This is a genomic window from Streptomyces sp. NPDC002671, assembly GCF_053592475.1.
Genome location: NZ_JBSFVU010000011.1, coordinates 1 through 55,628, shown reverse-complemented (window position 1 = coordinate 55,628; position 55,628 = coordinate 1). Strand labels below are relative to the sequence as shown.

The 55,628-nt window shown below is 69.7% G+C and carries 58 protein-coding genes and 1 pseudogene (1 of these 59 running past the window's edge); 36 read left to right on the top strand and 23 right to left on the bottom strand.

Annotated features, from left to right (window positions below; all coding sequences use genetic code 11):
- Window positions 1-122: the 3' portion of a hypothetical protein gene (locus ACWD35_RS18770; RefSeq protein WP_451352363.1), read on the top strand. It extends 451 nt beyond the left edge of the window; only the last 122 of its 573 coding nucleotides appear in the window; its start codon lies off the left edge, out of view; it ends in the stop codon at window positions 120-122.
- A 20-nt stretch (window positions 123-142) separates the two neighbouring features.
- On the opposite strand, the gene ACWD35_RS18765 is transcribed toward ACWD35_RS18770, so the two are convergent.
- Window positions 143-1,489 (bottom strand): M14 family metallopeptidase, encoded by a 1,347-nt coding sequence (locus ACWD35_RS18765; protein ID WP_451352362.1) that lies wholly within the window; start codon window positions 1,487-1,489, stop codon window positions 143-145.
- 311 nt (window positions 1,490-1,800) lie between these two features.
- On the opposite strand from ACWD35_RS18765, the gene ACWD35_RS18760 reads away from it, so the two are divergent.
- Window positions 1,801-2,478: a hypothetical protein gene (locus tag ACWD35_RS18760; RefSeq protein WP_451352361.1), complete on the top strand. Its 678-nt coding sequence runs from the start codon at window positions 1,801-1,803 to the stop codon at window positions 2,476-2,478.
- Between the two features lie 110 nt (window positions 2,479-2,588).
- On the opposite strand, the gene ACWD35_RS18755 is transcribed toward ACWD35_RS18760, so the two are convergent.
- Window positions 2,589-4,304 (bottom strand): chitinase, encoded by a 1,716-nt coding sequence (locus ACWD35_RS18755; protein ID WP_451352360.1) that lies wholly within the window; start codon window positions 4,302-4,304, stop codon window positions 2,589-2,591.
- Between the two features lie 360 nt (window positions 4,305-4,664).
- Between ACWD35_RS18755 and ACWD35_RS18750 the strand changes: the two genes are divergently transcribed.
- The 16 genes from ACWD35_RS18750 (at window position 4,665) to ACWD35_RS18675 (ending at window position 16,602) form a co-directional block, all read left to right on the top strand.
- Window positions 4,665-5,558: a hypothetical protein gene (locus ACWD35_RS18750; RefSeq protein WP_451352571.1), complete on the top strand. Its 894-nt coding sequence runs from the start codon at window positions 4,665-4,667 to the stop codon at window positions 5,556-5,558.
- Between the two features lie 82 nt (window positions 5,559-5,640).
- Window positions 5,641-6,348: a Flp pilus assembly protein CpaB gene (gene cpaB, locus ACWD35_RS18745; RefSeq protein ID WP_451352359.1), complete on the top strand. Its 708-nt coding sequence runs from the start codon at window positions 5,641-5,643 to the stop codon at window positions 6,346-6,348.
- A gap of 13 nt (window positions 6,349-6,361) precedes the next feature.
- Complete coding sequence (locus ACWD35_RS18740; protein WP_451352358.1) at window positions 6,362-7,600, top strand: AAA family ATPase; 1,239 nt, start codon at window positions 6,362-6,364, stop codon at window positions 7,598-7,600.
- 7 nt (window positions 7,601-7,607) lie between these two features.
- Window positions 7,608-7,991: a TadE/TadG family type IV pilus assembly protein gene (locus ACWD35_RS18735; protein ID WP_451352357.1), complete on the top strand. Its 384-nt coding sequence runs from the start codon at window positions 7,608-7,610 to the stop codon at window positions 7,989-7,991.
- 1 nt (window position 7,992) lies between these two features.
- Entirely contained in the window at window positions 7,993-8,352 is a 360-nt protein-coding gene (locus tag ACWD35_RS18730; RefSeq protein ID WP_451352356.1) for a TadE/TadG family type IV pilus assembly protein, read from the top strand.
- Window positions 8,353-8,370: 18 nt separating this feature from the next.
- Window positions 8,371-9,708 carry a CpaF family protein gene (locus ACWD35_RS18725; protein ID WP_451352355.1) on the top strand — a complete coding sequence of 446 codons (1,338 nt, stop codon included), beginning with the start codon at window positions 8,371-8,373 and terminating at the stop codon, window positions 9,706-9,708.
- 11 nt (window positions 9,709-9,719) lie between these two features.
- A complete protein-coding gene (locus ACWD35_RS18720) occupies window positions 9,720-10,664 on the top strand; it encodes a type II secretion system F family protein (RefSeq protein WP_451352354.1) in 945 nt (314 codons plus the stop codon).
- 31 nt (window positions 10,665-10,695) lie between these two features.
- The gene (locus ACWD35_RS18715; RefSeq protein ID WP_451352570.1) at window positions 10,696-11,583 is read left to right on the top strand and encodes a DUF5936 domain-containing protein; all 888 of its coding nucleotides are present in this window, start codon (window positions 10,696-10,698) and stop codon (window positions 11,581-11,583) included.
- Window positions 11,580-12,959, top strand: coding sequence for a sensor histidine kinase (locus ACWD35_RS18710; protein ID WP_451352353.1), 1,380 nt, complete (start codon window positions 11,580-11,582; stop codon window positions 12,957-12,959). Before ACWD35_RS18715 ends, ACWD35_RS18710 begins: the two co-directional genes overlap by 4 nt.
- Window positions 12,960-12,982: 23 nt before the next feature.
- Window positions 12,983-13,738: a response regulator gene (locus ACWD35_RS18705; RefSeq protein WP_451352352.1), complete on the top strand. Its 756-nt coding sequence runs from the start codon at window positions 12,983-12,985 to the stop codon at window positions 13,736-13,738.
- 98 nt (window positions 13,739-13,836) lie between these two features.
- The gene (locus ACWD35_RS18700; protein ID WP_451352351.1) at window positions 13,837-14,034 is read left to right on the top strand and encodes a Flp family type IVb pilin; all 198 of its coding nucleotides are present in this window, start codon (window positions 13,837-13,839) and stop codon (window positions 14,032-14,034) included.
- On the top strand, window positions 14,031-14,627 hold the full coding sequence (locus ACWD35_RS18695; RefSeq protein WP_451352569.1) for a pilus assembly protein TadG-related protein: 597 nt from the start codon (window positions 14,031-14,033) through the stop codon (window positions 14,625-14,627). The genes ACWD35_RS18700 and ACWD35_RS18695 overlap by 4 nt, the downstream gene beginning before the upstream one ends.
- 33 nt (window positions 14,628-14,660) lie before the next feature.
- Window positions 14,661-15,239, top strand: coding sequence for a hypothetical protein (locus ACWD35_RS18690; RefSeq protein ID WP_451352350.1), 579 nt, complete (start codon window positions 14,661-14,663; stop codon window positions 15,237-15,239).
- A 7-nt stretch (window positions 15,240-15,246) separates the two neighbouring features.
- Window positions 15,247-15,873, top strand: coding sequence for an OmpA family protein (locus ACWD35_RS18685; protein WP_451352349.1), 627 nt, complete (start codon window positions 15,247-15,249; stop codon window positions 15,871-15,873).
- A gap of 58 nt (window positions 15,874-15,931) precedes the next feature.
- Window positions 15,932-16,213, top strand: coding sequence for an Arc family DNA-binding protein (locus ACWD35_RS18680; protein ID WP_451352348.1), 282 nt, complete (start codon window positions 15,932-15,934; stop codon window positions 16,211-16,213).
- On the top strand, window positions 16,210-16,602 hold the full coding sequence (locus tag ACWD35_RS18675; RefSeq protein ID WP_451352347.1) for a hypothetical protein: 393 nt from the start codon (window positions 16,210-16,212) through the stop codon (window positions 16,600-16,602). The genes ACWD35_RS18680 and ACWD35_RS18675 overlap by 4 nt, the downstream gene beginning before the upstream one ends.
- A 36-nt stretch (window positions 16,603-16,638) precedes the next feature.
- Here the strand turns inward: ACWD35_RS18675 and ACWD35_RS18670 are convergent, their stop codons facing one another.
- Both ACWD35_RS18670 and ACWD35_RS18665 read right to left on the bottom strand, forming a co-directional pair.
- On the bottom strand, window positions 16,639-16,830 hold the full coding sequence (locus ACWD35_RS18670) for a hypothetical protein (protein WP_451352346.1): 192 nt from the start codon (window positions 16,828-16,830) through the stop codon (window positions 16,639-16,641).
- 234 nt (window positions 16,831-17,064) lie between these two features.
- Window positions 17,065-17,436, bottom strand: a complete 372-nt coding sequence (locus ACWD35_RS18665; RefSeq protein WP_451352345.1) for a DUF192 domain-containing protein — start codon at window positions 17,434-17,436, stop codon at window positions 17,065-17,067.
- Between the two features lie 262 nt (window positions 17,437-17,698).
- On the opposite strand from ACWD35_RS18665, the gene ACWD35_RS18660 reads away from it, so the two are divergent.
- The gene (locus ACWD35_RS18660) at window positions 17,699-18,169 is read left to right on the top strand and encodes a GNAT family N-acetyltransferase (RefSeq protein WP_451352344.1); all 471 of its coding nucleotides are present in this window, start codon (window positions 17,699-17,701) and stop codon (window positions 18,167-18,169) included.
- A gap of 19 nt (window positions 18,170-18,188) precedes the next feature.
- On the opposite strand, the gene ACWD35_RS18655 is transcribed toward ACWD35_RS18660, so the two are convergent.
- Window positions 18,189-18,698 carry a DinB family protein gene (locus ACWD35_RS18655; protein ID WP_451352343.1) on the bottom strand — a complete coding sequence of 170 codons (510 nt, stop codon included), beginning with the start codon at window positions 18,696-18,698 and terminating at the stop codon, window positions 18,189-18,191.
- Between the two features lie 755 nt (window positions 18,699-19,453).
- On the opposite strand from ACWD35_RS18655, the gene ACWD35_RS18650 reads away from it, so the two are divergent.
- The 4 genes from ACWD35_RS18650 (at window position 19,454) to ACWD35_RS18635 (ending at window position 24,683) form a co-directional block, all read left to right on the top strand.
- Entirely contained in the window at window positions 19,454-20,227 is a 774-nt protein-coding gene (locus ACWD35_RS18650) for an isoprenyl transferase (RefSeq protein WP_451352342.1), read from the top strand.
- A 398-nt stretch (window positions 20,228-20,625) separates the two neighbouring features.
- A complete protein-coding gene (locus tag ACWD35_RS18645; RefSeq protein WP_451352341.1) occupies window positions 20,626-21,951 on the top strand; it encodes a PhoH family protein in 1,326 nt (441 codons plus the stop codon).
- 398 nt (window positions 21,952-22,349) lie between these two features.
- Entirely contained in the window at window positions 22,350-23,051 is a 702-nt protein-coding gene (locus ACWD35_RS18640) for an aggregation-promoting factor C-terminal-like domain-containing protein (protein ID WP_451352340.1), read from the top strand.
- Window positions 23,052-23,201: 150 nt separating this feature from the next.
- Complete coding sequence (locus ACWD35_RS18635) at window positions 23,202-24,683, top strand: AI-2E family transporter (protein ID WP_451352339.1); 1,482 nt, start codon at window positions 23,202-23,204, stop codon at window positions 24,681-24,683.
- Between the two features lie 26 nt (window positions 24,684-24,709).
- On the opposite strand, the gene ACWD35_RS18630 is transcribed toward ACWD35_RS18635, so the two are convergent.
- Together ACWD35_RS18630 and ACWD35_RS18625 are read right to left on the bottom strand one after the other, a co-directional pair.
- Window positions 24,710-25,243, bottom strand: coding sequence for an alkyl hydroperoxide reductase (locus ACWD35_RS18630; protein ID WP_451352338.1), 534 nt, complete (start codon window positions 25,241-25,243; stop codon window positions 24,710-24,712).
- Window positions 25,244-25,248: 5 nt separating this feature from the next.
- On the bottom strand, window positions 25,249-25,803 hold the full coding sequence (locus ACWD35_RS18625) for a peroxiredoxin (RefSeq protein WP_451352337.1): 555 nt from the start codon (window positions 25,801-25,803) through the stop codon (window positions 25,249-25,251).
- A 133-nt stretch (window positions 25,804-25,936) separates the two neighbouring features.
- Here ACWD35_RS18625 and ACWD35_RS18620 point away from each other — a divergent pair, with 133 nt between their 5' ends.
- Entirely contained in the window at window positions 25,937-26,890 is a 954-nt protein-coding gene (locus ACWD35_RS18620; RefSeq protein WP_451352336.1) for a LysR substrate-binding domain-containing protein, read from the top strand.
- A gap of 41 nt (window positions 26,891-26,931) precedes the next feature.
- On the opposite strand, the gene ACWD35_RS18615 is transcribed toward ACWD35_RS18620, so the two are convergent.
- From ACWD35_RS18615 to ACWD35_RS18595, 5 genes are all read right to left on the bottom strand, one after another.
- Window positions 26,932-29,250: an ABC transporter permease gene (locus ACWD35_RS18615; RefSeq protein WP_451352568.1), complete on the bottom strand. Its 2,319-nt coding sequence runs from the start codon at window positions 29,248-29,250 to the stop codon at window positions 26,932-26,934.
- A gap of 83 nt (window positions 29,251-29,333) precedes the next feature.
- Entirely contained in the window at window positions 29,334-30,023 is a 690-nt protein-coding gene (locus ACWD35_RS18610; protein WP_451352335.1) for an ABC transporter ATP-binding protein, read from the bottom strand.
- Window positions 30,020-30,544, bottom strand: a complete 525-nt coding sequence (locus tag ACWD35_RS18605; protein WP_451352334.1) for a PadR family transcriptional regulator — start codon at window positions 30,542-30,544, stop codon at window positions 30,020-30,022. Before ACWD35_RS18605 ends, ACWD35_RS18610 begins: the two co-directional genes overlap by 4 nt.
- Before the next feature lie 93 nt (window positions 30,545-30,637).
- A complete protein-coding gene (locus tag ACWD35_RS18600; RefSeq protein WP_451352333.1) occupies window positions 30,638-30,874 on the bottom strand; it encodes a hypothetical protein in 237 nt (78 codons plus the stop codon).
- Window positions 30,871-31,815 carry an SPFH domain-containing protein gene (locus tag ACWD35_RS18595; RefSeq protein WP_451352332.1) on the bottom strand — a complete coding sequence of 315 codons (945 nt, stop codon included), beginning with the start codon at window positions 31,813-31,815 and terminating at the stop codon, window positions 30,871-30,873. Before ACWD35_RS18595 ends, ACWD35_RS18600 begins: the two co-directional genes overlap by 4 nt.
- Window positions 31,816-32,031: 216 nt before the next feature.
- Here ACWD35_RS18595 and ACWD35_RS18590 point away from each other — a divergent pair, with 216 nt between their 5' ends.
- Complete coding sequence (locus tag ACWD35_RS18590; protein WP_451352331.1) at window positions 32,032-34,377, top strand: transglycosylase domain-containing protein; 2,346 nt, start codon at window positions 32,032-32,034, stop codon at window positions 34,375-34,377.
- 58 nt (window positions 34,378-34,435) lie between these two features.
- Here ACWD35_RS18590 and ACWD35_RS18585 read toward each other — a convergent pair whose 3' ends face one another.
- From ACWD35_RS18585 to ACWD35_RS18575, 3 genes are all read right to left on the bottom strand, one after another.
- A complete protein-coding gene (locus ACWD35_RS18585) occupies window positions 34,436-36,541 on the bottom strand; it encodes a SpoIIE family protein phosphatase (protein ID WP_451352330.1) in 2,106 nt (701 codons plus the stop codon).
- A 295-nt stretch (window positions 36,542-36,836) separates the two neighbouring features.
- Window positions 36,837-37,526 carry a cytidylyl-2-hydroxypropylphosphonate hydrolase gene (fomD, locus tag ACWD35_RS18580; protein ID WP_451352329.1) on the bottom strand — a complete coding sequence of 230 codons (690 nt, stop codon included), beginning with the start codon at window positions 37,524-37,526 and terminating at the stop codon, window positions 36,837-36,839.
- A gap of 102 nt (window positions 37,527-37,628) precedes the next feature.
- Window positions 37,629-39,026 carry a class II fumarate hydratase gene (locus tag ACWD35_RS18575; RefSeq protein WP_451352328.1) on the bottom strand — a complete coding sequence of 466 codons (1,398 nt, stop codon included), beginning with the start codon at window positions 39,024-39,026 and terminating at the stop codon, window positions 37,629-37,631.
- Window positions 39,027-39,130: 104 nt separating this feature from the next.
- Between ACWD35_RS18575 and ACWD35_RS18570 the strand changes: the two genes are divergently transcribed.
- Entirely contained in the window at window positions 39,131-40,636 is a 1,506-nt protein-coding gene (locus ACWD35_RS18570) for a ricin-type beta-trefoil lectin domain protein (RefSeq protein WP_451352327.1), read from the top strand.
- 54 nt (window positions 40,637-40,690) lie between these two features.
- On the opposite strand, the gene ACWD35_RS18565 is transcribed toward ACWD35_RS18570, so the two are convergent.
- Window positions 40,691-42,361, bottom strand: coding sequence for a fumarate hydratase (locus tag ACWD35_RS18565; protein ID WP_451352326.1), 1,671 nt, complete (start codon window positions 42,359-42,361; stop codon window positions 40,691-40,693).
- Window positions 42,362-42,517: 156 nt separating this feature from the next.
- On the opposite strand from ACWD35_RS18565, the gene ACWD35_RS18560 reads away from it, so the two are divergent.
- Window positions 42,518-43,240 carry a DUF1707 SHOCT-like domain-containing protein gene (locus ACWD35_RS18560; protein ID WP_451352325.1) on the top strand — a complete coding sequence of 241 codons (723 nt, stop codon included), beginning with the start codon at window positions 42,518-42,520 and terminating at the stop codon, window positions 43,238-43,240.
- Window positions 43,241-43,369: 129 nt separating this feature from the next.
- Complete coding sequence (locus ACWD35_RS18555; RefSeq protein WP_451352324.1) at window positions 43,370-43,744, top strand: WhiB family transcriptional regulator; 375 nt, start codon at window positions 43,370-43,372, stop codon at window positions 43,742-43,744.
- Window positions 43,745-43,862: 118 nt separating this feature from the next.
- Here ACWD35_RS18555 and glpX read toward each other — a convergent pair whose 3' ends face one another.
- The gene (gene glpX, locus ACWD35_RS18550; RefSeq protein WP_451352323.1) at window positions 43,863-44,897 is read right to left on the bottom strand and encodes a class II fructose-bisphosphatase; all 1,035 of its coding nucleotides are present in this window, start codon (window positions 44,895-44,897) and stop codon (window positions 43,863-43,865) included.
- A 127-nt stretch (window positions 44,898-45,024) separates the two neighbouring features.
- Here glpX and ACWD35_RS18545 point away from each other — a divergent pair, with 127 nt between their 5' ends.
- Entirely contained in the window at window positions 45,025-45,558 is a 534-nt protein-coding gene (locus tag ACWD35_RS18545; protein WP_451352322.1) for a DUF4245 domain-containing protein, read from the top strand.
- 82 nt (window positions 45,559-45,640) lie between these two features.
- Here ACWD35_RS18545 and ACWD35_RS18540 read toward each other — a convergent pair whose 3' ends face one another.
- The 3 genes from ACWD35_RS18540 to xseA form a co-directional block, all read right to left on the bottom strand.
- Window positions 45,641-46,231 carry a malonic semialdehyde reductase gene (locus ACWD35_RS18540; protein ID WP_451352321.1) on the bottom strand — a complete coding sequence of 197 codons (591 nt, stop codon included), beginning with the start codon at window positions 46,229-46,231 and terminating at the stop codon, window positions 45,641-45,643.
- A gap of 134 nt (window positions 46,232-46,365) precedes the next feature.
- The gene (locus ACWD35_RS18535; protein WP_451352320.1) at window positions 46,366-46,611 is read right to left on the bottom strand and encodes an exodeoxyribonuclease VII small subunit; all 246 of its coding nucleotides are present in this window, start codon (window positions 46,609-46,611) and stop codon (window positions 46,366-46,368) included.
- 60 nt (window positions 46,612-46,671) lie between these two features.
- Window positions 46,672-47,880 (bottom strand): exodeoxyribonuclease VII large subunit, encoded by a 1,209-nt coding sequence (gene xseA, locus ACWD35_RS18530; RefSeq protein ID WP_451352319.1) that lies wholly within the window; start codon window positions 47,878-47,880, stop codon window positions 46,672-46,674.
- A gap of 126 nt (window positions 47,881-48,006) precedes the next feature.
- Between xseA and ACWD35_RS18525 the strand changes: the two genes are divergently transcribed.
- Both ACWD35_RS18525 and ppgK read left to right on the top strand, forming a co-directional pair.
- Complete coding sequence (locus ACWD35_RS18525) at window positions 48,007-49,023, top strand: 4-hydroxy-3-methylbut-2-enyl diphosphate reductase (protein WP_451352318.1); 1,017 nt, start codon at window positions 48,007-48,009, stop codon at window positions 49,021-49,023.
- A 74-nt stretch (window positions 49,024-49,097) separates the two neighbouring features.
- Complete coding sequence (ppgK, locus tag ACWD35_RS18520) at window positions 49,098-49,856, top strand: polyphosphate--glucose phosphotransferase (protein ID WP_451352317.1); 759 nt, start codon at window positions 49,098-49,100, stop codon at window positions 49,854-49,856.
- Window positions 49,857-49,934: 78 nt separating this feature from the next.
- On the opposite strand, the gene ACWD35_RS18515 is transcribed toward ppgK, so the two are convergent.
- The gene (locus ACWD35_RS18515; protein ID WP_451352316.1) at window positions 49,935-50,513 is read right to left on the bottom strand and encodes a DUF6542 domain-containing protein; all 579 of its coding nucleotides are present in this window, start codon (window positions 50,511-50,513) and stop codon (window positions 49,935-49,937) included.
- Between the two features lie 195 nt (window positions 50,514-50,708).
- Here ACWD35_RS18515 and ychF point away from each other — a divergent pair, with 195 nt between their 5' ends.
- From ychF to ACWD35_RS18500, 3 genes and pseudogenes are all read left to right on the top strand, one after another.
- A complete protein-coding gene (gene ychF / locus ACWD35_RS18510) occupies window positions 50,709-51,797 on the top strand; it encodes a redox-regulated ATPase YchF (protein WP_451352315.1) in 1,089 nt (362 codons plus the stop codon).
- Between the two features lie 534 nt (window positions 51,798-52,331).
- Window positions 52,332-52,826 (top strand): annotated as a pseudogene (locus ACWD35_RS18505) (tetratricopeptide repeat protein); the annotation flags it as partial.
- Window position 52,827: 1 nt separating this feature from the next.
- The gene (locus ACWD35_RS18500; RefSeq protein ID WP_451352314.1) at window positions 52,828-53,364 is read left to right on the top strand and encodes an NUDIX domain-containing protein; all 537 of its coding nucleotides are present in this window, start codon (window positions 52,828-52,830) and stop codon (window positions 53,362-53,364) included.
- A 243-nt stretch (window positions 53,365-53,607) separates the two neighbouring features.
- Here ACWD35_RS18500 and ACWD35_RS18495 read toward each other — a convergent pair whose 3' ends face one another.
- Window positions 53,608-54,150 (bottom strand): hypothetical protein, encoded by a 543-nt coding sequence (locus ACWD35_RS18495; RefSeq protein WP_451352313.1) that lies wholly within the window; start codon window positions 54,148-54,150, stop codon window positions 53,608-53,610.
- A 45-nt stretch (window positions 54,151-54,195) separates the two neighbouring features.
- On the opposite strand from ACWD35_RS18495, the gene ACWD35_RS18490 reads away from it, so the two are divergent.
- Entirely contained in the window at window positions 54,196-54,339 is a 144-nt protein-coding gene (locus ACWD35_RS18490; RefSeq protein WP_451352312.1) for a hypothetical protein, read from the top strand.
- Window positions 54,340-54,406: 67 nt separating this feature from the next.
- Window positions 54,407-54,943, top strand: a complete 537-nt coding sequence (locus tag ACWD35_RS18485) for a CbrC family protein (RefSeq protein WP_451352311.1) — start codon at window positions 54,407-54,409, stop codon at window positions 54,941-54,943.
- Window positions 54,944-54,956: 13 nt separating this feature from the next.
- Here ACWD35_RS18485 and ACWD35_RS18480 read toward each other — a convergent pair whose 3' ends face one another.
- Window positions 54,957-55,343 (bottom strand): DUF6000 family protein, encoded by a 387-nt coding sequence (locus ACWD35_RS18480; protein ID WP_451352310.1) that lies wholly within the window; start codon window positions 55,341-55,343, stop codon window positions 54,957-54,959.
- Window positions 55,344-55,628 lie beyond the last annotated feature (285 nt).

The window sequence follows — 55,628 nt, the reverse complement described above, 5'->3', positions numbered from 1 at the left end:
CGGTCCACACCCCTGACCGCCGCTGGTACCCGATAGAGATCGAGGCGACGGCCAGGGCCAGCTTCAAGGAGTGGGAGTCACAGCTGGACGAGGTCCTCGACGCGTACTTCGAAGAGGCCTAGGCCCTGGCGTCAAGCCGGCTCTAGCTGCAGTACTGGGCGGCCTTGCCGATCGACCGGTACATGCAGTCGGCGTTCTCCAGCAGCTGCAACACCGCGTCCTTGTTCCGGGAGGTCTCCCGCTCGATGACTTCGTCGGGCGGGTAGAACCCTCCGTTCGCGCTGGACGTCGGATACATCTCGAAGGTGTAGTCGAAGATCTTCTGGGTGCCCCAGAGATAGTCGTCGATCGTGCCGTCCGTGATGTACAGATCGCTGGACTGCTCGGGCGTGTACCCGTTGCTGGCGGCCATCTTCTGGCCCACGGCCTTGAACGCGGCGGCGTCGTCGGCGGTCATCCCGGTGGCGGTGTCCGAGTAGGTGTACCCGAAGGGCCACAACACCAGCTCGCTGTAGGTGTGGAAGTCGATCCCGGCCTTGATCTGCTGCTTGCCTCCGACGACCCGGCTGCGTACGAAGTCGGCGACGACCTTCACCTCGGGCGCGGACTCGGCGGCGGAACCGCGGTAGGTCTCGGACGAGGTCGATCCGGAGGACCCGCCGCAGCAGCCCCAGTTGTAGTTCCAGTTCCGGTTGAGGTCGGTTCCGACCGACGAGGAACCGGAGTTGGGCTGCCGGTTCTTCCGCCAGGAGCGGTAGTGTCCGGTGGCGATGTCGTACTCCCCGCCGTCCGGGTTCAGGTCGGGGACGATCCATATCTCGCGGGTGTTGACGAGGTTGGTGATCCGCGGGTCGGTCCCGTACCCGGCGCCGAGTTCGCGCAGCAGGTACAGGGCCATCTCCACGGTCAGATGCTCACGGGCGTGCTGGTGGAAGGTGAACAGCACCTCGGGCTCGTCCTCGTCCGTGCCCACGTTGTCGCTGACCTTGATGGCGACGATGTCCCGCCCCTGGTACGACTTCCCGATCACGCGCTTGCTCATGATGTTCGGGTAGGCCGCGAGCCGCTGGTCGATCTCGGCGTTCATCTCGGCGTAGTTGTGGTACTTCGAGTCGGCGCTCGGGAAGTCGTACGGCCGGATGCCGGCTCGCTGCGGCGCGGCGCCCAACGGGCTGACGTCGTAGCCGAGTTGCCGCAGCTTCCGGATCTGCGCGGCCCGCCCGGAGACGACGACGGTCTCCTCGTCGGCCTCGTCGACGCTGACACCGGCTGCCTGAATGGCCGTACGGGTGACGGGAGTTGTGTGCTGATGGATCTCGTACTGCCGGATGTCGTCACCAGTGGGCGTCGTGGCCTTCCGAGCGCTGTCGGCGCTGGCGTGCGTGGCGGTGGCCGAGACGGGGGAGGCGAGGGCGAGGGCCAGCAGTGCGCCGAGGACGGCGGTACGTCTGCTGCCGCGCGCGCCGGAGCCGCGTATGCGAAGTCGCATGAACTCTCCTTGGTTCTCCAGGGATTCCGGCATCGCCGGATGTGGGGGGGGTGGGGTGCTGGAGGGTGCGGAGTTGGCACTCATGACTCAAGGCTCATGGTGAAGTGTTGGCATGGCCTGGTCAAGGCTGCGTCAAGGGGGTCCTGCCCCTTTTGATTCCCTCTTCCGTCACATGGTCCGTGCCCCGTGACGGCATTGTCTGGAGTCCGTGACACGGGACCTTCGAGTAGTGCGGCGCGAGCAGGCCGTTGCTACGGTCCGGATCCGGGTGCGGTCGGTCGGGCCGCCCGTGAACAGGGGGGACGATCCACATGAATGCCCATCGCCTCAGACCCGCCGTCATCGCTCTCGCGGCCGTCGCGCTGGCCGCGGTACTCACCGGGTGCCAGGGGGACGACACCGCCGCTGGAGCCGACGGCACGCCGAGCGTCGCCGCCACGGCGAGTCCGGCGTCCGGCACGTCCGGCACGTCCGGCGGCAAGGGCGGGGCCACGGGGGGCTCAGCGAGCTCGGGTGTCACCGTGACCGCGTCACCGGGTGCGGCCGGTGGCGGGACGCCCGCGGCGAAGCCCGCCTCCAAGGCTCCCGGTTCGGCCAAGACCACACCGCCGGCCGCCGGCTGCGCCACGAAGGCGCCGGACCCGGACCATGTCGACCCCGACGAGATCGCCGTCTACCGTGTCGAGGAACTCCCCGGCAGCACCGGGAAAGTGAACCTGGTCATCCAGCACGGGGCCTGGGGGTGCCCCGACAAGGACTCCGACGGCACGCCGTTCGTCGTCACCGGCGAGGACAGCCGCTGGGCCCTCGACCAGGCCGCATACGTCACCGCCACCAATCCCATCACCAGCAGCAGCAAGAACCAGCGCATCGGCGTGCAGGAGCTGATCGACTGGATCAAGGCGCACCCTGACTCCGGCCTGGTGTTCAAGTACGAGACCGGCGACGACGGCGCCATCCACAGCCTTGAGCAGGTCTACACGCCGTAGCGGGCCTTCAAGGCGCATGCACGGAGTGAGCAGGTGGCCGTAGGGCAGCAACGCCCGGACCTTTCCCGGGCCCGGGCGTCGTCACTAGCCGAATACAGCCGCATCACTCGTCACGGCAGGGCGTGTACGTGTGCCCCCACCGCGTTCGACCACGCGTTGCCCGACGACGCGTCCCAGTTGGTCGACCAGGTCATCGCGCCGCGCAGGTCGGGGTAGGTCTTGGACGGCTTGAAGGCGCCGCAGTTCGTGCCTGCCGTGAGGCAGTCCAGGGCGTTGTTCACGACCGTCGGGGAGACGTAACCGCTGCCCGCGCCGCTGGTCGAGGCCGGCAGGCCCAGGCCCACCTGGGACGGGGAGAGGCCGCTTTCCAGCTGGATGCAGGCCAGGGCGGTCAGGAAGTCCACGGAGCCCTGGCTGTAGACCTTGCCGTCACAGCCCAGCATGGAACCGCTGTTGTAGTACTGCATGTTGACGACCGTCAGGATGTCCTTGATGTTCAGGGCCGTCTGGAAGTACGCGTTCGACGTCGACTGCATGTCGATGGTCTGCGGGGCCATCGTGATGATCAAGGACGAGCCCGCCTTCGACGACAGCGCGCGCAGGGCCTGCGTCATGTACGTCGCGTTGAGGCCGTTCTCCAGGTCGATGTCCACGCCGTCGAAGCCGTACGTCTGCATCAACGAGTACACCGAGTTCGCGAAGTTCGTCGCCGACGTCGAGTCGTTGATCGACACCGTGCCGTTCTGGCCGCCGATCGAGACGATCACCTTCTTGCCGGCGGCCTGCTTGGCCTTGATGTCCGCCTTGAACTGGTCGACCGGGTAGCCGCCGAGGCCGGCCGAGTCCAGGTTGAAGGAGACCGCGCCCGGTGTCGTCGTCGCGTCCGCGAAGGCCACCGCGATGATGTCGTACGCCGACGGGACGTCGGAGATCTTCTGGACCTTCGCGCCGTTGTTGAAGTTCTGCCAGTAGCCCGTCACCGCGTGCTTCGGTACGGCGCCACCGCCGCCCCCGCCTCCGCCACCGGAGGTCGTCGTGGCCGTCACCGCCGCCGACTTCGCCGACTCGCCCGCCGCGTTGGTCGCGGTGACCTGGAAGCTGTACGACGTGGCGGCGGCCAGGCCCGTGACGGTCGCCGAGGTGCCCGTCACCGCCGTCACCTTCGTGCCGTTCCGGTAGACGTTGTAGCCCGTCGCGCCCGACACCGTGTTCCAGGACAGGGAGGCCGACGACGAGGTCGTACCGGTGACCGCGAGGCCGGTCGGGGCGGCCGGGACCGTGGGGGCCGGGTCGCCGCCACCGCCGCCGTCCGGGCCGTAGACCGAGATGTCGTCGGCGTAGTAGGCGGCCTGGCCGTACCAGCCGTGGGTGTAGAGCGTGACGGAAGTCGTGGACGCGCCCGTGGTGAAGCTCGTGGACAGCTGCTTCCAGGTCGTCGTGTCGGGGGTCCAGGTCGAGACGTCCGTCGTGCCCGTGCCCGTCACGCCCAGGTACGAGTAGCCGCCCTGCACCCATGCGCTCAGCGTGTACGTCGAGTTGGGCTTCACCGCCACCGTCTGGGTGCACTGGGCGTTGTCCTGCCCGGCCGGGGTGCCCTTCAGTGCCGACGAGCCGCCGTGCACCGGGGAGGAGACCGTCGTGCCGCTGTTCGCCGTACAGATCCAGTTGGCCAGGCCGGACTCGAAGCCCGCGTTCTTGACGTTGTTGACGTCCGCCGCGGAGGCGGGGCCGGCGGCGAGGCCCGCCACGGACAGGGCGAGGGCGGTGGCGGCGGACCAGGTGGCGATCCGTCCTCTGCGTCTGGGTATGCCTGCTGCACGGTCCACTGGGGCCTCCGGTGGGGGAGTTGACGGGGCGGGAGGAGGGGTAACAGGGAGAGGAGAGAGGAAGGGACGGTGGTCCTCGTGGCGTACAAGTTGGTCCAGACCAATACGGGTGTCAAGAGGTCCAGACCAAAATCACCTTCGGTTCGATGCTCAACCTGTCCTGTTTTGAAGTGACTTGCGCTCTGCGAGTTCCACACGAGCTACACAAACGCTGTTCTCCGGTCATTCAGCCGTGGATACAGTGCTCACGTAGTCACGCAGTGAAGTCGTCCTGGTGCGCTGGAGCGACTCCGGTGGGCCGGCGGGTGTGAAGAGCGGAGTGCGCGCGTGCCAACTGCCATTGCCGTGACCAGTGCCGACATGGCGCTGTCGGCGCAGGACGAACGGACCATGCCCGCCGTCGTGCTGGAGGGCCTCGACCGACGGCCGCTGGAACACGCGCTGACCGAACTCCACGGCCTCATCGAGCAGTACGGGTACGTGATCGTCGTGTGCTCCAGAGCCACCCCGGAGCCCGTCGTACGGCGGCTGCACACCCTGCGCTCACTGCTGGAGAGCGACCGGGTCGCCGTCTTCCGGCCCGAGCTGCCGCCCCTCGGCATCGCCGTCCTGGCCCGGCAGCTGCGGCAGCTCGCCTCCTGCGACCTGAGTCCGGGCGTGCTGGCCTCCGCCGGACGGCTGCTCACCCACTACATCCACGCCGGTGCGGTCCTCGGCTCGGTGGCCCGGCTGGACCGCGTACCCGTCAGCCTCAAGGCACACGCCAAGTCCTGGGTCCCCGGCAGCCAGTTCGCCGTGCTCGCCCATCCCGAGCCGCAGCTCGTGCGGATCGGACCCGACGCCGCCCCGCTCAAGGGCCCCGACTTCAGCACCTGGATGCTCGTCGCCAAGGGGCAGTTGCAGAGCGAATGGATCGGCGGGCTGGCCAAGGAGTGGGGCGTGCACGGGCTGCGTGAGGCCCCGCTGCCCGCCGAGTCCTCGGTGTGGTGGGGGACAGGGCGGGCCGTCGAGTTCTGCAGCTACCTCGCCGACCTGTCGGTGCTCTACCAGCTCGTCACCTCCGTACGGCAGAGCAGTTGCCACTGGTGCGGCATCGACGTCATCGGCGACCGCTGCGTCTTCTGCTCGGCCAACCCGCCCGTCCACGAACCGCCCGCGCCCCGCGCCGTGGAGCAGGGCCGCCGGGGCCAACGGGCCCTGGAACAAGGCAACCGCCGAGGACAACGCGCCCTGGAACAGCGCACGCCCGCCTGACCGGCCCGGGTCCCGGGCCCGGCCCCGCAAGCACCCGCACACATCCCGCTCGACCGATTCCCCCAATGAGGTTGCACGGTTCATGAACTCCCGTCAGCGCCGCGGCGTGATACTCCTGACCCTGTCGGTCCTGTGCGCTCTCGGCGCGTTCGCCGGCGTGCTCTCCGTCATCGACAACGTGCAGTCCAAGGTCGGCCACGAGGTCACCGCCTACCGGGTCAGGTCCGACGTGCAGCCGTACACCGCCCTGGACACCGGCCAGTTCGAGAAGATCAAGATGCCCAAGCGGTGGCTGTCCGACAACGCCGTGACCGACCTCCGCGAGATCCAGGGCAAGATCGCGGTGACCACGCTGCGCCAGGGCTCCCTCCTCCAGACCGACATGATCGTCGACCAGCCCGCCCTCCAGGCGGGGCAGCAGGAGGTCGCCATCATGATCGACGCCGCCACCGGTGTCGCCGGCAAGATCACCCCCGGCTCGCGGGTCAACGTCTATGCCACCTTCGAGGGGAAGAAGGAGGGCGACCCCGACCAGTCGAAGATCATCGTGACCAACGCGCGCGTCCTCGACGTCGGCCGGATCACCGCCCTCGACCCCGACAGCAGCAAGGACCAGCAGCAGCCCACCGAGGCCGTCCCCATCACCTTCGCGCTGTCCACCCTCGACGCCCAGCGCATCACCTACGCCGAGTCCTTCGCCCAGCGGGTCCGGCTCGCCCTGGTGGCCCCCGGCAGCGAGACCAGCGTCCCCGACAAGGACCGCACGTACGAACTCGCGACGGACAAGTGAGAGGCGGCCGAGCATGCCCACCAGGATCCTCCCGGCCGGCGCGGACCCGGACGCCGTCCGCTCCCTCGTCACCCTGCTCAGCCAGCTCCCCGACGCCGAACCGCAGCCGCCCGTCGGCGACTCCACCCAGCTGGTCGACGCCCTCGCCCGCCTCGCGACGGAGTCCGTGGACGAACTGCCCGAGGTGGTCGTCGTCCACGAGCGCATCGGGCCCGTCCCCGCGCTGGAGCTGATCCGCGAGGTCGCCCTGCGCTTCCCGGCCGTCGGCGTCATCCTCGTCACCACCGACGCGAGCCCCGCCCTGTTCGCCGCCGCCATGGACTCCGGCGCCCGCGGCCTCGTCGCGCTCCCGCTGTCGTACGACGAACTCGCCAGCCGCGTGCAGGCCGTCGCCCAGTGGTCCAGTGGCGTACGGCGCCATCTCGGCCACGGAGGCGACGTGTTCGGCGGCACCGGCGGTACGGTCGTCACGGTCAGCGGAGCCAAGGGCGGGGTCGGCGCGACCCTGGTGGCGATCCAGCTCGCGCTCGCCGCCCAGGCCTCCGGCCGGTCCACCGCCCTGGTCGACCTCGACCTCCAGACCGGCGACATCGCCTCCTACCTGGACGTCCAGTTCCGCCGCTCGGTCGTCGACCTCGCCGCCATCACCGACATCTCCCCGCGCGTCCTCGCCGACGCCGTCTTCCGTCACGACACCGGCCTCGCCCTGCTCCTCGCCCCCGCCGAGGGCGAACGCGGTGAGGAGGTCAGCGACCGCGCCGCCCGGCAGATCGTCAGCGCCCTGCGCTCCCGGTACGAGGTGGTTGTGGTGGACTGCGGCGCTCAGCTCGGGGGCGCCGGCGCGGCAGCCGTGGAGATGGCCGAAACCGCCCTGCTGGTGGCCACCCCCGACGTCATCGCCGTACGCGCCGCCAAGCGGACCGTGCGCATGTGGGACCGGCTGCAGATCCGCAAGGCCGAGGAGACGACCGTCGTCGTCAACCGCCACAGCCGGGGTACGGAGATCCAGCCGGCGCTCGTGCAGCGCATCACGGGTACGGCGATGGCGCGTACGGCGGTGCCTGCGGCCTTCAAGGAACTCCAGGGCGTGGTCGACGCCGGGCGCCTGCACGAACTCGACGGCAAGAGCACGGTGAAGCAGGCGCTGTGGGCCCTTGCGGGGGAGCTGGGGCTGGCCAAGGCCGTCGAGGGGGCTTCCCATCGCGGGGGTGGGGCGCGTGGATCGGTCGGTTTTCGGCGCCGGAAGGAGTGAGGGGCCGATGAGACGCCTGGGACGGGACGACCGGGGGCAGGTCAGCATCGAGTTCCTCGGGATGACTCCGCTGATCGTGCTGACGTTGGTGCTGATGTGGCAGGCCGTGCTGGTGGGGTACACCTTCACGCTCGCGGGGAACGCTGCGGACGAGGGGGTGCGGGCGGGGACGGCGGCGGCTCAGGGGGAGCGGTACGGAGTGTGCAAGAAGGCGGCTCTGAAGCATCTGTCCGGGGCGTGGCGATCGGGTGTCAAGTTCAGACAGTGCGGCGGGACCGGCTACGTGAAGGCGGACGTAGGCATAAAGGTCCCCGTGCTCTTTCCCGGGTTGATCAACTTTCCCGTCACCGTGTGGGGCCATGCCGGAGCGGTCGAGGAGGTGAAGGACTGAGATGTCGTACGGACGGATACCGCGGCGACGGCGTGACGGCGGCCAAGTCGCCATCGAATACCTCGGGTTCGTCCCGGTCTTGCTGATCGTCGGGCTGGCCGGCATCCAGATCGGGGCGGTCGCGTACGCGGCCGAGCAGGCCAGTACTGCGGCTCGGGCAGGGGCGCGGGCGGCGTCGTTGGGGCACGAACCGCAACCGGCGTGTGCGCAGGCGGTCAGCAGTGCGCTGCACGTGGAGTGCGGCCCTCCCAAGCGGGGCGAAGGCTCGGTCACCGTCACCGCTCGCGTCCAGATCCCGAAGATCGTCTTCTGGGACTTCGGCAAGGCCACCAAGCACGCCACCATGCCCCTCGACCACTGACCGGGAAGAAGCGAACCCATGAGCCTGCGGGCACGGATCAACACTCCGGAGGAGAACGGCAGTCGGGGCGAAGACGGCCACCTGGTCTCCGCCTACCGGGCCAAGCTGCTGGAGGAGATCGACCTCGCGGAGATGAGCGCGCTGGCCGCCGCCGAGCGACGGGCGCGGCTGGAGCGGGTGCTCGGGCACATCATCAGCCGTGAGGGCCCGGTGCTGTCGACCGTGGAGCGCTCGCAGCTGATCCGCCGGGTGGTGGACGAGGCACTCGGCCTCGGCATCCTGGAGCCGCTGCTCGAAGACGCGTCGATCACCGAGATCATGGTGAACGGACCGGACGCGATCTTCGTCGAACGCGGAGGCCGGGTCGAGCAGTTGCCCCTGCGCTTCGTCTCTGCGGACCAGCTGATGCAGACCATCGAGCGCATCGTGTCGACGGTCAACCGGCGGGTGGACGAGTCGAATCCGATGGTGGACGCTCGGCTGCCGTCCGGTGAGCGCGTCAACGTGATCATCCCGCCGCTGTCGCTGACCGGCCCCACGCTCACGATCCGCCGCTTCCCGCGCTCCTTCACGCTCCAGGAGCTGATCGGCTTCGGCTCGCTCGACGAGCACATGGTGTTCCTGCTGGCGGGCCTGGTGCAGGCGAAGTTCAACATCATCGTCTCCGGCGCCACCGGCACCGGGAAGACGACCCTGCTCAACGCGCTCTCCGGCCTCATCCCGTCGCACGAACGCATCATCACCATCGAGGACTCGGCCGAACTCCAGCTCCAGCAGACGCACGTCGTCCGGCTGGAGTCACGGCCGCCGAACGTCGAGGGCAAGGGCGAGGTCACCATCCGCGACCTGGTGCGCAACTCGCTGCGCATGCGGCCCGACCGGATCGTCGTCGGCGAGGTGCGCGGTGGCGAGTCCCTCGACATGCTCCAGGCGATGTCCACGGGCCACGACGGTTCCCTCGCCACCGTGCACGCCAACAGCGCCGAGGACGCCCTCACCCGCCTCCAGACCCTCGCGTCCATGTCCGACGTGGAGGTCCCCTTCGTGGCCCTGCACGACCAGATCAACAGCGCCGTCGACGTCATCGTCCAGCTCACCCGGTTCGCCGACGGCGCTCGCCGCATCACCGAGATCGCGCTGCTCGACAGCCACGGCGGGGAGCCGTACCGGCTGGCGACCGTGGCGCGCTTCCACGCCCAGCCCATGACCCCGGACGGCCGGGTGTACGGCAGCTTCGAGTACCACCCGCTGCCCCGCCGTACCGCCGACCGCCTCTACATGGCGAGCCAGCCCATCCCGCAGGCCTTCGGAGTCGCCCGCTCCGCGGAGCAGCTCGCCACCCGAGAAGCCAGGTAGGACCCAGGACCATGGAACTCCACACCCTCATCCAGCTGACCAGCGGCGTCGCCCTGCTGACCTGCGTCCTGGCCGTCGCCGGCGTGCACAGCTACGCCGCGGGCCGGGCCCAGCGGGCGGAGCTGATCGACCGCCTCTCGCACACCGGGGCGGCAGCGGTCACCGGCCGCCGGCGCCGCTTCCGCAACCTGGACCGGCGGCTGCGCCGTACGGCACTGGGCCGGAAGCTGGAGCTGCGGCTCGCGGCGACCGGCCTGGACGTCACCCCGGGCGAGTTCTTCGCCTACATGCTCGCCACGGTCGCCGCCCTGTGGCTGATCGGCGAGGCCAGCCTGGCGCCCTTCTTCGGCCCCCTGGCAGGGCTCCTGGGCGTCTGGGCGGCGCTTCAGTTCCTCAACTGGCAGCGCCAGAAGCGCATCGAGCGGTTCATCAACCAACTGCCCGAAATGGCCCGCATCCTGGCCAACGCCACCCAGGCCGGCCTCGCCCTGCGCACCGCGATCGGCATGGCCGCGGAGGAGCTGGAGGCCCCGGCAGGCCAGGAACTGGCCAAGGTCTCCGACCAGTTGGCGATCGGCCACTCGATGGAGGACGCGCTCGGCGAACTCGCCGACCGGCTGCCGTCCCGGGAACTGGTCGTGCTGGTCACCACCCTGGTGCTGTCCAACCGCGCGGGCGGTCAGGTGGTCTCGGCGCTGCGGAACCTGACCGAGACGCTGGAGGAGCGCAAGGAGACCCGGCGCGAGATCCGCACCCAGCTCTCCCAGGTGACGATGACCTCGTACGCCGTCCCCGTCCTCGGCGTCGGCGCCCTGTTCCTGATGAACGCCGTGAAGGACGGCGCCCTGGACCGCATGACCGGCTCACCGATCGGCCAGGCCTGCGTGATCATCGCGTTCGGCTTGTACGCCGTCGGCTTCGTCCTCATCCGGCGCCTGAGCCGGATCGACGTCTGAGGGGGGCGGCTGCCTGATGGGAACCGGACTCGTGGGACTCCTCCTGGCCCTGGCGATGGGCGCGAGCGTCCTGGGCATCTTCACCGGCATCCGCATGTACCGCGCGGACGCCAAGCTCCCCGCCGACCTCGCCGTCGCCCTGGAGGTCGGCGCCACCCGCACGGGCGCGGTGGGCTCGGTCGTCGACCGCCTGGGCATGCGCTACGCACCCGCGGTGCTCCGCCTGATGGGCCCCCGCCTGGTCGCCAAGTACCGCCGCAAGATCGACCTCGCGGGCAACCCCGGCGGCCTCACCATCGACCGCTACGCGGCCCGCCGCGCGGTCTACGGCGCGCTGGGCGCCATGGGCTTCCTGGTCTTCCTGCTCCGGGGCCAGTGGTTCGTCGCCCTGCTGCTCCTGCTCTTCGGCGCCTTCTGGACCGAGGTGGGCATCTGGTCGGCGATACGCATCCGCAAGGACGTGATCGAGCGGACCCTGCCCGACTTCCTGGACGTGCTCGCGGTGGTGGTGAGCGCCGGGCTCGGGTTCCGGCAGGCCATGGACCGGGTGGCCTCGCGCTACGAGGGTCCGTGGGCCGACGAACTCCGCATCACCCTGCGCCAGATGGACCTCGGCATGAGCCGCCGTCAGGCCTTCGCGGAGCTGCGGCGCAGGAACGACTCCGAGCAGGTGGCCATGTTCGTCACGGCCCTGCAGCAGGGGGAGGAACTGGGCGCGCCGATCGTGGACACCCTGGTCGCCCTGGCCAAGGACATGCGCCGCACCGACGCCCAGAACGCCCGCCGCAAGGCCGCCCGCGCGGTCCCCAAGGCCACGCTGATGATCACCACGTTCATGGTCCCGGCGACGATGCTCCTGCTGGGCGCGGGGCTGATCCTGGGCTCGGGCGTGGACTTCGGCTCGCTCACGGGGAAGTGAGGGGCGGGGTGGCGGTGGCAGTGGAGGAAGGGCGATTCCGTCCGCCGGGGTCGGGGCAACGGTCCCTTCCGGCGGAGTCGGGGCAACGGTCCCGTCCGGTGGAGGAGACACGGTCCCAGCCGTCGGAGGAGACCCGGTTCCGGCCGTCGGAGAAGATCCAGATCCGTGCCCTGCAAGCCATGTGCCGGCAGGTCTTCGGGTTCCGGCTGGCCATGATCGCCGTGGCCGCCCCCGCTGCCCTCCTCAACGCCGCCCCCGGCCTCGGCGCCCGCCTGGTCGGCGCGGCCGTCGTCGTCACCTTCATGGTGTCGTACGTCCTCTTCCGCGACTGGGAACGCTTCGGCCCCCTCCTCCTGCGCCACCCCAGCCTCCTGGCCGCCGACACCCTCTTCGGCTCCCTGCTGCTGATCTCGGCGGGCCCGGACACCACCCTCGCCTACGTCAGCGTCTGCACCCCTCTGCTCGCCGGCCTCGTCTACAGCTGGCGCGGCGCGGCCTGCTTCGCCTCGCTCCAGTCCCTGATCCTGCTGCTCGTCCACGCCACGCTGAAGGCCGACCGCCAGGCGGGCGTGGCCGAGTCCCTGCTCCTGCCCGGCCTGTGCGTCATCTCCGGCGCCATGGGCTCCACCCTGCGCAACCTGATGCTCCGCTTCGGCTCCGCCACCGAGGCCCTGACGGCGGTGCAGGCCCGCCTGGCGGCGACGGAGGCGGTGAGCGCGGAACGGGCCCGACTGGCCCGCGAGATGCACGACTCGGTGGCCAAGACCCTGTACGGCGTGGCCCTCGCCGCGGACGGCCTGGCGGCGACCGCCTCCGCGACCGTCCCCGACCCGGACCGCATCCGCGAACAGGCGGAACTGGTCTCCCGCTCGGCCCGCCGGGCGGCGGCGGAGTCACGGGAACTGCTGACGGAGCTGCGGCGGGACGCGCCTACGGCCGGGGGCCGGCCGATGGAGGTGTGGGGGGAACTGAGCTCCCAGTTCAGGGATTTCACGGCCCGAACCGGCCTTCCGGTGACGTACGACGGCCTGGAGCGCGAGGGTCTCCCGCCCGTGCCCGCCCCCTTGGCCCGTCACCTCCTCTCCATCACCGCAGAGGCGCTGGAGAACGCGCACCGGCACGCGGCGGCCACCCGGGTCGACGTACGCGCGGGAGTGCACGACGGTCTGCTCCGCCTCACCGTCCACGACGACGGCCGCGGCCTGCCACCGGACACCAACCTCGAACAGCTGCGCACCTCCGGCCATTTCGGCCTGCTGGGGATGGTGGAACGGGCCGCGCAGGCGGGCGCCCGTATCCGGATCGGGCGGGGCGGCCACGAACGAGGCACGGAGGTCCGGGTGGAACTCCCCCTGACGGCACTCCAGGACACGTAGAGAAACGCGAGAGGAGGCACGACATGGAGCACACTCACCCGGGCCGGGACTTCCCGCCACCGACCACGCCGGCACCACTCCGGCTCCTGGTGGCCGACGACAACCCCGTGGTCCGGGCGGGCCTCACGGCCCTCCTTTCGGGCCGCGAGGACACCACGGTGGTGGCGGAGGCGGCGGACGGCCACGAGGCGTACGAGGCGGCGCTCAGGCACCGGCCGGACGTCATCCTGCTCGACGTCCGCATGCCGGGCGTCGACGGAATCTCGGCGTTGCCGCACCTGGTGCGCCTTGCCCCCGTCATGATGCTCACCTACAGCCACGAGACGGACACCGTCCGGGAGGCTTTGCGCCTGGGCGCCGGGGGATATCTGGTCCACGGGGAGTTCACGACGGAGCAGCTGGTGAGGGCGGTGTGGGACGTGCGGGAGGGGCGGCCCCATGTGACGCCGGGGGCGGCGAGGGCGTTGCTGGTCGAGCTTCGGTCGAGTGCGAATGCACACGAGACCGTGGAACGACCGCTTCCTGTAGGGGTATTAATGTCCCCAGACCTTTCACAAAAGCAATCCAATGTGGGACAGTCATGGCGGTCGGCGTTCCAACTGAGCACGAGGGAGGCGGAGATCATGGACCTCATCGCGTCCGGCATGAGCAACCAGCAGATCGCCGCCGCGTGCTTCATCAGCGAGAAGACCGTCAAGAACCACATCAACCGCATCTTCGCCAAGCTCCACAGCACCACCAGATCCCAGGCGACGGCCAAATGGCTGGGGGTGGCCTGAGATGAACTGGGTCCGCAATTGGGTCCTCGGGCCCTCTGCCGGGTGGGGTGTCGCGCAGTACGGTTCCGGGATCGCAGGCCGAGCTGGAGGGGAAGACCGTGAGCAACTGGTTCCACACCACCGTGGCGTACTTGCAGGCCCGCGCCGCCCGCGACGACCGGGGACAGACCGCGGTGGAGTACCTCGGCATCATCGCCGTGGTCGTGGCTATTGTGCTGGCGATCACGGGTACGAGCATCGGTCAGACGATCTTCGACGCGATCACGCAGAAGATCTCAGAGGTAACCGGCGGCTGAACCAGCCGCACCGGCTTCGCGACGCAGGGCAGGCCTTCCCCATCTACATCACGGTGGTGGCGGGCCTGCTCTTCCTTGCGTTGGCCTACCTGGCCGTCGGCCAGGCCGCGGTCAGTCGGAGCGGTGCCCAGACTGCGGCGGATGCGACGGCGCTTGCGGCAGCCCAGAAGACACGGGACCAACTTGCGGCCCTGTGGGTGGACGACGTACTCGACCCGACCAAGTGGCGGGCCATCTTCGACGGCGAGGGGGGCAGCAACTGGTGCCTGAGTCGGAGTGTCACTCAGTTCGCCGCGCAGAACGGCGCGAAGGCGACGTATTGCCACCCCGATTCGCCGCTGAGCTACGTGGTTCATGTCGTGACGATCAAGAACGTCGGAGAATCCGTGGTCCCCCGCTCCGAGCGGTACCACGGGAAGGCTTCCGCCCGTGCTGTGATCCAACCGCTCTGCAAGCCGCCCGGTGAGGACGCGGGCGGCGACACACCGCCGAAGCTCACCTGCAAGGACCACCGGAACTGGGTTCTGAAACCGGGTCGCCTCACCCATCTCCCCCGTCCCGAAGATCTCTTCGATGTCCACCTGGCCAAGTGACGGCGAGTCACGAACAAAGAAGGAAGCAGTGTCATGAGCATTCGGTTCACCGCGAGGGCCAGCAGGGGGATGGTCGCATTGACGGTCGTTGCCGGGCTGGCGCTCGGTGCGGCCGGCTGCGGCGGGAGTGGCGGCGACAGGAAGCCCGGCAGGTCGGCGTCCGCTTCCCGGGCCAGTGGATCCAACCCCAGCACTCAGGAAGGGCAGTCGGATACCCCACTGGCCGAACTGAAGGGCTCGGACGGCCTGCTGCTCCAGATCGCCTCCGCGCAGCGCGATTCGGGCGGCTTCGTCACGGTGAATGGCACCTTGAAGAACGACGGTGCCCAGGCCATCGCCCTGCCGTCCGCCATGAGCGGCAATGAGACCGAGATCATCAGGAACGGCAGATCCCTGGGCGGTGCCACCCTGGTCGACCCCAAGGGCAAGAAGCGGTACTACGTCCTGCGCGACACGGATGGCCGCCCTTTGACCACCACCGGGTTCTCCACCCTCCGAGCCGGTGACACCCTCGCGGTCTTCATGCAGTTCCCGGCCCCCCCGGCGAACATCACCCAGGTGGAGTTCCAACTGCCGACCTTCTCCGCCGCCACCATCCAGATCTCCGGGTGAAGCCCCCGTGACCACACCACGCCTCCCCCTGACCCTGACCGCCGCCGTGCTTCTGGTGGCCGCGAACCTCTGTTCTGCCGCCCTCGCCCACGCCGACTCCGGCCCGAGCGAACCCCCCGGCACCGAACCCTCCGCCACCGCCCCCGTGAAGGTCGACGCAACCGACCCGGATCTCAAGCTCCCCGAGGGAGCCACCCTCGCCGAGTCCAAGGTGCTGGACATCAAGTCGGTCGTCGAAGACCAGAGTGGAGACGAGCGGCGGGAGGACACCAACGCCGATGTGACCTTCGCGCTCCAGGCCGAGGTGCTGTTCGGGAAGGACAGCGCGAAGCTCGGCGCGGAGGCGAAGGCCCGGATCGCCGCCATCGCCGAGGAGATCAAGAAGCAGGGCGCGAGTCAGGTCCGCGTCTTCGGCTTCACCGACGACCTCGGCTCCGCCGCCCACGGCGACATCCTGTCCAAGCAGCGCGCCAACGCCGTACAGGCCGTGCTGGACCAGGACCTGAACGACCCGGACGTCACCTTCGAGGTCCGCGGCTACGGCGAGCAGTACCCGATCGCCGACAACTCCACCGAGGAGGGCCGGAAGAAGAACCGTCGGGTCGAGGTCTCCTTCCCCCGCTCGGAGAGCTGACCAGTACCCGGGCCAGGGACCCATTCTGCTCGACGTATACGTCACGTATACTCGTGGCATGTCTGACGTCATGATTCGCGTGCCCGCCGAAGTCCGTGACCAGCTCGCCGCCGTAGCAGAGGCACGAGGGACCAGTCTCCGTGCCCTCATGCAGGAGATAGCTGCTCAGACTCTGACTCCCGAGCAGATCAAGGCGCGCGCCGATCACACCCGAGCCCTGCTCGCCGAGCGGTTCGGGCATTACGTGACGGATGAGGAATCCGCCGAGATGCGGCGCAAAATGCGGGAGGCCACCGCCGCTCACCGGGCTGCTCTCGCGGAGGTGGAGTCGTCCCGTTGAACCAGATCGAGCACTACGTCCTCGACAGCCCCACACTGCTGGCGATGGGTGGCAACAAGCAGGTCTCCGGCCTCATCCATGCCGCGGCGTCCAGCGATGACGTGCGCCTGTGGGCACCCGTCCTGTGCCTCTTGGAGGCCGAGCGAGAGCGCGCCGGGATCGTCGCCCACACGGGTGTGCTGCTGGGCGTACTCCGTGTCATCGATGACGACTACGCGATGGCCGTGACCGTCGCCGAACTGGTCCGTGACGGTGTAGTCCCTGGTATCGCGGCAGCCGTGCACGTGGCGCGACCGAATCCGATGCTTCCTGACGGGGCGCTGGTGGCCACCGTCGCGCCGGAACTCTACGACGGTCTCGGAGCCGGGGTCATGGACCTGAACCGCTGACAATCCCGACTCCGGCAGGGGGGAAGGCCGACGGCCCTACAGCAGGTGGTCCGCCTTCCCGGCCTTGATCTCCAGAATGAGGGCGCGGAGGGCGTCACGGCTGTCGACGAGGTGGTGCTCCTCCTGTCCGGCGACGGCGATGTAGGCGTTCCCGGCGGAGTCGGTGCCTATGCGGAAGCAGTTGTTGCCTTCGCCGCAGTACGGGTCTTCCCAGTCGATGTCGGTCACGATGGCTCCCTCAGAGTTCGCGGGCGGTGCTGTGGATGAGGTCGCGTGACGCCGCCCTCGGCATATGTCGCTGCGCTACCGGGACGCCGTCCTGCGCGTGATCCTCTACGACGGCCACCCCCGCCACACCCACACACGCCTGGCCACCGCCTGTGACAGCCGCCGACGCGATGCGCTCGGTGTGCTCGCCGGGGTCGTCCGGGCGTGTCAGGGCGACTGGGGCTTCGTCAGCGACTACTCCGGTTCGACAGCGACCCGTACCCCCACCTCCACTCCCCACCCCGCCATAGCCCCGGCGGCTGCTTCCAGCACATGCCGGGAGCGCAACCGTGGCAGGCCCATGCGGCCCGGCCTCATCGTGCGTACGGCGATGACGGTGAGGGTGCGGTCGAGATAGGCGACATCGATGGGGATGCGCATGCGGAACGTGTGCACTCCGCTGGCAGGGGACAGCAGCATGGCCCCGTCGACCGAGTCGCGGCCCAACAGCCCCTTTGCGCGGGTGCGGTAGGAGGTCGAGATCTCCAGCGGAACGGTGACCGGAGTCCCCTCACCGCCGCTCCCGCGAACAACCAGTCGACCCCGCCCATCCCGCCAACGTGCCATCCCAAGGCCACCTCCGCTGTGACCGTACCCACGGGGCTGCGGGAAACGCCCGTTGGTGGGTGTTGCTCTTGGGTCACCCGCTTCCTGGTCAGTGTCGTGCCTCCGCGAGTAGCGATTGGCGGATTGGTTCCACCCGACCGGCGGCCCCTTCCCTCTCAACTGCGGCTTTTGCAGGGCCCCGTGGAACAGAACTGCCAATCGCGGCTCAGGCGTGGGTTAGCTCCACGAGGCATTGTCAGTGGTGCCTGCCACACTGCCTGGCATGACCGACGTGAGCCTGCGGGCTGTGATCGACGACGACCTCGAACTGTTCCTCGCCTACGAGCACGACCCGGAAGCCGTCCGGCGGTCGAGATTCACGCCCCGGCCGCGGGAGGCGTTTCTCCGGCACTGGCGTGAGCGGGTGCTCCCGGACCCCGACTGTCTCGTGCGGACGGTCGTCGTGGACGGGGAGGCCGCCGGGAGCGTCGTGTCCTGGACGGAGGGCGAGCGGCGGTTCATCGGGTACTGGCTCGGCCGGCCGTACTGGGGTGGCGGCATCGGCACCCGGGCCCTCGCACTCTTTCTCGACGAAGACCGCACCCGGCCGCTGTACGCCGACCCCTTCTCCGGCAACACCGCCTCGGTCCGCCTCCTGGAGAGGCACGGCTTCGAGCGCGCGGGCACGGTCCGGCACGGGGAGGACGAGCACGTTCTGCTCGTCCTCGGGGCGCCGGGCGAGCCCAGCAGCTGACACGCCGCGTGCGATCTGGTCAGTCCGTCCCCGTGGCCCGGGGGCGGTCCCCGGTCGCCCCGTCGATCAGCTCGCGCAGGATGTCCATGTGCCCTGCGTGCCGGGCGGTCTCCGTGGTCATGTGGACGAGGGTCCGGCGCAGGGAGACCGCGACGTCCAGCCAGGCGGGGCGGCCCTGCGCGTCCAGGGGCAGCCCGGTGATCATGCGGTCGGCGGCGGCGCGGGCACGGGCGTAGAAGGCGACGATCTGCTCCGTCGTCTCGTCGGGGGCCGCCTGCATGTCCTCGCCCTTGTACGGGTCGAACCACAGGGGTTCCGGCTCGCCCCCGAACGTCTCCACGAACCAGCCGTACTCGACCGAGGCCAGATGCTTGACCAGGCCGAGCAGGCTCGTCCCGGAGGGAGTCATCGGGCGGCGCAGCTGCTCGTCGTCCAGCCCTTCCAACTTCCAGAGCACGGCGTCCCGGTGCCGGTTCAGGCTCGCGTGCAGGATGTCCTTCTCTTCGGGGTTCATCTCGGAGTTCGTCATGCGCGCGGAAATTAGCAGGCCCCACTGACAACCCCCCGCGACCATGGGGTTCATGGTGCCCACCGAGGGGTGGGACTTCTCGTGGTTCGAGGGGCGGGCCACCGAGGCGCGGCGGTCGTGGCGGGAAGAACGGGCATTTCGGGATCCCGTTCAACTCATGTTCTCCCATGGTTTCCGCATCGTTATCGCGCAGAGTTCACATCCGTCCCACGCGTCACATAGGTTCACGCCAAGGTAATTCGCGTCAGCAAAGCTGCGCGGGCGGCATCGCGCAGCGGAGGGGGCTGCGCGGTGCCGTGATGCCGGATGATCTCCGCGTGATCGCCCAGCGGAACCGTCAAGTCAACGTTCGCTCGCGAGTCGCCCGTCCGGGGGGCGGTCGGACAACTCGCCGAGACGTCATCAAGACGGCTCAAAACCTCTGATTCGTTCCTTATCTGGTCGGATTGCCTGGGAATCCGCTGTGAATTTGCCGTGAGACACCCCTGAATCGAGTGTTCCGCGCACACCGGGGCGTCGCCGGGTGTGCGCGGAGAGTAGTTGTGGCACGCCGATGCACCCATCAGCCCTTACGAAGGGTTATGGTGGAAACCCCCCCTCGGGCCGGTCCGTCTCCCCCCCACGGACCGGCCCGTTTTTCTTGGGAACCACACAGCGAGGGACCGGCGTCCCCACTCAGGGGGCCCGAACCCCGAGCCCGGGCCAAGCCGAGGGGCAGGGGTACGCTTCAACACCTGCACAACCCCGGAGGTCCCGTGAACCTGCGTGACAACCTGCGCGGCCTGCTCGTCAGGCTCTACGCGCGCCGGGTGGAAGGCCACCTCGACCACGCTCAGGTGCCCAAGCACATCGGCGTCATCATGGACGGCAACCGCCGCTGGGCGAAGGCCGCCGGCTCCAGCACCGTCCGCGGGCACCAGGCCGGTGCCGACAAGATCGAGGAGTTCCTCGGCTGGTGCACCGAGGCCGGCGTCGAGGTCGTCACCCTGTGGCTGCTGTCTACGGACAACTTCGATCGGCCGGAGGCGGAGCTGCGCCCCCTGCTCGGCATCATCGAGGACACCGTGCGCACCCTCGCCGCCGACGGCCGCTGGCGCGTGCACCACGTCGGCGCGCTCGACCTGCTGCCGGGCGGGCTGCAGCGCACCCTGAAGGAAGCCGAGGCAGTCACCTCGCATCGCGACGGGATACTCGTCAACGCGGCCATCGGCTACGGCGGACGCCAGGAGATCGCCGACGCCGTGCGCTCCATGCTCCTCGACGCCCAGGACCGGGGCGTGTCGATGGAGGACCTCGCCGAGTCCGTCGACATCGACATGATCGGCCGTCACCTCTACACCAGCGACCAGCCCGACCCGGACCTGGTGATCCGCACCAGCGGCGAGCAGCGGCTGTCCGGATTCATGCTCTGGCAGACGGCACACTCCGAGTACTACTTCTGCGAGGTCTTCTGGCCCGCCTTCCGCAAGGTCGACTTCCTGCGCGCCCTGCGCGACTACGCCGCACGTCATCGCCGCTACGGCGGCTGAGGCCGAAGAGTCCGCCCCGCCGGAGCCGAACCGCACGCCCCGCTCGCCGTCTTGGCGGCGGGGCGTTCCCTATACCCCGGTTGGTGCGGAAGTAACAAGGAGTTCACCAGCACGCTCTCAGCCGCATTTGCATGGCAGCGCTTGTTCGAGGGCATAAGCCAAGCAGGTCGACACCCGAACCCCGGGCGTCGTATCTCAGCGGGCGGCTCGGGGCCGTCCGCCCGGGAGGCCCTTTTGCAACAGCCCGACCGTGCGGCCACTGCACGGAAGCAGCCGCGGAGGGCCGGTACCCGGCCCTCCGTACGCGGGGGCCAGGTATCGGCATGCATGCTCCCCTCCTCCCGGCCCAGCTTCCACTTCGTCGCTCCCCGACCTCATCCGAGGGGGTACGTCCTTCCGTGGTGACCAGCACAAAGCGCCACAAGCCAGACCGGCGCACGTATGTTCTCGACACCAGCGTCCTGCTGGCCGACCCGAACGCCCTGACCCGCTTCGACGAGCACGAGGTCGTGCTCCCCGTCGTCGTGGTCACGGAGCTGGAGGCCAAGCGGCACCATCCCGAACTCGGTTACTTCGCCCGCCAGGCGCTGCGCCTGCTCGACGACTACCGGGTGAAGAACGGCCGTCTCGACGCCCCGATCCCGATCGGGGAACTCGGCGGGACGATCCGTGTCGAGCTGAACCACTCGGACCCCAGCGTGCTGCCGACCGGCTACCGCCTGGGGGACAACGACTCCCGCATCCTCGCGGTCGCCCGCAACCTGCAGGCCGAGGGGTACGACGTCACCGTCGTCTCGAAGGATCTGCCGCTCAGGATCAAGGCGTCGTCCGTGGGTCTCCTCGCCGAGGAGTACCGGGCCGAACTCGCCATCACGGAGAACTCCGGCTGGACCGGAATGTCCGAACTGACCCTGTCCGGCGAGCAGGTGGACATCCTCTTCGAGGAAGGACACGTGTACGTCCCGGAGGCCTCCGACCTCCCCGTGCACACTGGCCTGACCATCCAGTCCGAGCGCGGCAAGGCGCTCGGCCGGATCAGTGCCGAGGGCAACGTCCGCTTGGTGCGCGGCGACCGGGAGGCGTTCGGCATCAAGGGCCGCAGCGCCGAGCAGCGCATCGCGCTCGACCTGCTGCTCGACCCGGACGTCGGGATCGTCTCGATGGGCGGCCGGGCCGGCACCGGCAAGTCGGCGCTCGCGCTGTGCGCGGGCCTGGAGGCCGTCCTGGAGCGCCGTCAGCACCAGAAGGTGATGGTCTTCCGGCCGCTGTACGCGGTCGGCGGGCAGGAACTGGGGTATCTGCCGGGCACCGAGGCCGAGAAGATGAGCCCATGGGCGCAGGCGGTCTTCGACACGCTGTCCTCGGTCACCAGCCGCGAGGTCATCGAGGAGGTCACCGCGCGCGGGATGCTGGAGGTGCTGCCGCTCACCCACATCCGCGGCCGGTCCCTGCATGACGCGTTCGTGATCGTGGACGAGGCGCAGTCGCTCGAACGGAACGTCCTGCTGACCGTTCTGTCCCGAATCGGCGCCAATTCACGGGTGGTTCTTACGCACGATGTGGCGCAAAGGGACAATCTGCGCGTAGGCCGTTACGACGGTGTGGTCGCCGTCGTAGAGAAGCTGAAGGGGCATCCGCTCTTCGCGCACGTCACGCTGACGCGGTCCGAGAGGTCCCAGATTGCAGCACTTGTGACCGAAATGCTGGAGGACGGGCACATCTGACGTTCGTCTGACACGCGTTGGCGCCGTCCGGCAAAGGCCAAGAGCCTAGCCGGGCGGCGCCCTCGCGCGTGGAACTTTCCGGAAACCCCCAGGGCCAAACGAGATGTGAGCTTTCACACGCAACGCAGAATTGCCACGCGGCGTCTGGTGCGGCAGAGTCTCACTCCTGTCAGGCCCCGCATACGACACAGCTGTACCCCCAGCGGTACCGCACAACAGAAGCAGCATCAACTCCATAGAGTTCGTCGTATGCCGCCCGAGCTTCACGCGGCGCTCCCTTCGAGGGAGTTGCCCACCGGGCCCGTGCCTCCCGTGACCCTGAAGTTGGGAGGCCAGTGCCAGGGGCACGATTGCGTCCGCCAGGGTCACCGAAGCGGGCGATGCTGGAAGGAAATCGTGTGAGCCGGATTTCGGTCCGGGGATTCGCAGTGGCCTCGGCCACCGCGGTCACCGCTGTTGGAAGTGTCGTCGGCGTTGCCTCGGGCAGCACCGCGCAGCCCAACAACGACGCCGAGGCGACGGCAGCCGACACTGCGCTCCTGGCGGACATCCCCGCGGGTGAGCAGGCGCAGGTGCAGAGCGCTTCCCTGACGCAGCAGGCCGACGCACAGGCCATCGCCGCGGACGCGAGTGCCAAGAAGGGCGCCGAGGAAGCGGCCCGCAAGGCCGCCGCGGAGACCGCGATCGCGAAGAAGGCGGCTGCGGAGCAGGCTGCGGCCAAGGCGGCCAAGGAGCGCATCGAGGCGAAGGCCGCGGCGAGCCGCGACACCGTTCGCGACTCCTCCAGCTTCCCCACCCAGAGCAGCTACACCGTCGCGCAGATCCAGGCGATGGCCCGTCAGATGGTGGGCGCGGGGCAGTACTCCTGCTTCAGCAACATCGTGGACCACGAGTCCAGCTGGAACTACCGCGCGGTCAACGCCGGCTCCGGTGCCTACGGCCTCTTCCAGGCCCTGCCCGCCGGCAAGTACGCCTCGGCCGGTGCCGACTGGCAGACCAACCCGGCCACCCAGATCAAGTGGGGCCTCAACTACATGAACGAGCGGTACCACAGCCCGTGCCAGGCCTGGTCGTTCTGGCAGGCCAACCACTGGTACTAGGCCCGCCCCGGTCCGGCTGGTTCCGGCTCAACCTTGCGCAGCCCCTCCCCGTCCTTAGGGGAGGGGCTTTCGCCCTGTACGGTCGTATGCGAACGACTCCAGGGGGGAGTGGTGGCGATCACCCGGGGACGCGGGGGAAGAAGGCGGATGATGTCGCGAGTGCCAGGGTGGCTCGGCCGGCTCGGCGCCGGTCTCACGGAGATGAGCGAGCGCCTGGACGAGCGCCGCGCGGAGGTGGAGCGGGAACACGCCGAGCCCGAGCCGGTCGTCGCCGGCTCGCGTATGCCCGGCACCCGCATCGCTGACTCCGGTATCGCCGACACCCGCGCCACCGACTCCGGTACCGCCGACTTTCCTGCCGCCGACTCCAGTACGGCCGATTCCCCCGTCGCCGACTCCGGTACCGACGGCTCCCCTGTCGCCGACCCGGAACCGTCCGTCGTATCTCAGCCGTCTCCTCCCTCTCCTTCCTCTTCTCCCTCTCCTTCGTCCCAGGCGCCCGCCGGCCCGCGTCCCGATCCCGCGCAGGCCGTGCCCTGGGGTGTCCGGGTCGCCGCCGAGGCGGGCTGGCGGCTGCTCGTGCTCGCCGGCACCGTCTGGGTGCTGATGCGGGTCATCAGCTCCGTCCAACTGGTCGTCTTCGCCTTCGTCATCGCCCTGCTCATCACCGCGCTGCTCCAGCCGACGGTCGCCCGGCTCTGCCGCCTCGGCGTGCCGCGCGGCCTGGCCACCGCGCTCACGGCCATCGGCGGCTTCGCCATCATCGGGCTGATGGGCTGGTTCGTGACCTGGCAGGTCATGGAGAACATCGACAGTCTCTCCAGCCAGATCCAGAGCGGCATCGACGATCTGCGCGACTGGCTGCTGAAGGGCCCCTTCCACGTCACCGACAAGCAGATCAACCAGATCGCCAAGAACCTCCGCGAGGCGATCGGGGCCAACGCCGACCAGATAACCTCCGCCGGGCTGGAGGGCGTTCAGGTCATCATCGAGACGCTCACCAGCATCCTGCTGGTGTTCTTCTCGACGCTGTTCCTGCTCTACGACGGCGCGCGCATCTGGCAGTGGTTCCTGAAGCTGGTGCCCGCCGCCGCCCGCCCCGCCATCGCCGGCGCCGGCCCGCGTGCCTGGCGCACGCTGACCGCCTACGTCCGAGGCACGGTCCTGGTCGCCCTGATCGACGCGACCTTCATCGGTATCGGCATCTACTTCCTCGACGTCCCGATGGCCGTGCCGCTGGCCGTCTTCATCTTCCTGTTCTCCTTCATCCCGCTCGTGGGCGCCGTCGCCTCCGGCGCGCTCGCGGTGATCGTGGCGCTGGTGACCCAGGGCGTGTTCACGGCACTCATGACTCTCGTGGTGGTGCTCGCGGTCCAGCAGATCGAGGGCCACATCCTGCAGCCGTTCATTCTGGGCCGCGCGGTCCGCGTCCACCCGCTCGCGGTGGTCCTCACGGTGGCGGCCGGCGGCCTGGTGGCCGGCATCGGCGGCGCGGTGGTGGCCGTACCGCTGGTGGCGGTGACGAACACGGTGGTGGGGTATCTCAAGCAGTATGCGGAGGAGGTCCGGCAGGAGTCGGCCCCCGCGGCGATCGAGGGCGAAAACGCCGAGAACCCCGCCCACCAAGGGTGAGCGGGGTTCCGTAGAGCGCGGCCGGACTACTCGGCCAGCACCGCCTCGGCGTCAAGGGTGACGCCGACCGCCTGGACCACGGAAGCGATCTTGAACGCCTCCTGGACCACCTCGCGGTCGACACCGGCCTTGCGCAGCACCTGCTCGTGCGAGTCCAGGCACATGCCGCAGCCGTTGATGGCGGACACCGCGAACGACCACAGTTCGAAGTCGACCTTGTCCACGCCCGGGTTGCCGATGACGTTCATCCGCAGACCCGCGCGCAGGGTGCCGTACTCGTGGTCGGACAGCAGGTGCCGGGTGCGGTAGAAGACGTTGTTCATCGCCATGACGGCGGCGGCCGACTTGGCCGCGTTGTACGCCTCCGGCGAGAGGTTCGCCTTCGCCTCCGGCTCCAGCTCGCGCAGCACGATCGGGGAACGGGAGGCGATGGCGGTCGCCAGCACCGTGCCCCACAGCTGCTGCGCGGGCAGCTCCGAGTTGCCGATGACCGAGCCCAGGTTGAGCTTCAGGTCCTTGGCGTAGTCAGGGATGCGGGACTTCAGGGAGTCGAGCGACATGGGAGTCACTCACCAGCCAGCAGCGCGACCGGGTCGAGGGTCTCGTCGCCCTTGCTCCAGTTGCACGGGCACAGCTCGTCCGTCTGGAGGGCGTCCAGGACCCGCAGGACCTCCTTGGGGTTACGGCCGACGGAGCCGGCGGTCACCATGGCGAACTGGATCTCGTTGTTCTGGTCGACGATGAAGACGGCGCGCTTGGCGAAGCCGTCCTCGCCCTCGATGCCGAGGTCGCGCATCAGCTCGTGCTTGGAGTCGGCCATCATCGGGAAGGGCAGGTCACGCAGGTCGTCGTGGTCCTTGCGCCAGGCGTGGTGGACGAACTCGGAGTCACCGGAGAAGCCGAGGACCTGGGCGTCACGGTCGGCGAACTCGTCGTTCAGCTTGCCGAACGCGGCGATCTCGGTCGGGCACACGAAGGTGAAGTCCTTGGGCCACGCAAAGATGATCTTCCACTTGCCCTCGTAGGTCTTGTGGTTGATCGTGTCGAACTCCTTGCCCTTCTCCAGCGAGACGCAGGCGGTCAGTTCGAACTCGGGGAACTTGTCACCGACAGTGAGCACACGCTCTCCTTGCAGCGAGGGAGCACCCCTTTTGAGGGTGTTTCCCTTGGGTTGGACGCCGACGATGTTGGCACAGGCGGCATTGATTAGGGAAATAGCTACACTCGGTCATGTTGATCGGAGGTAGTTATCAGTGACCATCAGTAACGGCAAGCGGAGGCAGCCGAGCCTCGCGCAGCTGCGTGCCTTCGCCGCCGTGGCCGAGTATCTGCACTTCCGGGACGCCGCGGCGGCCATCGGGATGAGCCAGCCCGCGCTGTCCGGCGCCGTCTCGGCGCTGGAGGAGACCCTCGGCGTCACCCTCCTCGAGCGTACGACCCGCAAGGTACTGCTCTCGCCCGCCGGTGAGCGTCTCGCCGTACGGGCGAAGGCGGTGCTGGCGGAGGTCGGGGCGCTCATGGAGGAGGCCGAGGCGGTCCGGGCGCCCTTCACCGGGGTGCTGCGGCTCGGGGTCATCCCGACCGTCGCGCCGTATCTGCTGCCCACCGTGTTGCGGCTGGTGCACGAGCGCTACCCGGACCTCGACCTCCAGGTGCACGAGGAGCAGACCGCCAACCTCATCGAGGGCCTCAACTCCGGCCGCCTGGACCTGCTGTTGCTGGCCGTCCCCCTCGGTGTGCCGGGTGTCGTCGAACTCCCGCTCTTCGACGAGGACTTCGTGCTCGTCACCCCGCTCGACCACTGGCTCGGCGGCCGGGAGGGCATCCCGCGCGAGGCGCTGAAGGAACTCAACCTGCTCCTGCTGGACGAGGGCCACTGCCTGCGCGACCAGGCCCTCGACATCTGCCGTGAGGCCGGCCGCGCGGACGCGCCGGTCACCACGACCGCGGCGGGTCTGTCCACGCTCGTCCAGCTGGTCGCCGGCGGCCTCGGCTGCACGCTGCTGCCGCGCACCGCGCTCCGGGTCGAGACGACCCGGAGCAACCAGCTGCTCACCGGCTACTTCGCCGACCCGGCCCCGAGCCGCCGTATCGCCCTCGCCATGCGCACCGGCGCGGCCCGCGCCGCGGAGTACCAGGAGCTGGCGGCGGCCCTGCGCGAGGCCATGGGGCCGCTGCCGGTGCGCTTGGCGGACGAGCAGGCCTAGCCGGATGACGAGCAGGCCCAGCCGGATTCGGTACGGACGGGCTACTCCGTCCGCAGCCCGTTCGGGCGCATCAGGCGCAGCAGCGGCGGCAGGCTCAGCAGGGTCACCGCGAGGACCACCGCCGCGCCGATGCCGGTCAGCGACAGTACGCTCGACCAGTCCACGGTTACCGGTGTCGCCGTCATCTTCAGCAGGACCGCGCCCAGCGTCAGGCCCACCACCGAGGCCAGCAGCAGGCCGAGCGCGATCGGGACCGCCGTCTGCCACAGCACCGACAGGGCCAGTGTGCGGCGCCGGGTGCCGAAGGCCACCAGCGCCGACAGCAGCTTGCGCCGCTCGCGCAGCTGCTCCAGCTGGGAGACCAGCAGGCTCGCGCCGATCAGCGCCAGGACGCAGGCGGCGCCGACGAGCAGGCCGGTCCGGATGGAGGTGAACTTCGTGGACTTCTCGCTGGACGCCCACACGATCGTGCTCGCCAGCGGGTCGATCCGGGCCGCCGTGTTGCGGACGTACTCGTGCACGTCCGGCACCGACTCGTCGAGCGACAGGTACACCTGACCTCTTGCCAGCCCGGCCATCCGGTGCGGCACGGCGGAGGGGGTCATCAGGAAGCCGCTGTCCCTGTATCTGTTCGGGCCTTCGATCGAGCGCACCTGCTTCAGGCCGCCAGGCACGGACCAGACGAAATCCCGGCCCTTGTAGAAGCCGTTGCCCGTGTCGAAGTAGAGCTTGCGGCCCGGCGTGGCGAGCTTCGCCACGTCGGCGTCCATCTCCTTGTCCCCGCCCCGCGCCACGAAGATGTCCCCGTCGTGGCAGGACGTCAGCCGTGCCACCTCGCGCAGCGCGGCGCAGTCGCCGACGGTCACGCTCGTCGAGGTGTTCGGCCCGTCGTCGTTGTTCCAGCTCCGGTTGGCCACGTCGAGGACGGCGAGCGCGGTGGCCTTCCGTACGCCCTTGGTGGCGGAGAACTTGTCGGCGACCGAGAAGAAGGCGCCGCCCCGCGATATCTGGACCTCCATCTGCGTCCGCTCGACGTTCTGGCCGGTGACCTTGGTGTAGTCGCTCTCGACGCCCGAGAACAGCATCTGCAGGGCGATCGCCCCGGCCACCGCGACGGCGATGCCGTTCACCATGCGGGCCGCCGAACCGCTGTTCAACTGCAGCCGCCGTACCGCCAGTTGCCAGGCGACATGGCCCGCGCCGAGCCGGGCGACCACGGCCTCGACGACCCACGGCAGCAGCGCGGTCACGCCGACGAGCAGCAGCAGGACGCCGCCGATCACCAGGTACTGGTTGAAATCGCCGTTCGACCGGCCCTGGCCGATCATCGGGGCGAGCATCGCGAGGCCGCCCAGCGGCAGCAGCAGCCGCCACCACAGCCGGCGCCGCGAGGGCCTGGCCGCGCGGACCACGCCCAGCGGCTCGATGACCACCCCACGCATCGCGAACAGGGTGACCAGCACCGCTGCCGCCGGGACGGTGACGGCGACCAGCAGGGCCAGCGCGGGCGTCGGGTTGAGGTAGCTGGGGAACACGCTGATGTCCAGGATCTCGACCGAACCGGCGAGATGACGGCCCAGCAGGAAGAAGACGGTGCCGAAGACCAGCCCGACCAGGGAACCCGCGAGCGCCTCGCCCGCGGCGATCCGCCGGGTCATCCGGCTGTCGGAGCCGACCAGCCGCAGCGCGGCCAGCCTGCGGTCGCGCCGCTCGCCGCCGAACCGTACGGCCGCGGCGATGAACACGGCGACCGGCATCAGCAGCACCACGAACACGACCAGCACCAGCAGGATCAGCACGGGGTCCATCCTGTCGGGCGGACTCGGGTGCGGTTCCCCGAACGCGGTGATCCGGGCTGTCTGCCAGCCGTTGATGCGCGGTGCCAGGTTCTTCGCGCCGGCGTAGTAGGCGAGTTCGTGCGAGCCGACGAGCCCCTGCTCGCCGATGGTCCCGACCACCCGGTACGGCAGCCGCTCGCGCAGCAGCTTCCCGTCGGTGGAGTCGAGCAGCCGCTTCAGCGCCGGGGAGACCACCATGTCGCCCGGCGCCGGGTACTTGGCCAGGCCCGGTGCGAGCGGCGCACGCGGCCCCTCGGGTTCCACCAGACGGCCGCGGATGTCGGAGCTGTGGTAGTTCGTGTCGGCGTTCGAGATCACCAGGGTGTTGGCGGCCTTCGGCCTGTGCTTCTGGTCGTACGTGTAGTCCAGGCGGGCCTCGTCGCGCTGGTGCCGTACCGCGAGGGCGTTCGGAATGGCGGTCGTCAGCAGCAGCAGTGCGACGCCGAGCCCGACACCGACCGCCGTCAGCAGCACCCGGACCCAGCCCTCGCGTCCGCCGGCGAAGGCGAACCGCGCCCCCATGCCGAGATCCCTGGCCCACTTGGAATGGGAAGGGGCGGCGCGAAGCGCCTCGGGCAGGGCGGTGGTGGGCGACGGGTGGGCATTCATATGGCGTGCTCCATGTCCCGGGACTTCCCGTCGCGTACGACGATCTCGCGGTCGGAGTAGGCGGCCACCCGCGCCTCGTGCGTGACCAGCACCACGGCCGCGTTGCTCGACCGGGCGGCGTCCGTCAGCAGCTCCATCACGCGCTCGCCGTTGAGCGAGTCCAGCGCGCCGGTCGGCTCGTCGGCGAACAGCACCCGGGGCCCGGTGACCAGCGCCCGTGCCACCGCGACCCGCTGTCCCTGGCCGCCGGAGACCTCGCCGGGCCGCTTGCCCTTGAGGTCGTCGACCTCGAGGCGCTCCATCCAGCCCAGTGCCGCCTTCTCAGCCGCCTTGCGGGAGGTGCCGTTCAGTCTGAGCGGCAGTGCCACGTTCTCCACGCAGGTCAGCTCCGGTACGAGCTGCCCGAACTGGAAGACGAAGCCGAACTCGGACCGCCGGAGCGCACTGCGCCGGGCGTCGCTCATCGTCGCGAGTTCCTGCCCGTTGTACGTGATCGAGCCCGAGTCCGGCGGCACGATCCCCGCGAGGCAGTGCAGCAGCGTCGACTTGCCGGAGCCGGAGGGGCCCATGATGGCGACGACCTCGCCGGGGTGGATGGAGAACCCGGCGCCGTCGAGCGCGACGGTCGGCCCGTAGGCCTTGCGCAGGTCCTGGGCGATGAGCAGGGAACCGGGAGGAGGAGTCACTTGGCCACCTCCGCACGGAGCTTGTCGAGACGCGCGGCGGTCAGCTCCAGCCAGCGCAGGTCCGCCTCCAGGTGGAACAGGGCGTGGTCGCAGATCAGCTGGTCCGCGAGGTCCCCCTTGCGCTTGCGGTCGGTCAGGATCCGCATGCTGCGCAGGTGTTCGGCGCGCTGAGTGTCGAGGATGTCGGCCGCGTTGCGGTGGGTGAGCAGCGCGAGGACGACCTTGGTGTAGAGGGTCGACTGGAGGTACTCCTCCGGCTTCTCCGGGGTCCCGAGCCAGCGCTCGACATCGGTGACGCCGGCGTCGGTGATGGCGTACCGCTTGCGCTCGGGCCCGCCGCCCGCCTCGATCCCGTCGACCTCGACGAGGCCGTTCTTCAGCAGCCGGGACATCGTGGAGTAGACCTGGCCGTAGTGCAGCGGCCGGTCGTGACCGAACTTCTCGTCGAAGGCCCGCTTCAGGTCGTAGCCGTGGCGCGGGCCGGACTCCAGGAGCCCTAGGAGGGTGTGACCGATGGACATGACCGCACTCTACACGCGGTGTATACGCCGTGTGTATACACGCAGTGTGTAGATCATGACCTGGAGGGTTTCAGTGCAGGTGGGGGGCCATTGTCACGGTTCTGCGACAGGCGGCCGGCCCCTGCGTGGCAGCGGTCCGGCGTCCCGCGGCAGACGTCCGGCGTCCGCCAGGGCCTTGCGCAGCAGGAACTCGATCTGCGCGTTGGCCGAGCGCAGCTCGTCCCCGGCCCAGCGGGCCAGCGCCTCGTACACCGACGGGTCGAGCCGCAGCAGCACCTGCTTGCGCTGCTGCGGCCGGCGCCGCGGAGTCTGCTCCGCCTGGTCCGTCACTGGTAGAGGGTTCCCGCGTTGAGTACGGGCTGGGGTGCCCGGTCGCCGCACAGCACCACCATCAGGTTGGACACCATCGCCGCCTTCCGCTCCTCGTCCAGGTCCACGATGCCCTGCTCGGCGATCCGGGAGAGCGCCGCCTCCACCATGCCGACCGCGCCGTCCACGATCTGCCGCCGCGCGGCCACGACCGCGCCGGCCTGCTGCCGCTGGAGCATCGCGGAGGCGATCTCCGGAGCGTACGCGAGATGGGTGAAGCGCGACTCGATGATCCGCACTCCGGCCGCCTCCACCCGCGCCTGGAGTTCGACCGCGAGCTTCTCGGTGATCTCCTCGGCGTTGCCGCGCAGCGAGAGGCCGTCCTCGTCGTGGGCGTCGTAGGGGTACTCGATCGCGATGTGCCGGACCGCCGTCTCGGTCTGGGTGGCGACGAACTCGGCGAAGTCGTCGACCTCGAAGGTGGCCTGGGCGGTGTCCTGCACCTTCCACACCACGACCGCGGCCAGCTCGATCGGGTTGCCGTAGGCGTCGTTGACCTTCAGGACGGCGGTCTCGTGGTTGCGCACCCGGGTGGAGATCCGGGTCCGCGAGGTGAACGGGTTGACCCAGCGCAGGCCGTCCTCGCGGATCGTGCCCCGGTAGCGGCCGAAGAGCTGGACGACCCGCGCCTCGCCCGGCGCGACCGTGTTCAGACCGCGCATCGCGGTCAAGGCGGCGAGGAGGACGAGGGACCCGGCGACGATCAGCCCGGCCTTGGCGCCGGGCGCGGAGACCGCCGAGCCCGCCGCGAACAGGGCGACGGCGGCGCCGAGCCCGAGCAGGCCGAGCAGCAGGGCGAGCCCGCCGCCGATGCTGTGCGCGGTGAACTCCCTCACGCGCGGTGCGGGCATGTCGGGTATGTCGGCGGTGGTCGCCTCGTGGGCGGGGCCGTATGCGGACATGGATGGTCCCCCATTCTCGTAAGCCTTAGCTTCAGTCTAGCCAAGTGATATCACTTTAACGCTCCGGGCAACCCGGGGACGGTCACAGCCGTCGGTTCCTTTGGGGCGGGTGCTGATTGTCACGTCCGTAAAAGTGCGGATCGCAGGGCCTTTGTCATAGAGACGGGTGTTAGCTTTCGGAGCTGACCCCGATGAGGAAGCGGAGCGTAGGTACCCATGGGACGAGCGGAAGAGAGACGAGCGCGACAGCGCGGTGGCCACCGCGCGGCGCCCAAGCGCCGCCGTTCCACCCCCACGGGCGCACCCGCGACCGCCACCGCGAGCGGCGCCGGCCCGGCCGCCAAGCCGCCCAAGGGCCGAATACGCCGGCTCTTCACCTGGAAGAAGATCCTCGGCACGTTCTTCGGCTTCTGTCTGCTCGGCATCGGCGGTTTCACCGCCCTGTACCTGTACGTCGATGTCCCTGAGGGCAACGCGCTCGCCAAGCAGGAGAGCAACATCTACAAGTACAGCGACGGCACGCTCCTCGCCCGGGTCGGCGAGACCAACCGCGAGAGCGTGGACCTGTCCAAGGTCCCGAAGGGCGTGCAGCACACCTTCGTCGCCGCCGAGAACAAGAGCTTCTACTCGGACTCCGGCATCGACCTGCGCGGTCTCGCCCGCGGTCTGTTCAACACGGTGACCGGCCGCGGCACCCAGGGCGGCTCGACGATCACTCAGCAGTACGTCAAGAACTACTACCTGAACCAGGATCAGACCGTCACCCGCAAGCTCAAGGAGATGGTCATCTCCTTGAAGGTCGACCAGAAGAAGACCAAGGACGAGATCCTCGCGGGCTACATCAACACCAGCTACTACGGCCGCAACGCCTACGGCATCCAGGCCGCCGCCCAGGCCTACTACCAGGTCGACGCCCAGGACCTCAGCGTCGCACAGGGCGCCTATCTCGCCGCGCTGCTCCAGGCGCCGAGCCAGTACGACTGGGCCGCCGCGAGTCCCGTGGGCAAGAGGTTGGTTCAGGAACGCTGGAACTACGTCCTGAACAACATGGTCGAAAAGCACTGGCTGGACCCGGCCGAGCGGCAGGGCATGAAGTTCCCGATCCCGAAGGAGCCCAAGGGCGCGCCCGGCGAGGAAGGACAGAAGGGCTATCTGGTCGAGCTCGCCAACCAGCAGCTCGAAGACCAGCTGATGAAGCAGGAGGGCATCAGCCGCACGGACGCCGCGCAGCAGGTCGTCAAACGCGGCTGGACCATCACCCTCAACATCGACAAGAAGAAGCAGGACGCGCTGGAGCAGGCGGTCAAGGCCGAGCTGACCGGCAAGCTGGAGCCGAAGCAGCGCAAGGTCGACGCCAACGTCCAGGCCGGCGCCGTCTCGGTGGACCCGAAGACGGGCAAGATCGTCGCGATGTACGGCGGCCAGGACTACCTCAAGCACTTCTACAGCAACGCCACCCGCCGGGACTACCAGCCCGCCTCCACCTTCAAGCCCGTGATCCTCGCCGCCGCGCTGGAGCAGAACGCCACCACGCAGAACGGCAAGCCGATCAACGCCGACACGATCTACGACGGCACCAGCGGGCGCCAGGTCGTCGACCACGGCGCCAAGGTCGGCTTCGGCCCGCCGAACGAGGACCACCACGACTACGGTCCGGTCACGGTCCAGCAGGCCATGGACCAGTCCGTCAACTCCGTCTTCGCGCAGATGGGCGTCGACGTGGGCATGGACAAGGTCATGAGCACCGCGAACAAGCTGGGCATGGACACCACGGGCATGCAGGCCGTGCCCGCCCAGACGCTCGGCTCGATGGGCGCGAGCCCGCTGGAGATGGCCGGCATCTACGCCACGCTCGACAACCACGGCCAGAAGGTGACCCCGAGCATCGTCAAGTCGGCGGAGCAGAAGGGCCGTTCGGTCGAGATGCCGAACCCGATCGGCGGCAGCGTCATCAGCCGGACCGCCGCCGACACCGTGACCTCCGTACTGACCGGCGTGGTCGACGACGGTACGGCGCGGAGGACCGTGGCGCGCAACGAGCTGCGCGACGGCCAGCAGGTGGCCGGCAAGACCGGTACCTCCGACGAGGACAGGTCCGCCTGGTTCACCGGCTACACGCCCGACCTGGTCACCTCGGTGGGCCTGTTCGGCGAGGACCTGAAGACCAAGGCCCATGTCTCCTTGAGGGGCGCGACCGGCCAGATCCCGCCGCCCGGCCGGGTCAACGGCGGTGGCTACCCGGCGCAGATCTGGGCCGCGTACACCTTCGGCGTGACCCACAAGGCCACCTTCGACCTGAACACCACCCAGGGCGCGGCCGTCGAGCCGACTCCGACGGTGAGGTGGAGCGACACGCCGTCCCAGACCCCGTCGAAGACGCCGACCAGCGAACCGCCGACGTCGAAGGAGCCGACCTCCGAGTCGCCGACCCAGACGCCGAGCCACACCCCGACCCGGACGCCCACCCAGACCCCGACGCAGACGCCGACCTTCAGCAGTCCGCCGCCGACCGAGACCACCGAGAAACCGCTCGACCCCGGCGACGGCCAGAGCCGGCAGTAGCAGGCGGACACAGCGAAGGGCGCCCGGCAGTACACCGGGCGCCCTTCGCGCTGTCGTGTCAGGCCCGGTTCAGCTCGAACCAGACCACCTTGCCGGTGCTCAGCCGGGTCGCGCCCCAGCGCCGGGCCAGCCGGTTGACCAGGTACAGGCCGCGCCCGCCCTCGTCCGTGGCCCGTGCCTGCCGGAGCCTCGGCAGCTGCGGCACGTCGTCGCCGACCTCGCAGCGCAGCACGTCCGTGCGCAGCAGGCGCAGCGTCACGGGCCGCGAGGCGTACCGCACGGCGTTCGTCACGACCTCGCTGACCAGCAGCTCGACCGAGTCCGTCAGGTCCTCCAGGTCCCAGCGGGCGAGCGCGCGCCGGGCCAGCCGACGGGCCTGGCCGGGGGCCGTATCGTCCGGCTCCAGCGTCCAGTACGACACATCGCTCGGCGCGATCCCGTCGAAGCGGGCCGCGAGCAGCGCGATGTCGTCGTCCCGGTCACCGGGGCCGAGCATGTCCAGCACCTCGTCGCACAGCGCTTCCAGCGGTGGCGGATGGTCCGGGCCGGTCAACTGGGCCGTCGCGGCGAGCTTTTCGCGCAGCTGCTCTATGCCGGTCCACACGTCCCGCAGCCGGGACTCCACCAGGCCGTCGGTGTAGAGGAGCAGCGTGGCCCCGGCGGGCGCGTCCAGCTCCACGGCCTCGAAGTCGACCCCGCCGACCCCGATGGGCGCGCCCGGCGGCACCCGCAGCACCTCGGCCCGGCCGCCCAGGTGCAGCAGGACGGGCGGCGGATGGCCGGCGTTGGCGATGGTGATGCGGTGCGTGACCGGGTCGTAGACCGCGTACAGGCAGGTCGCCATGCGGTCGGTGCCCAGGCGCTGCGCCTGCTCGTCCAGGTGGTGCAGCACCTCCTGCGGGGGCAGGTCGAGCCCGGCCAGGGTCTGCGCGGTCGTGCGCAGCTGGCCCATGATCGCCGCCGAGGTCATGGAGTGCCCCATGACGTCACCGACGACCAGCGCGACCCGGCTGCCCGGCAGCGGGATCGCGTCGTACCAGTCGCCGCCGACCCGCGCGGTCTCCGCGGCGGGCAGATAACGGGAGGCCAGCCGGACGCCGGTCGGGCGGGGCAGGGTCTCGGGCAGCATGGTGCGCTGCAGCTCGTCGGCGATGTAGGCCTCGCGGCCGTACAGCACCGCCTTGTCGATGCCGAGCGCGCTGTGCGTGGCCAGCTGGGCGGCGACCAGCAGGTCGTCCGCCTCGAACGCGAGCCGCTCCGGGCGGCGCAGGAACACCGCCGCGCCGATCACCCGGCGCCGGCCGCGCAGCGGCGCGAGGATCGCGTGCTGCCCGTCCGGTACGACCGCCTCGCCGCCCTCGCCGAGCAGTTCGGGCAGCGCGGCACGGGCGGCGGGCGCGTCCGCGAACACCGGCCGCACTCCGCGCAGCACCTCGTTCAGGGCGCCGCCCGGCCGCACTTCGCACAGCTCGGCGGTCAGCGTCGACAGCTCCGCCAGCGGCGAGGACTCGGTCGGCTCGGGCACCGGCGGCAGCAGGAAACCGCCGTCGGTGTCCCGCTCCTCCGGTATCCGGTCGGTGCGGCGCAGCCGCAGCACCACCGGGCCGGTGGGCCGCTCGTCACCGACGGGCAGCGGGTCGCGCAGATAGACCAGGATCGCGTCCGAGAACGTCGGCACGGTGGCCCGGCACAGCCCCATCACGATCTCGTCCAGGTCGATGCCGCGGGCGATCCGGCGGGTCGCCGCGCCCACGAACCTGAGCCGGTCCCCGTCGCGCCGCATCGGCATCGGCCGCCCCGCGGGCACACCGCGCCCGGTACGGCGCTCCTGGCCGCCCGGCGCCCGCTCCTGTTCGGCGCCGGGCTGCGGCGGAATGCCCTCCGGCGCGGGGCGCGGCCGGTGGGTGCCGGGCTCGGCGGCGGCGGGCTGCGAGTGCTCGGGGCCGTTGACTGCGGGCTCCTTCCCCTGGTTCGCCTTGTTCCCCTTGTCCCCCTTGGCGCAGGGCGTGGTGGTGCCCGGCCCGGACGGCGGTCCCTCGGAGCGGGCCTGAGCCGGTAAGGCGGGGCTGCCGAGCGGCGCCGGGGTACGCAGAAGCGCCCCGCGGCTCTCCGCGGGGTCGACGCCCGGCTGTGGGCGCTCGTAGGAGGTCGGCTGCTCCGTCACGGGTGTCGCATCCATCCGTCGGGGGCCAAAGGCCTGGCGCGCAGTTGGTCCCGCCGAAATGCCGATACCCGGAATACGTGCCCCAGGAACGGAATTCCCGCGTGGTCAGAGGTTGTTCCTGTGCCACCGGCGAACCTCGTGCGGCTCGCGGTCGTATTGCCCTCGTACCCCTCGCTCACGTCCTGATGCCCCTCGGTGACGTATGGTCAGGCCCGGCTGGTGTTCCGGGAGTTGCTGTTGCGGCCCCTTGCGGAGGACGATCCTACGTTTCTTGCCCGGGGGCACATCAAGGGTCTCATGAGGACACGTACGCGCGAGTACGGTCCCAGTCATCGGGGAGTGACGGTACCGCCCAGGACGGATCCGGACGCCAGTGCTGCCAGCCGTCCGAGAAGGGCGCGCCCCAGGCGCGGATCACCTCCACCGCGGAGTGTCCCGCCACCCGCACGAGTTCGGCGGTCTCGGCGTTCATCAGCCCGTCCCGCTGGGCCTGCGCGAACTCGTCCTCGTCCCGCCAGTGCCAACTGCGGTCCGGGTGGACGGTGATGTCCAGGAAGTAGTCCTCGGAATCGACCCCGCCCGACCAACGGGCCAGCGGCCGTTCCAGGTTGACGTACCAGTTCTTGAACCGCCAGCCCGGATCCCAGAACAGCCACACCGACCAGGGCAGGCTGGGCTGGGCCAGCTTCAGCACACCCGTGCCGAACCAGCGGTCCCGCTGCACGGCGCGAGGCTTGGTGTAGCGGGACTCGAGCGGTTCCAGATGCACGGGGGTGCCGTCGGCCAGCACCGGCTTCACGCACTCCGTGCCCGGCGCCATCCACACCGCGAGCAGTTCCGCGTCGTCGCGTACGACCGTGACGGGCCGGGCGATGTGGACGTGCTCCCCGGCGTTCTCGCGGTAGCGCCACAGGATCTGCGTCCCGGGCGTCCAGTACCGCGCAGCTCCCGCTTCCACTCGACTCACCGCTCCGTCGTCCGCCATGGACAGATATTAGGTGCCGTAGGCATAGGACGCTGCGGCGCGGGTCACGGTTCGGTGAGGCTGCGCCACTTCTCGCAGGCGATCACGGGCGGTTGCCGATGTTCAGGGGCGGGTCATCCGCAGGACGTCCAGGGCCTCGTCGAGCTGCTCCAGGGTGAGGTCGCCGCGGTCCACATAGCCGCTCTCCAGCACGACTTGGCGGATCGTCTTGCGTTCCGCGAGCGACTTCTTGGCGACCTTCGCGGCCTCCTCGTAGCCGATGTACTTGTTCAGCGGGGTGACCACGGAGGGTGACGACTCGGCGTACTCGCGGGCGCGTTCGCGGTCCGCGGTGATGCCGTCGACCGTGCGGTCGGCCAGCAGCCGGGAGACGCCCGCGAGCAGCCGGACGGACTCCAGCACGTTCTTGGCGATGACCGGGAGCATCACGTTCAGCTCGAAGTTCCCGGCGGCGCCGGCCGTGGCGATGGTCGCGTCGTTGCCGATGACCTGGGCCGCGACCATGAGCACCGCCTCGGGGATCACCGGGTTGACCTTCCCGGGCATGATCGAGGACCCCGGCTGGAGGTCGGGCAGCCGGATCTCGGCGAGCCCGGTGCGCGGTCCGGACGCCATCCAGCGCAGATCGTTGGCGATCTTCGTCAGCCCGACCGCGATGGTCCGCAGCTGCCCGCTGGTCTCCACGATCCCGTCCCGGGCGCCCTGCGCCTCGAAATGGTCGCGGGCCTCGGTGAGCGGCAGCCCGGTGGCCCGGGCCACTTCTGCGATCACGGCGGCGGAGAACCCGGGCGGGGTGTTGATCCCGGTCCCGACCGCGGTCCCGCCCAGCGGCAGCTCGGCCAGCCGGGGCAGCGAGGAACGCAGCCGCTCGATCCCGTACCGGACCTGGGCGGCGTACCCGCCGAACTCCTGCCCGAGCGTCACGGGCGTCGCGTCCATCAGGTGCGTCCGCCCCGACTTCACGACGTCCGCGAACTCCTCGGACTTGCGGGCGAGCGAGGCGGCGAGGTGCTCCAGCGCCGGGATCAGGTCGTGGGTGACCGCGGCGGTGGCCGCGATGTGGATGGACGACGGGAACACGTCATTGGACGACTGCGAGGCGTTGACGTGGTCGTTCGGATGCACGTCCCGCCCGAGCCGCTCGCTCGCCAGCGTGGCGACGACCTCGTTGGTGTTCATGTTGGAGGAGGTCCCGGAGCCCGTCTGGAACACGTCCACCGGGAAGTGCTCGTCCCACTTCCCCTCGGCGACCTCGCCGGCCGCCTCCTGGATCGCCTCGGCGACCTCCTTGTCCAGCACGCCCAGTTCGGCGTTCACCTTCGCCGCCGCCGCCTTGATCTGCGCCAGCGCCTCGATGTGCGCCCGCTCGATCCGCTGCCCGGAGACGGGGAAGTTCTCGACGGCGCGCTGTGTCTGCGCGCGCCATTTGGCATGGGCGGGGACCCGGACCTCGCCCATGGAGTCGTGCTCGATGCGGTACTGCGGATCTTCGGTCGTCATCGTCGTACCTCCGAAAAGGTGAGCACTTGTCATGTCGCGCGTATTCCCAAAGCGGCCTACCCGCCAGTAAATACCGGGGGTAACACCTGCTTCGGGGAGGCGTCATGAAACGCGTCAGATCCAGGATCAGATCGACGGCCGTCGCTGTCGCGGCGGCGGCCACCGTCTTCGCGGGCCTCGCGGCCCCCGCCGCCCACGCGGCCCAGACCACCACCCCCCTCCCGGCCGACCTGGAACGCATCCGGGCCGCCGAGGCCACCGCCCTCTACGGCGATCCGGCCGAACGGCCCCTCGCCGACCGCAAGACCGCCCTGATCTCGCTGGGCGACAGCGAGATCTCCGGCGAGGGTGTCGGCTCCTACGAACCCGGCACCAACGGCCCGGACAACTGGTGCCACCGCTCGCCCGACTCGGCCATCCACCGCACCGGCATCCCCGCGGACGTCACCTACAACGTCGCCTGTTCGGGTGCCTACACCGGCAACATCCGCATCGGCGGCAGCAAGCAGTACGCCGACGAGCTGGTCCAGAGCGACAGCCTCGCCATCAAGGCCCGCAACACCCGGATCAAGATGATCGTGCTGGTCGTCGGCGCCAACGACGACCTCCAGTTCGGCCCGGTCATGACCGACTGCGTCACCCGCTATCTCACCCTCCAGGGCACCTGCGAGCCCAAGTACGCCCCCGGCTGGCAGGCCCGGGTCGACGGGCTGGTCCCGAAGGTGGAGTCGACCGTCGCCGACCTGAAGACGGTCATGCGGGACGCGGGCTACGGCGACGGTGACTACAAGCTCGTCGTCATGGGCTACCCGAGCCCGATCGGCCCCGACTTCCGCGACAACCCGAACTACCCGGGCAAGCTCGCCGGCGGCTGCGAAGGCTACGACTCCGACGCCGCATGGGGCCGCAACACCGCCGTGCCGGCCTTCGAGCGCGGGATGCGCAAGGCGGCCGAGGAGAGCGGGGCGTACTACCTCGACAACTCCCGCCTCTTCCACGGCCACGAGGTCTGCATGGAGGACACGTGGGCGCGGGGCCTGTACGTCGACCTCTCCAACCCGTTCCCGCCGGACTCCAATTCGGTACGGCAGTCCTTCCACCCCAACTACCGGGGACACGGGGCCTTCGCGTCCTGCCTGACCCAGTTCTACAACTCCGGCTACCGTGAGGCGGGTTGCACCGACCCCGCGAGCACCGGCAGCCCGAAGCTGTACCAGGGCGCCTGGGACGACGCCTACCGCCCGCTGACCGACCAGGCCACCGGGAACTGCCTCGACGCCTCCGGCGGGTCGAGCGCGAACGGCACCGAGGTGCTCGGCTGGGACTGCCACGGCGGGCGCAACCAGGGCTGGTGGTACGACCCCGAACAGCATTCCCTGCACGTGGAGTTGACCCAGGACCGGTGCCTGGACGTGCCGGGCGGCAACTACACCGCCGGCACCGGCCTGATCATCTGGAACTGCCACGGCGGCGCCAACCAGCAGTTCGTCCGCCAGTCCGGCACGATCCGTCCGGCGGGGGCGCAGGGGCTGTGCCTGACGCACGCAGCCGCCCGGGACCGGGTCCGGCTGCAGAGCTGCGACGGGTCGGCCGCCCAGCGCTTCAGCTGACGCGAGTCCTGGCGTACCAGGGGGCGGGGGAGCCCCCTGGTACGGCTGCGCAGACTAGGCCAGTCCGGGGCCGCGGACCGGAATCGACGTGAACGTCGGCTGCGGCGCCGGGTCCTGGAAGAAGTCGTTGCCCTTGTCGTCCACGACGATGAACGCCGGGAAGTCCTCGACCTCGATCTTCCAGACCGCCTCCATGCCCAGCTCCTCGTACTCCAGGACCTCGACCTTCTTGATGCAGTCCTGGGCGAGACGGGCCGCCGGGCCGCCGATGGAGCCGAGGTAGAAGCCGCCGTGGGCGTCGCACGCCTGGGTGACCTGCTTGCTGCGGTTGCCCTTGGCGAGCATGACCTTGGAGCCGCCCGCCGCCTGGAACTGCTCGACGTAGGAGTCCATGCGGCCGGCCGTCGTCGGGCCGAAGGAACCGGAGGCGTAGCCCTCGGGGGTCTTCGCCGGGCCCGCGTAGTAGACCGGGTGGTCCTTCAGGTACTGCGGCATCTCCTCGCCCGCGTCCAGCCGCTCCTTGATCTTCGCGTGCGCGATGTCACGCGCCACGACCAGCGGGCCGGTCAGGGACAGGCGGGTCTTGACCGGGTACTTGGTCAGCTCCGCGAGGATCGTGTCCATCGGCTGGTTGAGGTCGATCTTGACGACGTCACCCTCCGACTCGAGGTGCTCGTCGGTCGTCTCCGGCAGGAAGCGCGCCGGGTCCGTCTCCAGCTGCTCCAGGAAGACGCCCTCGGCGGTGATCTTGGCGACGGCCTGGCGGTCCGCCGAGCAGGAGACGGCGATCGCGACCGGGCAGGACGCGCCGTGCCGCGGCAGGCGGACGACCCGCACGTCGTGGCAGAAGTACTTGCCGCCGAACTGCGCGCCGATGCCGATCTTCTGCGTCAGCTCGAAGACCTTCTCCTCCAGCTCCTTGTCCCGGAAGCCGTGGCCCAGCTCCGAGCCCTCGGCCGGGATCTCGTCCAGGTAGTGCGCGGAGGCGTACTTCGCGGTCTTCAGCGCGTACTCGGCGCTCGTGCCGCCGACGACGATCGCCAGGTGGTACGGCGGGCAGGCGGCCGTACCGAGCGAACGGATCTTCTCCTCCAGGAACTTCATCATGGAGGCCTCGTTCAGGACGGCCTTCGTCTCCTGGTACAGGAACGACTTGTTGGCCGAGCCGCCGCCCTTCGCCATGAACAGGAACTTGTAGGCGCCGCCGTCGGTCGCGTACAGCTCGATCTGCGCGGGGAGGTTGGAGCCGGTGTTCTTCTCCTCCCACATGGTGAGCGGAGCCATCTGCGAGTAGCGCAGGTTGAGCTTGGTGTAGGCGTCGTAGATGCCGTGCGACAGGTTCTTCTCGTCCTCACCTTCGGTGAGGACGTTCTGGCCGCGCTTGCCCATGACGATCGCCGTGCCGGTGTCCTGGCACATGGGCAGCACGCCGGCCGCCGCGATGTTGGCGTTCTTCAGCAGGTCGAGCGCGACGAACTTGTCGTTGCTCGACGCCTCGGGGTCGTCGATGATCCGGCGCAGCTGCGCGAGGTGGGACGGGCGCAGGTAGTGCTGGATGTCGTGGATGGCCTCCTCGGCCAGCTTGCGCAGCGCCTCCGGCTCCACCTTGAGGAACGTACGGCCGTCGGGCCCCTCGACGGTGGAGACGCCCTCGGACGTCACCAGCCGGTACGGGGTGGTGTCCTCACCCTGGGGGAGCAGATCGGTGTACGCGAACTCAGGCATCTCAGCCCATTCCTCACTCTGACGACGGCGGCCCGCCGACGCTGGCGGGCCACACCAGCGTAGAACCTGCCGTCGGCGCGGATCCTGTGAGGTAGGGCTCAGTGCGTCGTCCACACCCCCTAGTCGCGATCTATCGCGTTTCGGTACGCTGCTGTCGTGGATCTTCAGAAGCCCGCCCAGCCTGCCCGACTCCAGGACGCCGAGCCGCGCGTCACCGAACTGCGCGCCTCGGACGCCGACCGTGACCGTGTCGCCGACATCCTTCGCGAGGCCCTCGCCGAGGGCCGGCTGACCGCGGACGAACACGCCGAGCGCGTCGAGGGGGTGCTGCACGCCAAGACGGTCGGTGAGCTGGACGTCTTCATCCGGGACCTGCCCGCCGCCCACCAGCGGCCCGCGGCCCCCGCGTACACCCCGGCCCCGCCCGGCCCCACGCCCGGCGCGGTCCCGGCCGTGGCGGACGCCAACATGGTGGCCGTCTTCAGTGCGGCGGCACGCAAGGGCCGCTGGCGTGCGGGCCGCCGGCTGCATGCGTACTCGATCTTCGGCAGCGTGGAGATCGACCTCAGCGAGGCGATCTTCGAGTACCAGCAGGTCGTCATCAAGGCCGTCTCCGTCTTCGGTGACGTGCAGATCCGGGTCCCGGAGAACGTGTCGCTGCGCGGCACCGGCGGCGGTGTGCTCGGCAACTTCGAGGTGGACACGCTGGATTCCGTCGAGTCCGACGCGCCCGTCGTCTACGTCGACGGGTGGGCCGTACTCGGCAACGTGGAGGCGCGCCCCAAGCGCGGCAAGCGCGTGGCGGACATCCTCGAACGCGTCCAGGAGAAGGTGCAGGACAAGGTCGACCGGAAGCTGCGCAGACACCTGGACGGCTGACGGCCCGCGAGGGGCGTGAACAAGCCTCTGTGCGCCCGCTGTTGGGAACTCTGTGCATAGGCCCGCGCACAGCGGGTAGGCCTTGCTGCATCGTCTCTCGCTCGCGAAGCCGTCGTCAGGAGTAGACCCGTGCCGCAACCGCCGCATTCGTCCCTGCAGCTAGCCGCCGTTCCGGTCCAGCGGGTGCCGGCGCGTGACAAGGACCAGGACACACCCTGGCACACCGAGGCGGTGTGCCGGCGCGACGAGGCAGGCCTCTTCTTCGCTCCGTCGAAGGAGCCGACCGCCGCCCGGCTGTCCCGCGAGGAGGCCGCCAAGCGGGTCTGCGCCCGCTGTCCGGTCATGGTCGAGTGCCGGGAGCACGCGCTGCTGCAGCCCGAGCCGTACGGCGTCTGGGGCGGCCTGACGGCGGCGGAGCGCCGGGTGGTCCTGGCGCGGAGGCGCCGCCGCGACCTGGAGCTGAAGAAGGCGGCGAGGGCGACGGCGAACCGCATGGCGGGTTGAGCGCCGCATGACGGGTTGAGCCGCCTGGCAGGCTGATACGCCGAACGGGGAAGCGCCCTCTCCGCACAGAGGGCGCTTCCCCGTTCAAGGGCCGGTGATATGAACACCGGCCGTCTGCCTACTTCGCCTTGTCGAAGTCGATCGCGCTGTAGGCCCGCAGCTTGCTCAGCCGGTGCTCGGAGTCGATCCGCCGCACGGTGCCGGACTTCGAGCGCATCACGATGGAGTCGGTGGTCGCGGTCTCCGACCGGTACCGGACGCCGCGCAGCAGCTCACCGTCGGTGATGCCGGTGGCGACGAAGAACACGTTCTCGCCCTGGACCAGGTCCTCGGTGGTCAGCACCCGGTCGAGGTCGTGCCCGGCGTCGAGGGCCCGCTGCCGCTCCGCTTCGTCCTTCGGCCACAGCTTGCCCTGGATGGTGCCGCCCAGGCACTTCACGGCGCAGGCCGAGATGATGCCCTCGGGGGTGCCGCCGATGCCGAGCAGCAGGTCGATGCCGGTGCCCTCGCGCAGCGCGAGGATCGAGCCGGCGACGTCGCCGTCGGTGATCAGCTTGATGCGGGCGCCGGCCTCCCGGACCTCCTTGATGATGCCCTCGTGCCGGGGCCGGTCGAGGATGACGACGGTGACGTCCTCGGGCGCGGACCGCTTCGCCTTGGCGATCCGGCGGATGTTCACGGCCACGGGCGCGTTGATGTCGACGAAGTCGGCCGCCTCGGGCCCGGTGACCAGCTTGTCCATGTAGAACACGGCGGACGGGTCGAACATGGCGCCGCGCTCGGTGGCCGCGAGGACCGCGATCGCGTTCGGCATGCCCTTGGCGGTCAGCGTGGTGCCGTCGATCGGGTCGACGGCGATGTCGACCTCGGGCCCGGTGCCATCGCCGACGCGCTCTCCGTTGAAGAGCATCGGGGCCTCGTCCTTCTCGCCCTCACCGATGACGACGACGCCGTTCATCGAGACGGTGGAGACGAGGGTCCGCATGGCGCGCACCGCGGCACCGTCGGCGCCGTTCTTGTCGCCGCGGCCGACCCAGCGGCCGGCGGCCATGGCCGCGGCCTCGGTCACCCGGACGAGTTCCAAGGCGAGGTTGCGGTCGGGGGCCTCGGAGGGCACATCGAGTTCTGACGGCAGGTGATGGTGCTCGGTCATCGGAGCGCACCTTTCTGATACGACGACGGCCGGATGAGGGTGATGGCCACGACTCTATCGTTAGGCAGACAAAATGAGCAGGGGGCCCCACGGATGAGCGCCTCGGGCACCTGCGACGATAGGGGGCGTGGCAGGTTCCTACGGCAAGCAGAAGAAGACGGTCCGGGGCTTGGTCCAGTCCCTGGGCGTGTGCGTGATGGCGGCGGCGATCGTCTATCTCGTCGTCCCGCACGACGATCACGCTCCCGGGATCAAGCGGGTCGACTACAGCGTGGAGCTGGTTACGGCGCGCCGCGCGGCGAGCTATCCGGTGGCAGCGCCGGAGGGGCTGTCGAAGAGCTGGAAGGCGACCTCGGTCACCTACGACAGCAAGGACGCCCAGCACTGGCACCTGGGCTTCCAGGACCCCGAGGGCCAGTACGTGCAGATCGAGCAGGGCAGGCAGAACCGCCGGGACTTCATCGACCAGGCCAGCCAGGGCGCGAAGGCGACGAAGCGGACCGAGGACATCGGCGGCCGGACCTGGACCCGCTACTCGGGCGGCCGGTACGAGGCTCTCGTCCTGGAGGACACCTCCGGCTCCACCACGGTCGTGGCGGGTACGGCGTCCTTCGGCCAGCTGACGAAGATGGCGGCGGCCCTGAAGATGGCGAAGGGCTAGGCCCGGAAGCGGACGTGAGAAGAGGCCCCCAGCGGCGCTGGGGGCCTCTTTCTCGTTCACTGCGCTGCGCTGCCGTCTCGGATCAGACGGTCGTGACGACGTCGTCGTAGGCCAGGCGCGGCGAGCGCGGGAACCAGGCGTCCTCGCCCGGCTTGCCGATGTTGACGACCATCAGCGGGGTGTGGTCGTCGTCCAGGAACTCCTTGCGGACGCCCTCGAAGTCGAGGCCGGTCATCGGGCCGGCGGCGAGACCCGCGGCACGGACGCCGACGATGAAGTACGCGGCCTGCAGGGCGGCGTTCAGCGCGGCGGAGCCCTCACGGACCGGGCGCTCGCCGAAGAACACGTCCTTCGCCTGCGGGAAGTGCGGGAAGAGGGCCGGCAGCTCCTCGTGGAACTCGTTGTCCGCGGAGAGGATCGCGACCAGCGGGGCGGTGGCGGTCTTGGGCTGGTTGCCCTCGGCCATGTGCTGGACCAGGCGCTCACGGGCCTCGGTAGAGCGGACCAGGGTGATGCGCAGCGGGCTCTGGTTGAAGGCGGTGGGGCCGTACTTGACCAGGTCGTAGATGGCCTGGACCTGCTGGTCGGTCACCGGCTCGTCGGTGAAGGTGTTGGCGGTGCGGGCCTCGCGGAACAGCAGGTCCTGGGCGGCGGGGTCAAGAACGAGAGACATACGTGACTTCCTCAGGTGCGTGTCCCGGTCCGAGGTGCTGGACCGGCTGACAGCACCGACCATACGCGTGGCGAGGTTTAATGTTCAACCAAAATTGGAGCATGGTGATCCGCTTCACAGCGAGGCGCGCCCGCCTACCCGGCGTCCCCGCTTCCCTCGCCCTCCCCGGCTCCCTCCTCCTTCTCGGCGAGCGCCGCGTCCAGCCGGGCCCGCGCCCCCTCCAGCCAGCGTCGGCACACCGCGGCCAGCTCCTCGCCGCGCTCCCATAGCGCCAGGGACTCCTCCAGCGTCGTACCGCCTGCCTCCAGCCGCCGTACCACCTCGATCAACTCGTCCCGCGCCTGCTCGTACGAGAGCGCCTCATCCACCTTGGCGGTCATCCACTCACCCTTCTCGAAGATCCACTAGACATCGACCAGACATCGACGCGTACGGCGAACTCAGTCATCGACTCGTACGGAGAACTCGCCTCCGGCGACCCGCGCCCGCAGGCGCTCGCCCGCGGTCACCTCGTCCGGCCCGCGCACCACGTGCCCCTCGGCGTTCTGGAGGACGGCGTACCCGCGCCGGAGCGTCGCCGCGGGGGAGAGGGCCACCACGCGCGCGTGCGTGTGCGTCAGCTCGGAGTCGGCGCGGTCCAGCAGGTGGCCGAGGGTGCGCCGGGAGCGGTCGAGCAGGGCGGCCACCTGATCGGCCCGTTCGTCGATCATCCGGTGCGGATCCTCTATCGAGGGCCGGGCCAGCGCGTGCGCCAGCCCCCGCTCCTCGCGCTCCAGGAACGCCTCGACGCACCGCCGGGCCCGGTCCCGCAGCATCCGCACCCGCTCGAACTCCTCGCCCACGTCCGGGACGACCTTCTTGGCCGCGTCCGTGGGCGTGGACGCGCGCAGGTCGGCGACGTGGTCGAGCAGCGGGTTGTCCGGCTCGTGCCCGATGGCCGACACGACCGGCGTACGGCACTGCGCCACCGCCCGCACGAGCTGCTCGTCGGAGAACGGCAGCAGGTCCTCCACGCTGCCGCCGCCCCGCGCGACGATGATCACGTCCACGTCCTCGATCGCGTCCAGCTCCTTCACGGCCTGCACGACCTGCGGGACGGCGTGCACACCCTGCACGGGGACGTTGCGCACCTCGAAGCGGACGGCGGGCCAGCGGTGCCGGGCGTTCTCCAGCACATCCCGCTCCGCCGCGGAGGCGCGGCCACAGACCAGCCCGATCAGCTGCGGCAGGAACGGCAGCGGCTTCTTCCGCTCCGGCGCGAACAGCCCCTCGGCCGCGAGCGCCTTCTTCAGCCGCTCCAGCCGGGCCAGCAGCTCGCCGACGCCGACCGGCCTGATCTCGGCGGCCCGCAGCGACAGCTGCCCGCGCGGCGCGTACCACTCCGGCTTCGCCAGGACGACGACCCGGGCGCCCTCGCCGACGACGTCGGCCACGGCGTCGAACACCTGCCGGAAGCAGGTCACGCTGACGGAGATGTCGTACGACGGATCGCGCAAGGTCAGAAACACCACGCCGGCCCCCGGCCGCCGCGACAACTGCGTGATCTGCCCCTCGACCCACACCGCCCCGAGCCGATCGATCCACCCCCCGATGAGCCGGGAGACCTCACCGACGGGGAGCGGAGCTTCCGGGGACGTGTTGGCAGCCATGCCGCGAGGGTAATGGCCGCCGCTGACATTCCGTCCGACGCCGCCTTTCCGGCCCGTCCGACTTGTGAGGACGTGGCCCGTTCAGGGTCGAAGCGGCTTACGGGGCCCGTCGGACGCGGCCTTACGATGGGTCCCATGACCGCTTCGCCTGGCCGCCGTGTCCTGCTCGCCGCCCCCCGTGGCTACTGCGCCGGTGTGGACCGCGCCGTGATCGCCGTCGAGAAGGCCCTCGAACAGTACGGGGCCCCGATCTACGTCCGGCACGAGATCGTCCACAACAAGTACGTCGTGCAGACCCTGGAGAAGAAGGGCGCCGTCTTCGTCGAGCGGACGGAGGAGGTGCCGCCGGGCAACATCGTGATGTTCTCGGCGCACGGCGTCGCCCCGGTCGTCCACGAGGAGGCCCGGCAGGGCCGCCTGGCCACCATCGACGCGACCTGCCCCCTGGTCACCAAGGTCCACAAGGAAGCCGTCCGCTACGCGGGCGAGGACTACGACATCCTCCTGATCGGGCACGAGGGCCACGAGGAGGTCATCGGCACCTCCGGCGAGGCCCCGGACCACATCCAGCTGGTCGACGGCCCCGAGGACGTCGCGAAGGTCCAGGTCCGCGACGAGTCGAAGGTCGTCTGGCTGTCCCAGACCACTCTCTCCGTGGACGAGACCATGGAGACCGTCGACGCCCTGAAGACGAAGTTCCCGGGGCTCGTCTCCCCGCCCAGCGACGACATCTGCTACGCCACCCAGAACCGCCAGCTCGCCGTGAAGCAGATGGGCGCCGAGGCCGAGCTGGTCATCGTCGTCGGCTCGCGGAACTCCTCCAACTCCAAGCGGCTGGTCGAGGTCGCCAAGCTCGCCGGGTCCCGTGAGGCCTACCTGGTGGACTTCGCCGACGAGATCGACGAGGCCTGGCTGGAGGGCGTCACCACGGTCGGCGTCACCTCCGGCGCCTCCGTCCCGGAGGTCCTGGTCGAGCAGGTCCTGGAGTGGCTCGCCGAGCGCGGCTACGGCGACGTGGAGCTGGTCAAGGCGGCCGAGGAGTCCATCACCTTCTCGCTGCCCAAGGAACTCCGCCGTGACCTGCGCGAGGAGGCGGCGGCCCTGGTCGCCGAGCGCGGCGGATCGGGTACGGCGGACGCGTGACCGTCCCTGCGTCCTGAACGCCGTCCCGTACGTCCCGGGGCGTGACTGTCAGTCGCCCGTCGTAACGTAGAGCCATGCAGATCTTCGGCGTGGACATCGGCGGATCCGGGATCAAGGGCGCTCCCGTGGACCTGGAGCGAGGCGACCTGACCCAGGAGCGGTGCAAAGTGCTCACCCCGCACCCGGCGACGCCCGACGGCGTCGCCGACGGGGTGAAGCAGGTCGTGGACCACTTCGGCTGGACCGGCCCGGTCGGCCTGACCTTCCCCGGAGTGGTCACCGGCGGCGCCACGGTCCGTACGGCGGCGAATGTCGACAAGAGCTGGATCGACACGGACGCGGGCGCGCTGTTCAGCGGTCGGCTCGGCGGGCTGCCGGTGACCGTGGTCAACGACGCGGACGCGGCCGGCGTCGCCGAGATGCAATTCGGCGCCGGGCGGGGCCGCAGAGGCACGGTCATCCTGCTCACCTTCGGCACCGGCATCGGCAGCGCCGTCTTCGTGGACGGTGCCCTGGTCCCCAACACCGAACTGGGCCACCTGGAGCTGAAGGGCCACGACGCGGAGACCCGTGCCTCCAGCAAGGCCAAGGAGGACGAGGAGCTGACCTGGGAGCACTGGGCCGGCCGCCGCGTCCAGAAGTACCTCGCGCACGTCGAGATGCTGTTCTCGCCGGAGCTGTTCATCATCGGCGGCGGGGTGAGCCGCAAGGCGGACAAGTTCCTGCACTTCATCGAAGGCATCAAGGCCGAGATCGTCCCGGCCCAGCTGGAGAACAACGCGGGGATCGTGGGCGCGGCGATGCACGCGGCGCAGCAGCGGGCGCAGGCGTAGTACGGGCAGCCGGAGGAGACGAGGGAGCCGGGCCGGCCGGGGGAGCCAGGGGCGGCCGGGGGAGCTGGGGGCGGCTGGTCAGCCCCGGCGCCGCCGGCGCCGCACCCGCCGCACCCGGCGCACCAGCACGATCACCCCGGCGGCGAGTGTCCCCCCGTACAGCCAGCCCGCCTGCGTGGCGAGCCCGGTGACCAGCCCCATCAGCCGGCTCGGCAGCCCCGCGCTGCCGTCGGAGACCGGAAACAGGCCCACGGCGAAGGCGATCGGCACGACCACGGGCGCGGTCAGCAGATCGCTGTCGCGCACCCACAGCGCGGTCAGCACGCACACCGGCAGGAACAGCACGCCGTACACCGGCAGGGACGCGCCGAACAGCAGCTGGTCCAGGCATCCCAGCAGGAACATCGCGACGGCGCAGAACAGCCCGCCACCGAGCCCCGTCAGCCGGGGCCGGGCCATCCTCCGGCCCGGCGGTACCGGCCGTGCGACCCGCACCTGCCGAGCGGCGTGTGCCTGCCGAGCGGCCGGACCCGGCGCGGGCCTGCGCTCACCCGCCGGGCGGCGCCGGGCCTGCGGCGGCAGGGACGCGGGCGGCGGGGTGCCGCGCCGCGCTCCTTGCGGTCCGTCGTTCGGGGGGCGCGTTCTGTGTTGCTCCACTGGACCAACTTAGGTCTGTTTATGTGCCCAATCGCTCCTCAGACACGCCGATGACGGGAGCTTGACCAGAGCATCGAAGCTCACAGGGGGACGCGGCCCGGAACCCCGTAAACTGGTGGATCGGCCAGTGTCGGTCTCTAGTCCCTGGCCCCTGGCACACCACCCCTGGCCCACTCATCTACGGGAAGTCGCAACGTGTCGCTCACGATCGGAATCGTCGGCCTGCCGAATGTCGGCAAGTCGACCCTGTTCAACGCCCTGACCAAGAACGACGTGCTGGCGGCCAACTACCCGTTCGCCACGATCGAGCCGAACGTCGGCGTGGTCGGCGTCCCCGACGGCCGCCTGGCCCAGCTGGCCTCGATCTTCGGCTCGGAGCGCATCCTTCCGGCCACGGTCGACTTCGTCGACATCGCCGGCATCGTGCGCGGCGCCTCCGAGGGTGAGGGCCTGGGCAACAAGTTCCTCGCGAACATCCGTGAGTCCGACGCGATCTGCCAGGTCATCCGCGCCTTCAAGGACGAGAACGTCGTCCACGTCGACGGCAAGGTCTCGCCGAAGGACGACATCGAGACGATCAACACCGAGCTGATCCTCGCCGACCTCCAGACCATCGAGAAGGTCCTGCCCCGCCTCCAGAAGGAGTCGCGGATCAAGAAGGACGTGGCCCCGAAGGTCAAGGCGGTCGAGGAGGCCAAGGAGATCCTGGAGAAGGGCGACACCCTCTTCTCCCAGGGCATCGTCCAGGGCACCGAGCGCGCCGAGCTGCTCCACGACCTGCACCTGCTCACGACGAAGCCCTTCCTCTACGTCTTCAACGTCGACGAGGACGAGCTGACCGACGAGGGCTTCAAGGACGAGCAGCGCGCCCTGGTCGCCCCCGCCGAGGCGATCTTCCTGAACGCCAAGCTGGAGGCCGACCTCGCCGAGCTGGACGAGGAGGAGGCCCTGGAACTCCTGGAGTCCGTCGGCCAGCACGAGCCCGGCCTCGCCACCCTGGCCCGCGTCGGCTTCAACACCCTCGGCCTGCAGACCTACCTCACGGCCGGCCCCAAGGAGTCCCGCGCCTGGACCATCAAGAAGGGCGCCACGGCCCCCGAGGCGGCCGGCGTGATCCACACCGACTTCCAGAAGGGCTTCATCAAGGCCGAGGTCATCTCCTTCGCCGACCTGGTGGAAACCGGCTCGGTCGCCGACGCCCGCGCGAAGGGCAAGGCCCGCATGGAGGGCAAGGAGTACGTGATGCAGGACGGGGACGTGGTGGAGTTCCGCTTCAACGTCTAATACGTCCGGCGAAAGGCCGTCTGACCTGCGACGGAGCGGGTCGGGCGGCCTTTGCGGTCCGCAGAGAGTCCGCAGCGTGCTGACTTTGGTCAGCGCGTGGGGGTAACGGCTACGCCGCTTCGTTGGCTGACGCCTCGCCGTTCGGGAGGGCGTTCCGCGTACGCCCGGCGCTCCGAGACGGTCTTCGCCGATTCGCCATGCTGGATTCAGCAGGCTGGCGTAGTGGTGCCGCAAGGCATGAGGTCCGGTGCCCTTCGCTATGCCGGCCTCCGCGCAGGCGGGCCGCCAGGACCCGTCCATGAAGTGCATGTAGACCACGGGCCCACCCTGCGGCGCCGTGAAGAGCCAGCCCGCAGGCCCATCGGTGGGGAAGTCCCGCAGGGGCCCCTGAAGCCCGTGCCGTCTTGGAAGGGGTGAGGAAGACGGCTGCCCGACTGGACGCCGCGGTAGCGCGCTTGATCGCCCAGCGGAACGCCCAGGCGGAGCCCCGACTGAGTGAGGGCTGACCTGATTAGCCGGCTTTGCTACGCCGCTTCCGAAGCCCTCCTCCACATCACCCACGCCCGCGCCTACGCAGCCACCGACGAGAACCCGTCGGCCGCACGTGCCCTCCTGGCCGCCGAAGATGCCCTCCTACGGGACGACGGCCCTCAGCCCAGCTACTCCCGCGTCAGCGGCCCCGCCGCCGGCACCGTGGCCAGCCACACCGCCCGCACCCTGACCGACCTCGCCGACCACATCGGCACCGAACAGCAGCACCGAGACGCCCTGACCCGGTGGGACCCGGAGAAGTACAAGCGCGTCCATGCCCTCACCCACGCAGACCTCGGCGACAGCCTCGCCGCCCAGGCCCGCGCCGACGAAGCGGTCGCCGCATGGACCCAGACACTGGTCCTCATGGAGGGCATTACCTCTGACCGGACCCGCAAGGCGATCACCTCGATCCGCTCCACGCTCGCGGTCTACCAGCGCCGCCGCGTTCCCGGCGCCGCCGATCTAGCCCGCCGCGCCCGCGAGGCCCTCGCCTAACATGCCCAACAACCCGCCCGACGAAGGGAACACCGTGGCCCAGCAGACCGACGACCGCTCCCAAGCCCTTAAGCCGGCGCTCGAATCGATGACCCTGCTGGTCGCGGCCGTCATCGTCCACGACAAGGCGACCAACCGCGTCGTCCTGCTCCAGCGCAGCGAGAACGCCAAGTTTGCCCAGGGCCTGTGGGACCTCCCCGTCGGCAAGAGCGAACCGGGCGAGCCCATCACGGAGACTGCGGTCCGCGAGCTCTACGAGGAGACGGGCCTCACCGTGAAGCCCGAGTCCCTCAAGGTCGCCCACATCATCCACGGCGCCTGGGGCGTCGAAGCCCCCAACGGCTTCCTCACAGTCGTCTTCGCGGCCCACGACTGGACGGGCGAACCCGAAAACCGCGAACCCCGCAAGCACTCTCAGGTCCGCTGGGTCGACGCCAACGCCATCCCCGAGGCGTTTGTGGATACCACTGCCAGCGCCCTCCACCACTACCTGAATGACGGCTCGGAGGTCTCGCTGGACGGCTGGTCGGCAGCGTGAGCATCACGCTGCTTCACCTCATACCCAAGGATCCGCACGAGACTGCGCAGGCCCGGCTACAGCAACTGGTTCCTGAGGCGTTGGGCGGTTACGACGTTTGGGACATGCCCGGCACAGCCTCGTAACCACAGATCCAGAATGCGAGCTACCGCTACCGCCAGCTAGCGTCCAGGCGCTGGAGGACCTCCTGGGCACGGACCTGCGACAGGTCATCGCCCGGTACTGACGTCAAGCGCTGGCTCGCTATGCAGGGCCGCTCGGAAACAGAGGCCCGTAAGGCAGGTAATCGTCGTCCGGCACGCGCGGCACGTAGTCCGGGGCCGTGCGTGCAGCCACCGCCAGCAGGCGAGCGGCAGCCTCCTCCTCGGAGATGGAGGCAAGCCCGAGGGCGTGCAGAAGGCGGTCGCGCTCGGCGTCGAAGTCCGGGTGGTCGGCCCGTAGGTCCGAGCCGAGCTCGCTGATCGCGAAGCCCTTCGCCAGGTCGCGCCAGAAGGGCAGCACCACGATGAGTGTGATGGCGTGGACGAGGTCGGCGCCGATCAGTGTGGCCTGACCTTCCGAGTCGGCGTACAGGACGGGCCTCTCCTCGGCCCCGGCTTCCCCGCACAGGAAGTACGTGCCGCCGGCGCCGCAGCCGGCTATCGGGTGCAGGGGGATACCAGTGGGAAGGGCAAGGTCCTCAATGGGGTCCCGGCGTTCGACGTCGAAATCGCCAGGCCAGGCGAGCGCGGTAGCAAGGGAAGGCTCCTGCTCAATCCGAAGGAGTAGATCGTCTGGTGCGGTCATGGGCGGAACGTAACAGCGCCCTCGGACATCTGGTCGACGGGGCCGTTGATCGGCGACGTGTCCGGGCCGTTCATCTACTTCCCGATGCGGTACAGCATGGCCGAGGAGGCTTCGGCCTACGCCGCCGATCTCGCGGCATCGATGGGGCTCGTTTGCTATGACCCGCAGGCTCGGCTGCTGTGGCCGTGACCGCCTTCGGATCGAGGGCCGGGTGTAGTCCGGCACGACCATCCTGTGCGCAGGTAGCGTGACCGGCATGTCCGAGGAGTTGCCCGGCTTTCCCTACCACCCCGACCCCTTGGCGACCGGGGCGGTCGTTGCGTCCAGCACGACGTGCCTCTGCTGCGGGAGGGCGCGGGGGTTCATCTACACGGGCCCGGTGTACGCGGTCGAGGAACTTTCCAACCTGCTGTGCCCGTGGTGCATCGCGGATGGCAGCGCGGCTGCGAAGTACGACGCACACTTCATCGGTGACCCGGTCGGGGACGATGTCCCGCTTCAGGTCGTGATGTCCGTCGATGCGTGTACGCCGGGCTTCTCCTCCTGGCAGGACCCGCGGTGGTTCTTTCACTGCGGTGACGGTACGGCGTTCATGGGGGCGGTAGGGGCGGCCGAGCTGGCCGCGTTCCCGGATGCCCAGGAGGAGCTGCGCAGCGAGGCCAGCGCGTGGGGGTGGTCCACCGAGGCAGTGGAGAGCTATCTGGGTGCTCTGGACAAGGACAGTCAGCCCACCGGCTACCTCTTCATGTGCGGCACGTGCGGCCGGTACATGGCGTACGCGGACTTCACGTAGGGGGGTGGCTCGGCTACGGCTGGGTCCAGCCGTTGGCGAACTCGCAGTGGAGGTCCGTCCAGCGGCGCTGTTCGGCGGGGGTGTGGCTGGGGTAGCCGAGGCGTCCCACGCCCTTGACCCAGTGATCCCAGAGGCCGTCGGGCTCCGTGGAGCGGTCGGCGTGGTGGATGCCGAGGCGGGCGTCGAGATGGAGGAGGGCGCCGAGGGCGGCGGGCTGGTCGTAGTGCAGGTCGGTGCGGGGGAGGTGGCGGAAGGGGCCGACTCCTCGGGAGTCGAGAAACGTGCCCGGTGGGTAAGCCCCGGGGCCAGAGTTGACACGGGGTTCCCCGATACGTACTGTTCTCCGAGCTGTCCGACGTGAGCGCCGACTCCGGTCGGTCCCCGGACAGCCATTCCGCAAGTACCAGCCAAGATTCGGCGCCTCTGCGTCGACCTCTTTGGCGTGCGCATTTGCGAAATGAGGAATCCGCGTTCGAAAGAGCGCAGCCCCGATTAGCTCGGGAGCAAGGAATCCGCTAAAGTCTCACTCGTCGGAACGGCCCAACAGCCGCGAAGGCAACTCCCGCCGACCGGGAATCGGACGCCGAAAGGATCTGATAGAGTCGGAAACACCGAAGGGAAGCCCGGAGGAAAGCCCGAGAGGGTGAGTACAAAGGAAGCGACCGTTCCTTGAGAACTCAACAGC

Coding starts and splice junctions, on each gene's coding strand:
- xseA (WP_451352319.1), bottom strand. CDS start 47,880: ATGGCTGCCAACACGTCCCCGGAAGCTCCGCTCCCCGTCGGTGAGGTC.
- ACWD35_RS18765 (WP_451352362.1), bottom strand. CDS start 1,489: ATGCGACTTCGCATACGCGGCTCCGGCGCGCGCGGCAGCAGACGTACC.
- ACWD35_RS18535 (WP_451352320.1), bottom strand. CDS start 46,611: ATGACCGCCAAGGTGGATGAGGCGCTCTCGTACGAGCAGGCGCGGGAC.
- ACWD35_RS18570 (WP_451352327.1), top strand. CDS start 39,131: ATGAAACGCGTCAGATCCAGGATCAGATCGACGGCCGTCGCTGTCGCG.
- ACWD35_RS18750 (WP_451352571.1), top strand. CDS start 4,665: ATGGCGCTGTCGGCGCAGGACGAACGGACCATGCCCGCCGTCGTGCTG.
- ACWD35_RS18680 (WP_451352348.1), top strand. CDS start 15,932: ATGTCTGACGTCATGATTCGCGTGCCCGCCGAAGTCCGTGACCAGCTC.
- cpaB (WP_451352359.1), top strand. CDS start 5,641: ATGAACTCCCGTCAGCGCCGCGGCGTGATACTCCTGACCCTGTCGGTC.
- glpX (WP_451352323.1), bottom strand. CDS start 44,897: ATGACCGAGCACCATCACCTGCCGTCAGAACTCGATGTGCCCTCCGAG.
- ACWD35_RS18655 (WP_451352343.1), bottom strand. CDS start 18,698: ATGACGAACTCCGAGATGAACCCCGAAGAGAAGGACATCCTGCACGCG.
- ACWD35_RS18525 (WP_451352318.1), top strand. CDS start 48,007: ATGGGTCCCATGACCGCTTCGCCTGGCCGCCGTGTCCTGCTCGCCGCC.
- ACWD35_RS18595 (WP_451352332.1), bottom strand. CDS start 31,815: ATGTCCGCATACGGCCCCGCCCACGAGGCGACCACCGCCGACATACCC.
- ACWD35_RS18575 (WP_451352328.1), bottom strand. CDS start 39,026: ATGACGACCGAAGATCCGCAGTACCGCATCGAGCACGACTCCATGGGC.
- ACWD35_RS18730 (WP_451352356.1), top strand. CDS start 7,993: ATGTCGTACGGACGGATACCGCGGCGACGGCGTGACGGCGGCCAAGTC.
- ACWD35_RS18635 (WP_451352339.1), top strand. CDS start 23,202: ATGTCGCGAGTGCCAGGGTGGCTCGGCCGGCTCGGCGCCGGTCTCACG.
- ACWD35_RS18760 (WP_451352361.1), top strand. CDS start 1,801: ATGAATGCCCATCGCCTCAGACCCGCCGTCATCGCTCTCGCGGCCGTC.
- ACWD35_RS18605 (WP_451352334.1), bottom strand. CDS start 30,544: ATGTCCATCGGTCACACCCTCCTAGGGCTCCTGGAGTCCGGCCCGCGC.
- ACWD35_RS18485 (WP_451352311.1), top strand. CDS start 54,407: ATGTCCGAGGAGTTGCCCGGCTTTCCCTACCACCCCGACCCCTTGGCG.
- ACWD35_RS18690 (WP_451352350.1), top strand. CDS start 14,661: ATGAGCATTCGGTTCACCGCGAGGGCCAGCAGGGGGATGGTCGCATTG.
- ACWD35_RS18660 (WP_451352344.1), top strand. CDS start 17,699: ATGACCGACGTGAGCCTGCGGGCTGTGATCGACGACGACCTCGAACTG.
- ACWD35_RS18500 (WP_451352314.1), top strand. CDS start 52,828: ATGCCCAACAACCCGCCCGACGAAGGGAACACCGTGGCCCAGCAGACC.
- ACWD35_RS18735 (WP_451352357.1), top strand. CDS start 7,608: ATGAGACGCCTGGGACGGGACGACCGGGGGCAGGTCAGCATCGAGTTC.
- ACWD35_RS18615 (WP_451352568.1), bottom strand. CDS start 29,250: ATGGGGGCGCGGTTCGCCTTCGCCGGCGGACGCGAGGGCTGGGTCCGG.
- ACWD35_RS18705 (WP_451352352.1), top strand. CDS start 12,983: ATGGAGCACACTCACCCGGGCCGGGACTTCCCGCCACCGACCACGCCG.
- fomD (WP_451352329.1), bottom strand. CDS start 37,526: ATGGCGGACGACGGAGCGGTGAGTCGAGTGGAAGCGGGAGCTGCGCGG.
- ACWD35_RS18590 (WP_451352331.1), top strand. CDS start 32,032: ATGGGACGAGCGGAAGAGAGACGAGCGCGACAGCGCGGTGGCCACCGC.
- ppgK (WP_451352317.1), top strand. CDS start 49,098: ATGCAGATCTTCGGCGTGGACATCGGCGGATCCGGGATCAAGGGCGCT.
- ACWD35_RS18725 (WP_451352355.1), top strand. CDS start 8,371: ATGAGCCTGCGGGCACGGATCAACACTCCGGAGGAGAACGGCAGTCGG.
- ACWD35_RS18630 (WP_451352338.1), bottom strand. CDS start 25,243: ATGTCGCTCGACTCCCTGAAGTCCCGCATCCCTGACTACGCCAAGGAC.
- ACWD35_RS18720 (WP_451352354.1), top strand. CDS start 9,720: ATGGAACTCCACACCCTCATCCAGCTGACCAGCGGCGTCGCCCTGCTG.
- ACWD35_RS18565 (WP_451352326.1), bottom strand. CDS start 42,361: ATGCCTGAGTTCGCGTACACCGATCTGCTCCCCCAGGGTGAGGACACC.
- ACWD35_RS18540 (WP_451352321.1), bottom strand. CDS start 46,231: ATGTCTCTCGTTCTTGACCCCGCCGCCCAGGACCTGCTGTTCCGCGAG.
- ACWD35_RS18740 (WP_451352358.1), top strand. CDS start 6,362: ATGCCCACCAGGATCCTCCCGGCCGGCGCGGACCCGGACGCCGTCCGC.
- ACWD35_RS18495 (WP_451352313.1), bottom strand. CDS start 54,150: ATGACCGCACCAGACGATCTACTCCTTCGGATTGAGCAGGAGCCTTCC.
- ACWD35_RS18665 (WP_451352345.1), bottom strand. CDS start 17,436: ATGGCACGTTGGCGGGATGGGCGGGGTCGACTGGTTGTTCGCGGGAGC.